This window comes from Actinoallomurus purpureus (assembly GCF_024055795.1).
Classification (GTDB): Bacteria; Actinomycetota; Actinomycetes; order Streptosporangiales; family Streptosporangiaceae; genus Actinoallomurus; species Actinoallomurus purpureus.
In genome coordinates, this window is record NZ_JAMXMY010000002.1 from 337,475 (window position 1) to 392,489 (window position 55,015).

A 55,015-nucleotide genomic window follows, 5' to 3' on the forward strand; every position below is an offset into this window, starting at 1 on the left:
CCGTCACGGCCACTTCGTGGTCAACGGCCGGAAGGTCGACATCCCGTCGTACCGCGTGAGCGAGCGGGACATCATCGAGGTGCGCCAGAAGTCCCTCGAGGACACTCCGTTCGTGGTCGCGCGCGCCGAGGTCGGCGAGCGTCCGGTCCCGGCGTGGATCGAGGTCGTGCCCGACCGGATGCGCATCCTGGTGCACTCCATGCCGGTCCGTCAGCACATCGACGCGCCGGTCCAGGAGCAGCTCATCGTCGAGTGGTACGCCAAGCGCTGACGTCCACTCGTGCGGGCGCACGCCCCATGGCGTGCGCCCCGCAGTGTGAGATCGCGGCAGTCATATAGCGGGCGCCGCGGGAAGGAAGTAAGAAATGCTGATCGCACAGCGACCGACCCTCACCGAGGAGCAGGTCGACGAGTTCCGGTCGCGGTTCACGATCGAGCCGCTGGAGCCGGGCTTCGGCTACACCATCGGCAACTCGCTCCGCCGTACGCTCCTGTCCTCCATCCCGGGTGCCGCGGTCACCAGCATCCGGATCGAGGGCGTGCTGCACGAGTTCTCCACGATCCCGGGGGTCAAGGAGGATGTCACCGACATCATCCTGAACCTCAAGGAGCTCGTCGTCTCCTCCGAGCACGACGAGCCGGTCGTGATGTACCTCCGCAAGCAGGGCCCCGGTGAGGTCACCGCCGCCGACATCGCGCCGCCGGCCGGTGTCGAGGTGCACAACCCCGAGCTCCACATCGCCACGCTGAACAACAAGGCGAAGCTGGAGATGGAGCTCACCGTGGAGCGTGGCCGTGGCTACGTCTCCGCCGCCCAGAACAAGCAGCCGGGTCAGGAGATCGGCCGGGTCCCAATCGACTCGATCTACTCCCCGGTGCTGAAGGTCACCTACAAGGTCGAGGCGACGCGTGTCGAGCAGCGCACCGACTTCGACCGGCTGATCGTCGACGTCGAGACCAAGCCCGCGATGCTGCCGCGTGACGCGGTGGCGAGCGCCGGCAAGACCCTCGTCGAGCTGTTCGGCCTGGCCCGGGAGCTCAACGTCGAGGCCGAGGGCATCGACATGGGCCCGTCTCCGACGGACGCCGCCCTCGCGGCGGACCTGGCGCTGCCGATCGAGGAGCTCAACCTCACGGTCCGGTCCTACAACTGCCTCAAGCGCGAGGGCATCCACACCGTGGGTGAGCTCGTGGCCCGCAGCGAGCAGGACCTGCTCGATATAAGGAATTTCGGCGCCAAGTCGATCGAAGAGGTCAAGCAGAAGCTCAACGACATGGGCCTCACGCTGAAGGACTCCCCGCCCGGGTTCGACCCGACGGCGGCGGCGGACGCCTATGGCGACGAGGACCAGAGCTACGCGGAGACCGAGCAGTACTAGGGCCTGTCTCGAAGTCCGCGCCGCGCAGTAGGACAGCGGGGCTTTGAGAAAGGCCCCAGGAGAGGCGAGGCCCGCGGTGAGCGGAGTGGTCGGCGAGGAACGAGCCGCCCGCGAAGCGAACGAGGAGCCGAGTCCGACCATTTAGCACGGCACTTCTGACCGTGGGCGGCCCTTGACGGGTCGCCCACCGTCACCGACACTCGGCGGGGCTCCGGTCTCGCCGGACCGACACCGGTACCTCATACGGCCGGTGCGGGTTGAAACAAGGAGAGGGATTCATGCCCACGCCCACCAAGGGCCCTCGTCTCGGCGGCAGCCCGGCGCACCAGCGCCTCATCCTGTCGAACCTCGCCACCGCGCTGTTCGAGCACGGCCGCATCACGACGACCGAGGCCAAGGCCCGGCGGCTGCGTCCGCTGGCGGAGAAGCTGATCACCAAGGCCAAGCGCGGCGACCTCGGCGCGCGGCGCCAGGTCCTCTCCGTCGTGCGGGACAAGGGCGTCGTCCACACGCTCTTCACCGAGATCGGCCCGCGGTTCGAGAACCGCCCGGGCGGCTACACCCGGATCACCAAGCTCGGCCCGCGTAAGGGCGACAACGCGCCCATGGCGCTGATCGAGCTGGTCGAGGAGGCCGGGCCGTCCGCGGTGACGACCCGTACGACGGCCGCCCCGGCCGAGGCCCCGGCGCCCGCCGCCGAGGAGACCGAGGCGACCCCGGTGGCAACGGCTGAGGAGCCGGCCGCCGAGGAGCCGAAGGCGGAGGCCGCGGCGGACGACACCGAGGCCGACGAGAAGAAGTAGCACAACGTTTACGACGCAGCCCGCCGCGCCCCTACGGGACGGCGGGCTCGTTGTTTGAAAGACTTGTGGCGGCATGCTCATCCCGCCGGAAGGCGCGCGTGCCGTTCCGTCAACGAAGGAGAAGCCGGTGGTTCGCCGTCTGAGGCCCCGCCCGATGGCCGGGGGGCTCGGCGTGCCGTCTGTCCCTGCTTGGACTGGGCCTACTTGGACTGTGCCTGCCCGGACTATGCCCGCCTGGACGCGACTTTGCCGCGCCATCACCGACTCGCCCACGGTAACAGAAGGGGGGAGGCGGCGTTCTGTCTTCGGTCCGAAGGCCGGGGACCGCACGCCGCGATCCCGATGACCGCTCTGGTACGACTTCGGCTCGACCTCGCCTACGACGGGTCGGGCTTCGCCGGCTGGGCGCGGCAGCCGGGGCGGCGAACCGTGCAGGGCGTCATCGAGGACGCTCTGGGCCGGGTGCTGCGGCTCGATCCGCCGCCGGTGCTCACGGTGGCGGGCCGCACGGACGCCGGTGTGCACGCGCGTGGCCAGGTCGCGCACGTCGTCGTCCCGGTGGCGGCCTACTCCCAGGTGAACGGCACACTGCCGCGCCGTATGGCCGGAGTGCTCCCGCCGGACGTACGGATCTGGCGGATCGGCCAGGCGCCGGAGGGTTTCGACGCGCGGTTCTCCGCGCTGTCGCGCCGGTACGCCTACCGTGTCTGCGACAACCCGGTCGGCGTCGACCCGATGCGGCGCCATGAGGTGCTGTGGCATCCGCGGCCCCTCGACCTGGATCGGATGAACGCCGCCAGCGCGCTGCTGTTGGGTGAGAACGACTTCGCGGCGTACTGCCGCAGGCGCGAGGGCGCGACGACGATCCGGCGGCTGCTGCGCTATGACTGGGAGCGCGAGTCGGCCGACGTGGCCGTGGCGACCGTCGTGGCGGACGCCTTCTGCCACTCCATGGTGCGCGCCATCGTGGGCGCGCTGCTCGCGGTCGGGGACCGGCGGCGCCCGGTCGAGTGGCCGTCCGAGGTGCTCGCCGGCGGCGTCCGCGACTCCGCGGTTCAGGTCCTCGCGCCGCACGGCCTGGCGCTGGAGGAGGTCACCTACCCGGAGGCCGGGCTGCTCGCCGTCCGGGCGCAGGAGACCCGCCGGGTGCGGGTCCTGGGCGTGACGTCCCCGGAGGAGCGCCAGGCGGGCTGACGGCGTCTCGGCTCCCGCGGCGACGCGTACGGGCCTTGGGGAGCTCGCCACGGGCTGAAGGCGGGCCCGGGGGCCTCTGGTTGCGCCGGAGGCCGTCCTCAGCGGTCGTCGCACGGCTGGAGGCGGCGACGGCGCGTCGCGCCGTCGCCTCTCTCAGTTCTTCGCGCGCGCGTCGATCGGCTTGCTCGTGGTGTCGCGGAAGCCGTTGGCGACGTCCTTGAGGGTCGTGTCGTCCGGCTTCGGCTTGTGGGCGTCGGCGTACATCGCGTACGAGTAGATGATGTACCGGCCGCGCTGCAGGCTCACGGCGTAACCGCCGCCTTGGTCGATCTTGGGCGCGTTGGTGGCCTTCATGCCCCGGAACCACTTGTAGTGCTCGGCGTCCTGCGCCTTCATCGCGGCCGCCGCGGCGGCGTCCGTGGGCATGGCCGCGATCCCGGTCGTCACCGCCAGCTTCTTGTCGTCGGAGACGAACGTCGCCCGTACGACCCGGCGGCAGTGCTGATGGGTCAGCTCGGCGCTGAAGGGCCCGTTGGCGGTCAGGTTGCAGTGGTCGTTCGGGACGGTCTTCATCAGGACGAACGTGTGCCCGGCCACCTTGATCCTGTTGGCCGGGAACGCCTCGTTGACGCTCAGCGGCTTGGGATCCTTCTTCTCGTCCCTGATGTCGACGGGCGTCGGCTTCGGCTTGGGCTTCGGCTTCTCCGACGTCCGGGCCGGCGTCGGAGTCGCCGGGCTCGGGGTGGGCGGCGGCTGCGACGCGCGGGTCGGCGGGGCGGCCACCGGGTGCTTCTTCGGCGCGTCGTCGGACATCGTCGTGTAGGCGAGAACACCGCCGCCGCCGAGCAGGAGGGCGGCCAGCGCGCCACCGCCGATCAGGAGCGCTCCGGGGGCCCCGGACGCGCCCGCGCCGCCGCGCCGGGACCGGTGCGGGCCGCGCGGACCGTCAGGCCCGCCGGGCCCGCCAGGGCCGGGCTCTCCGGAGCCGAGGCGGGGAGTGGGCCGGCTGGCGTCCATCTCGGGCTCGGGCTCCGGGTCCGCCGGTGCCTCGGGGATCGTGCCCGGGGGGAGGATCGCGTCGGGCATGAGCGGTGGTGTGGTGCTCTCCGCGGCGGAGAGAGGTGGGTCGTCCCTGTGGCGCGCCATGGTCAGGGCGGTGCGCGGCTCCGGCTCCAGGACGTCCGTCACGGTCTTCTCCGCGGCGTTGTCGGCCGCGTCCGTGAACAGGCCGTACGCGGTCGCCGGCGCAGCCGAGGAAGCCGTGGCCGGGCCGGAGGGGTGGTGAGGCGGACGGTACGGGGCCGCCAGGGGCACGGTCGTGTGCGTCGCCGGATCGGTGTCGGTGGACGCGGGGCCGCCCGCCATGGGGGGCCCGTCGTGGCGGTGCTCGGAGGCGCCCATCGGGCCGTGCGGAGACGCCGCGGCCGAGCCAGGGGCGGGCGGACGGTCGAAGCGGAACTCCGAAGGCGTCGCGGCCGGTGGCGGGGCCGTCGTCCTCTTATTCGCGTCGGGCGCGGAGGATCCGGGACGCGGGGGTGGCGCGGTCATGCTCTCCTCGGCGTCGGGTACCGGGGGCGGTCCGGAACGAGCCGGGTCGCCCGGCGGCACATCGGCGGCCTGGGGGTGACGAGGGGATTCTCAGCCGGTTCGCCGCGGCCGACCCCGGGCGGTGCCGGTGTCGACGGGTGCGGCGGGGGAGGCTTCGGCCCTTCCTTTTCGGTCGGTACGAAAGTCTCGTCACGGCCAGACATGGTCACTAGGGTATTAGCGAGCAGTGTCTATTATGCGGGTTTGCCAACCATTGACCGATAGTTCAGGGCTGGTCGCAGATTGCTACCAATTGTCGCATTCTGTACGAATGCGGTCACCCCGGAGTAGTCACTCTGGGCGATCTTCTTGCCGTTCGGGTACTGCACCCAGCTCATGATCAGGTAGTGGCCCTCGGGATCGGCGGTCGTGAGCGACAGCCCCTTGCCGATCTTGCTGGTGGTTCCGGCGCCGGGCAGGGGCAGGACGTACGCGTCCTTCGGGCGGGACGCCTGCTGCGCCGCCCTGGCCACGCTGTCCGTCTTGAGGTTGAGCACGCCGATGGTGCCGACGAACTTGCCGTTGCTGAACGTCGCCCGCAGCACCTGGGTGCATCCCGCCCGGCCGAGGGCCTTGCGGAAGGTCGTGCCGTGCACGCCGTTCGCGCACTTGGAGTCCGAGCGCCACGTGGTGATCAGGTAGGTGCGACCACCCGCCTTGAACTTCTTGTTCTTGAAGACCTCGTTCAGGGTGAGCGGCTTCGGGTCCGTCGCACGGCCCGCGAGACGCTCGCCCTTCCCGGTCTCGGTCGGCGTGGGAGTGGGGTTCGCGGTGGGGGACTTCGGCGGCAGAACGGCGGCCTTCGAGGTCGCCGCGGTCGGCTTCGGCTTGTCGTCACCGCCGCCCCCGGACAGCGCCAGTGCCGCTCCGCCGCCGATGACCACGATGCCGGCGGCGGCGGCCGCACCGATGATCAGCGGCTTCTTGCCGCCGCCCGACCGCTCCTCGTCGCCGGGGGCGAAGTACGCCGCGTCGTCGCCGTGGGCGCCCGGAACCTCGCCGTACCGGCTCTGGCCCCCGGGCCCGCCCGGAGGTCCGTAACCGCCCGCACCGCCTCCGTACGGGCCTTCCCCGGCGCCGCCCGGCCCGGCGCCGTAGCCGCCGGCGTCCTGGCCGTAGGGCGGTGGCTCCTGGCCGTAGCCGCCCACCTGCTCCGCGCCGTACGGGGGAGCCTGGCCGTAGGAGCCCGGGCCGCCGTCGTACCGGTTCGGGGGCTCCGCGTCGCGCGAAGGGCCCGAACCGTACGAGCGATCGAAAAGCGAACCGCCGTGGGCGGCCTGGTCCTCGGCCGGGCCGTACGGCGACTGCGGCGGCTGCGGAGCTCCCCAGCCGCCGGGTTGCTGTTTATCACCCGGAAAAGCCATGAAAGGGACCCTACCTGCTCGTATGCGTGTTCAGGTGCTTACTTGAAGCCGAAGTCCTGAGTCCACCATGGTCCGCCGGAGCCGTATTCGACCCCGATTCCGACGGCTTTGAGCTTGCAGTTCAGAATGTTCGCCCGGTGCCCGGGGCTGTTCATCCAGCCCTGGACGACGGCCTGCGCGGTCGGGTAGCCCTTGGCGATGTTCTCCGCACCGGGGACCGTGTAGCCGGCCGCCTTGATGCGGTCCCAGGGGGTCCGGCCGTCCGGCGAGTCGTGCTCGAAGTAATTCCGCTCACGCATGTCCGCCGAGTGGTTCCGGGCGGCCGTCCGGAGACGGGTGTCGACCCGCAGGGCCGAGCAGCCGTGTGCGGCCCGCTGAGCATTGGTGAGACTCACCGCCGTACTCTCCGCCGACGCGCCCGCGCTGCCGCCCTTGGCCGGGGCGGCGGCCGTCGTCGACCGGGTGGCGCGCGGCGTGGCGCTGTGCGTCGGGGGCTTTCGTTTCGCCGTCGGGCTCTTGGACCTGCGGGCCACGTGCGACGGGCGGGCGCTGGAGGGGCCGGCGGAGGGGCGGACCGCCGCGCCCTCGGGGCTGGGGACGACGGCCATGTCCCGCGCGGGCGTGGAGACCGGCGAGGGAGTGTGCTGCTGGGCGGCGCTCCAGAGCGACCGGGCGGCGACGCCGCCGGAGACGAAGACCGCGATGGCCAACAGCACGAATGCCTGGACGCGGCGTTTCACGCGCTTCGCGGACAGGGGATCCTCCTGGGGGCTGCGGAGGACCAGCACTATAGGCCCGCGAAGCGCCGCAAGTCCGGCGTTCCGGGAGAAGTCACAGGTATATGGTGTGTGCGAGGACAGCCATACGATCGTCATGTCCGACGATGGAGGGCGTCCTGGGACGCTCGCTTTGCCCGCTGGCGTGTGGGCCGGTAGTCTGCTAGTTCGTTGTGTGCGTCAGCGTGCCCGTCATCGGGTCGCTCGACCCACAGGGCCTGCGGCGGCACAAGGCCGTCCGGCGGACCCACTCTCTGTTGTCAGACACGAAACGAAGGCTTACGACCGTGCGCACCTACACCCCTAAGCCTGCTGACGTCCAGCGTCAGTGGCACGTCATCGACGCGACCGATGTCGTGCTGGGTCGGCTGGCCAGCCAGGTCGCGACACTGCTGCGGGGTAAGCACAAGCCGATCTACGCCCCACATCTCGACACGGGTGACTTCGTCATCATCATCAACGCCGGCAAGGTGGCGCTCTCGGGCAAGAAGCTCGAGCAGAAGAAGGCCTACCGCCACTCCGGCTACCCCGGTGGTCTGCGCTCTGTCGCCTACGCCGACCTGATGGAGAAGAACCCCGAGCGTGCCGTGGAAAAGGCGATCAAGGGCATGCTTCCCAAGAACTCGTTGGGCCGCAAGATGTTCAGCAAGGTGAAGGTCTACGCAGGCCCCGAGCACCCGCACCAGGCGCAGCAGCCGGTTCCCTACGACATCAAGCAGATCGCGCAGTAACGCGCGGCATCGAAAGAGATCCTGAGGAGTACCGTGGCCGAGCCCACCGGTGTCGAGACGCCCATTGAAGGCGCCGAGTTCGAAGAGTACGTGGGGGACTACACCTCCGAGTCCGCGGAGGTCGTCGTCGACGACGCCCCTCGTCCGGTGCTGACCGGCCCGGCCGCCGGCACCGGCCGCCGCAAGGAGGCCATCGCGCGCGTCCGCATCGTCCCGGGCTCCGGGAAGTGGACGATCAACGGTCGCTCCCTGGACACGTACTTCCCCAACAAGGTCCACCAGCAGGTCGTGAACGAGCCGTTCGTGACCCTGGGTCTTGAGGACCAGTTCGACGTCATCGCCCGCGTGAGCGGCGGCGGCGTCACCGGTCAGGCCGGTGCGCTGCGTCTGGGCATCGCCCGCGCTCTGCAGCTGGTCGACCCGGACAACCGCCCGGCGCTGAAGAAGGCCGGCTTCCTCACTCGTGACGCGCGGGCGAAGGAGCGGAAGAAGTACGGCCTCAAGAAGGCCCGTAAGGCCCCGCAGTACAGCAAGCGTTGATCCAGCCTGTCCGCCGGCCCACCGGTTCCGCCCGTACGGCGGCCTCGGTCGGCGGACAGGACCTCGGCGGTCTCGTCACGTGGCGGGGCCGCTGATCGCTTTCTTCCGCAGTCGCGCCCCGGCGAGCGCATCCGGGCGCGATCAGTTCGTGCGTTCGAATCGTGGGGTGTTGTGGTGGCGCGTCTGTTCGGGACCGACGGCGTACGCGGGGTCGCGAATCGCGACCTGACGGCTCACCTCGCGCTCGACCTGTCGGTCGCGGCGGCGCGCGTCCTCGGCGAGGTCGGCGCGTTCGAGGGGCACCGCCCCGTCGCCGTGGTCGGCCGGGACCCACGCGCCTCCGGTGAGTTCCTCGAGGCCGCCGTCGTCGCCGGGCTCGCCTCGGCCGGGGTCGACGTCCTCCGGCTCGGCGTGCTCCCCACGCCCGCCGTGGCGTACCTCACCCAGTCGCTCGGCGCGGACCTCGGCGTCATGCTGTCCGCCTCGCACAACCCGGCCCCCGACAACGGCATCAAGTTCTTCGGCCGGGGCGGGCACAAGCTCGCCGACGAGATCGAGGACCAGGTCGAGGCGCACCTGGGCGAGGACTGGTCCGGCCCGACCGGCCCCGGCGTCGGCCGGGTCCGCGACGCCCACGGCGAGGTCGAGAGCTACATCGCCCACCTGCTGTCGACGCTGCCCGGCTCGCTCGACGGCCTGCGGGTCGTCGTCGACTGCGCGCACGGCGCCGCCTCGGGCGTCTCCCCGGAGGCCCTGCGCCGCGCCGGCGCCTCCGTGATCGCCATCGGCGCCTCGCCCGACGGCCTCAACATCAACGACGGTTACGGCTCCACCCACCTGGAGCGCCTCCAGCGAGCCGTCGTCGAGAACAGCGCGGACGCCGGCATCGCCCACGACGGCGATGCCGACCGCTGCCTCGCGGTGACCGGGTCCGGCGAGGCCATCGACGGCGACCAGATCATGGCGATCCTGGCCCTGGAGCTGCGCGACACCGGCAAGCTGCCCGGCGACACGGTCGTCGCCACGGTCATGTCCAACCTCGGGTTCAAGATCGCCATGCGCGACCAGGGCCTGGGCGTCGTCGAGACGGCCGTCGGTGACCGGTACGTCCTGGAGGCCATGAAGGCCGGCGGGTACTCCTTCGGCGGCGAGCAGTCCGGCCACGTCATCATGCTCGACCACGCCACGACCGGAGACGGCGTGCTCACCGGGCTGCACCTCCTGTCCACCATCGCCCACCGCCGTCGTCCCCTCGACGAGCTGGCGAAGGTGATGACGCGGCTCCCGCAGGTGCTGATCAACGTCAGGGGCGTCGACAAGTCCAAGGCCAAGACGTCTCCCGAGCTGGCATCCGCGGTGCAGGCCGCCGAGACCGAGCTCGGCGACAGCGGGCGGGTGCTGATCCGCCCCAGCGGCACCGAGCCGATGGTGCGTGTCATGGTCGAAGCGCCGGCCGAGGACCAGGCCCGCGCCGTCGCCGACCGCCTCGCCGAGGTCGTCCGCACCGCCCTCTGATCAGCGGCCAGACCACGTGGTCTGGGACAGGTCCGGCTGGTCACACGACGCCCGGGTCACGGCCGCACGGCTCTGCGCTCGCGGCTTCGGTTGCTGAGGAGCGGACCGGGGGCGGGCACGCGCGAGACGGCATCGCCATGACTTTACGCACGTCGTCGATACGCACCGTTACGGTCCGGGTAGACGTCGATCATGACGGCCGTGCCGCCGAGCGACGGCCACCACGAGACGAAGGTCGAACACCCATGGCATCAGTGGCGCGTGTCACGGAGATCAGTGCTATTTCGGAGAAGAGTTTCGAAGACGCGGTCAAGGTCGGCATCAGCCGGGCCGGCGAGACCCTCCGCAGGCTCCAGTCCGCGTGGATCAAGGAGCAGGAGGTGCAGCTCTCCGAGCACGGGGACATCACCGGCTACAAGGTGAAAATGCTGGTCACCTTCGTCCTGGAGTAGCACGCCCAGCGGTGACGCCCGGCGAACACCTGCCTCCGGTGGTCCGACTCCTCGCGTCCGACCCGGCCCGTTGGCCTGTTCACCGAGCCGCCGTCGCTCAGGCGGTCAGCAGCCCGGCGCCGAGGCTGATGACGCCCGCGGCGAGGGAGAGCGCACCTGTCCACAGCACCCAGATGAACCTGTTGGGCCGGGTGGCGTTCCGGCCGGCGGAGGCGGCGAAGAATCCGGCGGACATCAGGATCGCGGCGACGGGCACTCCCAGCCGGGCCACCCACAGCAGAACGCCGGTCAGGCCGGTGGCGTCCGCGTAGAGCAGGCCGATGAGGCCGAGGAGCACGAGGACGCCCGCGTGGCCGTGGCCCGCACGCGCGAAGGACTTCTGGAAGTCGGTCATCGGCACCTCACCGCGGGCGATCCGCGTCATGAACCAGCCGCCGACCTGGATGGTGACGACGGTGAGCAGCACGGCACCGGCGATCATCCGCGACTCGGTGCTGAGGGCCAGGGGCTGCATGCGATCTCCTCCGTCAGAGGATAGTGTCACTATCGAATCTTGGATACTCGTACTATCCAATGGATCGGAGGAAATGGCAAGGCGGTAGCCCGAGAAGATCTGGACGCAACGACGGTGAGGAGCGTCGCTCTCGATCCGCGGGAGCGTGCGTCACGGCCCCGGTCGGGGTGGAATCATTCGGTGCCGGTGATGGACAGGGTGCGGAGCTTCCAGCCGGCGTACGCGACGCCCGCGACGGTCACGACGATCAGCAGCGGCACGGCGGTGGACGTACCGACCCCGGCCTTGACCGCGGTCGCGTCGGTGACCAGGTCGGTGACGCTGATGCCCCACTGGCGGATCGACAGGGTCTTGGCGCCGGAGGCGTACCGCGCGATGAGGTTCTCCCAGACCAGGGCGTAGATCAGGCCGATGGTCACCGCGAACCGGCTGAGCACCGCGATGGCGATGAACAGCGCGCAGTAGGCGATGCCCGCCACCAGCGCGCCGATCGCGAACCCGGTCGCCAGGCCGGCGGTCAGCCCCGTCATGATGATGCCCGAGACGAAGATCGGCACGACGCCGAACGCGACGACCAGGACGACCGCGACCGCGAACTTGGTCGTGGAGATGACCGGACGCGCGATCGGCTTGGTCATGATGTACATGATCTGGCCGTCGTCGATCTCCGGCGCGATCACACCGGTGCCCGCGAGCAGGGCGAGCAGCGGCAGCAGCGCGCCGAGCCCGAACTGCGTCAGCAGCATCGTGGCGTTGTCCAGGTCGCTGTGGCCGCTGACCCGCAGGCCGATGCTGAGGAACAGCAGGAGGGCGGGCAGGAGGAACAGCAGCAGCGCCCGCCGCCTGCTCAGCATCTGGCGGAACGTGATCGAAGCGATGACAGTGTTCATCAGGACGCCACCAGGTACGAGAAGACGCTTTCGAGGGATTCGTCGGCGGGGGCGACCTCCCACAGCCGGATGTCGGCCTGACGCGCCAGCTGCGGCAGGAGGAGGGAGAACCGCCGGAAGTCGACGGCCTCCACCTCGAGCCCGCCGGAGGTCAGCTCGACGCCGCGCGTCGACGGATCGGCGATGAGCGCGGCGGCCAGACGCCGGTCGTCGCTGGAGCGGACGACGAACATGTGCGGGCGGTCGGTCATGAGCCGGCGGATGGCGCGGAAGTCGCCGGAGGCGGCGTGCCGCCCGGCCACCACGACCTCGATGTGGTGCGCGAGCCGCTCGACCTCTTCGAGGATGTGCGAGCTGAACAGCACCGTACGGCCCTCGGCGGCCATCTTGCGGATCAGGTCCATCAGGTGCAGCCGCTGGCGGGGGTCCATGCCGTTGAACGGCTCGTCGAGCAGCAGCACGGGTGGGTCGTGGACGAGGGCGGAGGCCATCTTGACGCGTTGCTTCATGCCCTTGGAGTACGTGCCGACGGTCCGGTCGGCCGGCTCGACCATCTCCACCATTCCGAGGGCGCGTTCGGCGGCGGCCTCAGGGTTGGGCAGGCGGTGGAGCTTGGCCATCGCGCGGACGAACTGGCGGCCGGTGAGGAAGTCGTACGCCGTCTCCCGCTCGGGCACGAGCCCGATGTGCCGGTACACCGACGGGTTCTTCCAGATCCGCTGGCCGTCGATGCTCACCTGTCCGCTGGAGGGGGAGAGGAAGCCGCCCATCATGTGGATCAGGGTGGACTTGCCCGCGCCGTTCGGCCCGAGCAGTCCGGTGACGCCCGGCCCGATCGTCATGGTGATGCCGTTGACCGCGACGACGTTGCCGTACCACCGGGAGACGTCCCGGATCTCCAGCACACTCATGCGGCCTCCTTCGTCGGAGGAGTGATCGGGCGCGCCATGCTCATGATTCGCTCGCTCCGCTCGTTCATGCGGCCTCCTTCGTCGGAGGGGTGACCGGGCGCGCCATGCTCATGATTCGCTCGCTCATCGGGAACCCGCCTTCCGGAAGCGTAGGTAGAGGATCGCGACGGAGCCGGCGATGACGGCGGCGCACACCAGGGCGAACACCGGCCCGCCGAGGCCCGGGGGCGGGGGTTCGGGCGCGGCCTGCTTCGCGCGCAGCGCCCACACCTGCACGCCGTCGACGAGGTTGAACGGGGCGAACATCCCCGCCCACTGGGCCAGCGTGAACTGCGTCTGGTTCTCGGCGATGCCCTGTACGGCGGCGACCGCCGTCGTGCTGAGCAGGTAGACCGCCATGACCGCGGTGACGCCGAACCCGCGGCGCGGCGTGAACGCGGCCACGACGAGACCGATGCCGGCGAGCACCAGGGCGAAGATCAGGCAGCCCGCGAGGCCGCCGAGCCAGTGCAGGGTGTGCGTGCCGAGGTGCTTCTGCTCGGTGACGAGCGCGCCGATGTAGAGGATCGTCACGGGCGTGGCCAGCAGGATGAACAACGCGGTCGTGAACGCGGTGTACTTCGCGAGCACGTAGTCGAGGCGGCTCAGCGGCCGGGAGAAGTACAGCGGCGTCACGTGGAAGCGCAGGTCACGAGAGGCGAGCACCGGTGCCTGCGCCGCCAGGAAGATCGCGATGAGGGGCTGCAGGTAGATGGCGTAGGCGGAGTAGCGGATGAGGGCGACGTTCTGCCCGGCACCGACCTGGGCGGCGATCGCCGTGATCGCCACGCTGATCGCGGCGGGCAGCAGCATGATCGCGCACAGCAGGAAGGGCATGATCTTCGCCTTGACCGGCCGCCCCAGGCCGTACGCCGCGCGCAGGTTGTGCGTGAACAGGGAGCGGACGGCGTACGCCCGGCCGAGGCGCTTGCCGTCGTAGTGCCGGTACCCGATGTCGTGGATGACGCTCGTCAAGTCGAGAACACCTCTTCGATGCGGTGGCGGCGGTTCTCCATGCGGACGAGGGCCAGGCCGAGGTCGGCGACCGTGTCGCGTACGACGTCGTAGGTGGTCTCGCCGGCGATGTCGACGAGCAGCAGGCGGCCGTCCGGGCGTACGCGCAGCCCGGCGTTGGCCAGGTGCTCGCCGAGGCGGTCCATCTCCTCCTCCACCTCGACCGCCAGCACGCCGCTGGCCTGGGTGAAGGCCGCGACCGCCTGCGATCGCAGCAGGCGCCCGCCGTCGATGATCACCAGGTGGTCGGCGACCCGCTCGAGCTCGCCGAGCAGGTGGGAGGTGACCAGGACGCTGATGCCGAACTGGCCGCCGATCCGCCGGACGAGGGCCAGCATCTCGTCGCGCCCGGCCGGATCGAGCCCGTTGGTGGGTTCGTCGAGGAAGATGAGCTTCGGGTCGTGGACGAGCGCCTGGGCCAGCTTGACGCGCTGGCGCATGCCGGTGGAGTAGCCGCCGATCGGGCGGTACCGCTCCTCGTACAGTCCGACGTGACGAAGGGTGTCGGCGGCGCGTTCCCGGGCGGCGGTGGCCGGCAGGCCGGACACGCGGGCGACGTGCACGATGAACTCGGTGGCCGACACGTCCGGCGGCAGGCAGTCGTTCTCGGGCATGTAGCCGACCAGCTCACGGATCTTCATGGAGTCGCGTGCGGTGTCGAGACCGAGCACGCCGGCCTGGCCGCTGGTGGGTTCGAGCAGGCCGAGCAGGATCTTGATGAGCGTGGACTTGCCCGCGCCGTTGGCTCCGACGAGCCCGACGACACCGGGCTCGATGTCGACGGTCAGCTGATCCAACGCGAGCACGCCGGGGAACCGCATGGTCAGTCCCCGGGTGGCGATGATGGACATGATCCGAACCTAGTGGAGCGGTGCCGGGCGCGTCGTCACTCTTCGGCACTACGCTCTGCCCGTCTTTGGGATGATTCCGCGCTTCTTTCGGACCGCGCGGCGCACCGGTGGGCGCTAGGCGCCCTCGCGCGGTCGGAGGCCCCGCCATCCCGGACCGGGCCGCCGGCGCCCCCCGGGCCGTGACCCGACGCCGCCTGACCGCTCAGTCGCCGGATTTTTCCGCAACGCTCCCGTAATTACTGTCACGCCCCGTGATGAACCTTATGGCAGCATTCATCCGTCATAAGCGGGCAAAGGAGTACCAAAAAAGCTTTGGGGTGGTGTGACGATGCTGCGGCGCTGGCGGAGACACGTAGGAGCGGTTTCGATCATCTTCCCGGTGGTGCTCGCCGCGGGATGCAGCCCGAACGGCGCATCGCCGACGAGCGGCGGCGGTGGCGCGCCCGCCTCGGCCTCCGGGAGCAAGCTGCCGGTCGGCAATCCGGACGCGCCGATGCCCTCCCCGGGCACCTGCAAGGTCGGCAGCCGCAACGACCAGCCGCTTCCGGACCATGACTGCACGCCCGGCGCCATCAACGCCGACGTGAAGCAGTCGAACATCGACCGGACCATCTGCAAGGTCGGCTGGACGGCGACCGTCCGGCCGCCGTCCTCGGTGACCCGCGTCATGAAGGCCAAGTCGGCCCGCTCCTACAGCCTCGGCCGGGACGTCGCGGGCGAGTACGACCACCTGGTCCCCCTCGAACTCGGTGGCGCGCCGGATGACCCCCGCAACCTGTGGGTCGAGCCCGGGCACATCCCCAACCCGAAGGATGCCGTCGAGCACAAACTGAACGACGCGGTCTGCTCCGGTCTCGTCCCGCTCGCCAAGGCACAGCGGGCCATCGCGGTCCGGTGGGTCACCGCGTACGACGACGTCGGCCTGCGCGTCGGCGGCGGCAAGGTCTGCCTGCGCGACAACCCGAGCAAGTGCGCGAAGGGCAGGCACGGCGGCCGTAGCACCGGCGACTGACCGGCGGAGCGGCACCGATCCCCGGACCGGACGGCGCCGTGACATTCGTACCGGTCGACCGTGGATCGATGGATCTGCCGGGCGACCCTCCGTTCCCGCGAGGCTTGTATCAACAGCGAAGCCGAGCGAAGGAACGAACATGGCGCAGATCACCGCCCCCGCCACGGCCGGCCGGTCCGGCGCGAAGGACGCCGCTTCGGCGGAGCCCGCGCGGTCCAACGGCGGGGAACTGGTCCGCAACCTCAAGCCGCTGGTCGTCGACATCGCCCTCCCGACGGGCTCGTACTACCTGCTGCACAAGGGGCTGGGCGTCGACCTGGTCACCTCGCTCGCGCTGAGCAGCGTCGTCCCGGCGGTGCGCGCGGTCGTCGGTGCCATCCGCCACCGGGTGTTCAACGGTCTCGCGGGCCTCATGCTGCTCGTCAACGTCGCCGGGATCGCGCTGAGCTTCGTGACCGGCGACGCCCGGCTGATGATGGCCAAGGACTCCGGCGTCAGCAGCGTGATCGGCCTGACCATGATCGTGATGGCCTTCCGCGGCCGGCCGCTGATGTCCGCCGGCCTCAGGCCCTTCATCACGAAGAGCGACGCCGCGAAGATCGCGGCCTGGGATCGGCTGTCCGCCGGGTCGCCGGCGTTCCGCCGCCTCGAGCGCACCTACAGCCTGATCTGGGGAGCCGCGCTGCTGGGTGAGTGCGTCGCCCGGCTGGCCGGCGCGTTCACCCTGCCGATCTCGACGATGGTGTGGCTGTCCACCGTCTTCCTGCTCGGCGCGATCGCGATCGGCATCCTCGTCGGCGGCGTCGCGGTCAAGCCGATCGAGAAGATGATCGAGGCCGAGACCGCGTCCTGACCCGCCGACCCGCGAACCCGAAGGAACAACGACCATGCGCGCCAAGGGCATCAACTACGACACGGGCTTCTTCCCCGGCGGAGAGTCCTCCCGGTCGATCTTCGAGCCCGACGTCGTACGCCGCGAGATGCGGATCATCGCCGACGACCTGCACTGCACCGCCGTACGGATCTCCGGGGGTGACCCCGAGCGGCTGACCGTCGCCGCCGAGCACGCCGCCGCGGCCGGCCTCGAGGTCTGGTTCGCGCCGTTCCCCTGCGAGCTGACGCCGGAGCGGATGCTGGACCTGTTCACCGACTGCGCCGAGCGGGCCGAGGACATTCGCCGCCGGGGCACGGAGACCGTGCTGGTCACCGGCTGTGAGGTCAGCCTCTTCGCGACCGGGTTCCTGCCCGGCGATGACGTCTACGCGCGGATCGCCGCCCTGACCTCCGGCGACCCGGCCGTGTACGCGACGTTCGGTGACGTCCTCGGCAAGGTGAACGCCTTCTTCGCCGAGACGGTGGAGGCGGCCCGCGACCGGTTCGGCGGCCGGATCACGTACGCCTCCGGCCCCTGGGAGAGGATCGACTGGACGCCCTTCGACATCGTCTCCATCGACGGCTACCGCGCCGAGGAGAACGCCGGACGGTACGTCGAGGAGCTCCGCTCGCACTTCACCCACGGAAAGCCGGTCGCGATCACCGAGTTCGGCTGCTGCGCCTACCAGGGCGCCGCCGCACGGGGCGGCACCGGCTGGATGATCGCCGACCGAGAGTCGGACCCGCCCCGCCTCGACGGCGTCTACGTACGGGACGAGGCCGAGCAGTCGGCGTACATGCGCGAACTCCTGGAGATCTTCGAACGGGAGGGCGTGGACAGCGCGTTCTGGTTCACGTTCGCCGGTTACGACCTCCCGCACCGTCCCGGCGACCCCGTCCACGACCTCGACCTGGCGGCGTACGGCGTCGTCAAGGTCCTGGAGAACGGCCACGGGACCGCCTATCCCGACATGGCCTGGGAGCCGAAGGAGTCCTTCCACACCCTCGCCGCCGCCTACGCCGGCTGACGGACCCCACGGCCGCGTAACGCGCCGACGTCGAGCGCCGCCGCGAGTCCGGCCAGCGGCGACCCGGCGGTCCAGGCCATCCGCGTCCGGCACCAGAGCCGGCCGTCCTCCAGCGGTTTGGTCACGATGCCCGGACAGGAGCCGCCGGTCGCGGTGAACACGCCGACCGCGTCGCCACCGCTCACGATCGCCGCCGCCGTGGCCTGATCGGCGCCGAAGTACCGGAACCGTGGCGTGAAACCCGCGCGCTCGCATGCGATGCGCAGACTCAGCCCCAGGCCGTCGGAGCGGTCGCCGGGGGCGATCCACGTCTCCCCGGCCAGGTCCTCGAGCGCGATCGCCTTCCGGTGGGCCAGCCGGTGCGTCGGCGCGAGCCCGACCAGGACCGGTTCGGTGCCGAGCTCCCGGATCCGGAACTCCCGCACCGGGGGCGCCACGACTTCCGGGAACTCGCCGATGACCGCGAGCACGATCTTCTCGGTGCGCAGCAGGTCCAGCACCGCCTGGGAGGACGACTCCAGGTAGGTCAGCTGCTCGTGGTGGGGGAGCCGGTCCCGGATCAGCGCGGCGATCCGGAGCACCCACGGCCCGTCCACTCCGCCCAGCGCGACGGCCTCCGCGGGTTCCGCCGGCCGGGCCAGTGTCCTCGCCGTGTCGACGAGGTCACCGAACTCGTCGAGGAGCTCCCTCGCCCGGCCCAGCACGTGCACGCCCAGCTCGGTCGGGACGACCCCGTCCGCGCGGCGGCGGAACAGCGGTCCGCCGAATCCCTGCTCGATGCGCCTGAGCTGCGTCGTCAGGCCGGACTGCGCGATCTTCAAGGTGGTGGCCGCGCGGCTGATGCTGCCCGCCTCGGCGACGGTGAGCACGACCCGCAAGTGGCGCAGCGCGATGTCCACGTCCTACCCCAGTTCCGATCTCCGTGGCCGGAAGAATCCGATGACGAGCACGGCCCCGGCCAGGGACAGCAGCGCCGTCCACGCGGCCGTGACGCGCATGGCGTGCAGGTAGGCATGGTCCGCGGCGGCGAGGAGTTCGGGCCGGTGCAACGACCTCGCCAGGGCGCGGGTCTCCTCCGCCGAGTCCAGCGCCCGCTCCCGTAGCCGGGGAGGCAGGCCCGGGGCCGCGGGCAGGATCGCCCGGTGGTAGCCGGCGGCGAGCACCGAGCCGAGCACCGCGACCCCGAGCGTGCTGCCCACCGGCCTCGTCGCCGCGCTGACGGCCGCGCCGGCCCCGGTCTGGGCGGGCGGCAGGACGGCCATCATCTCGGTGGTCATCGGCGCGACCACCAGCCCGACGGCGGCCCCCTGGACCACCAGCATCACCACGAACCAGGCCACGGAAGTGTCCGCGCCGAACCCGACGTAGCAGCCGAACGTCGCGCTGGCGAGGACGATCCCGGTCACCGCGGCCCAGCGGACGGTCAGCAGCCGTACGACCGCCGGCGACACCTGGTTGCCGAGGACGATGCCGCCCGCGGCGGACATCATGACGGCGCCCGCGGCCGGGGCGGACAGCCCGTGGACCCCCTGCAGGTAGAACGCGCAGTAGAAGAGCTGTCCCGCCAGGCCGAAGAACAGGAGCAGCAGCGTCACGCTGCCGCCCGCGAACCGCGGCTCGGTGAACAGGCGCACGTCGAGGGCGGACCCGGCCCGCGCCCGCTGGACGAGAACGAAGACCGGCCGCCCACCACCGGTCCGAGCGCGACGGCCACCCCGCCCGAGGACGCCCAGACCGCGATCGCGCGGGTCCGGACGGCGGGCGCGGTGCCGCGCGTGACGATCGCCAGAGTCGCCGGCGTGATCAGGGCTCCGCCCGCCCCCATGCAGGCCCGGGCCGCGATCAGCTCAGTGGCGCCGGTGGAGAACGCCGCCGGCACCGATGCGGCGGCCAGGGTCGCCAGCCCGGCGATGAGGACGCGGCGTGGCCCGTAGCGGTCGGCCAGCGCGCCGCTGGCGAAGCTGCCCGCGGCGAAGACCAGGGAGGCGGAGGTGTGCGCTCGTGGTCCACCTGAGCGCCGGGACCGCCTACGCCGCCGACGCCGACGCCAAGGTGCTCGTCGGCGAGGTCGAGGAGGCCGTACGGCTCGGAGCCGACGCCGTCAGCGTGCACGTGAACCTCGGCTCCGACACCGAACACCGGCTATGCACGGCCGGCCCCTGCCGCCCGGCGAGGTCGGCCGGCTCGGCGTACGCTCACCCACGCTCACCCCCGGATACTGGAACGACTCACTGACCTTCCACCGGCTGCGGCTCGGCGGCTACTGGCTCACCGGCGACCTCGCCTACCGCGACGAGGACGGCAACTTCTACCACCTCGACCGCGCGCCGGACGCCATCCGCACCGCCGCCGGGATCGTCTTCAGCACCCGAACCGAGGAACTCCTGCTGCGCGAGCTGTCCGACCTGGACGACTGCACCGTCGTCGCCGTCGCGCCGGAGGGCGTGCGCGCCGACTGGGACGGCGACGGACTGGCCGACGCTTACGTCCTCCTCCAGGTCAGGCCCGGCACGGAGGAGGCGGACGACGCGGCCTGGACGGCCGGGGTCAACCGGGTGCTGGAGGCGGGCGGCCTGCCGCCGCTGACGGGGGCCCTGCGCATGGACGCGAGCGACGTGGTCAAGGGCGCCACCGGCAAGGTGCTCAAGCGCGAAATGCGCGAACGCTTCCGCGCCCGCGTCGCCGCCGGCGAGTTCGGCGGAGCGTCGCGGTGACCATGAAGGGAACGGGCCCGGCGAACGGTGTCCGCTCGGCGGCGGAGGACACCGAACCGCCGGACCGGCGCCCGAGCCCGGCGGACAGCGTGTACCCGGCTGCCGCGCGCCCGTGCCCGGCGGGCGGCGCGGATCCGGCCGTCCCACGTCCGCGTCCGATGGACGTGTACCGGCAGTGGTGGCTACACGACGCGCGCTGGTACCAGGGCGTGGCGAAGCGCTTCGGGCACGCCGCCGCCAACGAGATCAACGCCGAGGCCCTCCGCTATGTGGCCGTCAACGTCGGCAAGCGGGTCCGCCGCCAGTTCGGCGGCGGACCGGCCGCCGACATGGAGGAGCTGCGCCGCCGGTACGACGCGTGCTCGGAGTGGATGTTCCCGAGCGAGCTGCGCGACGGCGGTACGACAGTCGTCGCCGACGGGGAGATCGAGCTGACCATGCGGCAGAACTTCGCCGTCACCATGGTCCGGATGGCCGGCTCCCTAGAGGCTACGAGTGCCCGTGCACGGACATCCACGCCGGCTGGTCGGAGGGACTGGGGGTCGAGCTCACCCGCAACTGCGCCACCGCCTGCCTCCGCACCGGCGACCCGGCCTGCCGCCTCCTGATGGGCATCGCCGACCCGCCCTGATCCGCTGCCCGCCCCTCGTTTAGACGATTGATTCCAAGGCGTAGGTGGTCCGGTGGCCGTGAATCGGCGTCGCGGCATCCTTGGCGGAAACTCTGCATTCCGGGCGAATCGCGCGAGGGAGGCGTGGGTGTCTTCTCTGGAGTTTCTACTGAGGCGAGATATTTATCGCCTCAGTAGAAACGCCGGAACGAGACGGCCGAGGCGCGACTGTGATGGGCCGCACCGGCTCTCATCGGTGCCCAAAGCACCGCCTACCGACACCGAGAATCCCTTGGAATAAATCGTCTAGGAGCGCTCCCCTCGCGATTGGAGAGGAACGCCCCGGATGTTGTGAGGTGCCCTGGAGCGGAGCGGCGACCTTGGCCCGGCCGCTGGGTTAATTGATTCGGACGCTGGCCCCGGACTCCCAGACGATGCTCTTGCCGGGACGGAGGACCCAGGCGGGCCAGCCCTTGCAGTTGGGTTTGTTAAAGATGAGGGCGGGTTGGTCGGTCTTGTTGCTGACCCGCAGGGGCCGCCTGTCGCTGTCGTAGCAGCCGCTGGGGTTGTTGTACGTCTTGTGGTTGATGATCAGTTTTCCGGTGGCCGCGTGCGCGGCTGCGGGGGCGGTCAGGGTGAGCAGGCCGGCGATGGGCAGGGCGCCGAGCGCCGTGGCGATGCGTCGCATTTGGGGGTGTCTCCTCGGATGGCGGGGTCGCCGTGCGCGACTTCCGCCGGCTTAATTCCCCGAGCAACCGATCGACTACCCTAAGTGGTCAACGGGGTCGGCATCGATCCACTGAGCCAGAGGCGGCACGGAACAGATCGGTGTATCTGGTGCCCGCATCCAGTGGTGACTGTACTTATGATAGGTACAGTTATCATAAGTACAGTTACGCTAGTGTGGTCAGATGCCGCTCACCAAGCCACAACGGGTCTTCGACCGCTCGTACGAGTGGTCGGCGCTGGCCCGGTTCGCGACGTCGGTGAGTCCGCATGCCCGGCTGGGGCTGGTCAGCGGCCGACGCAGGCAGGGGAAGACCTTCTTGCTCCGCGCGTTGGCCGAGGCCGCCGGCGGGTTCTACTTCACCGCCGTCGAGGCGACCGCGAGAGATTCGCTGCGCGAGTTCGGCGTCGCCCTCGCCGAGCATGCGGGGAGCCGAGCGCCGTACGCGCTGGACGACTGGACCGACGCACTCCGGGTGCTCAGCGAGACCGTGGGCGACGGATTGGCGATCATTGATGAGTTCCCGTATCTCATCAAGGCGGACTCGGCCATCCCATCGATCTTCCAAAGAAGGCTCGACGAACTCGCGTCGCGTCCCGGGGAGACCAGCTCGCGCTTCCTGCTGTGTGGCTCGTCGATGTCCGTCATGGGGCGGCTGCTCGCAGCGAACGCGCCCCTTCGAGGCCGGGCGAGCATGGAACTCCTCGTCAACCCGTTCGGCTATCGGACCGCAGCGGAGTTCTGGCAGATCGACGATCCCAAACTCGCGGTGCTGGTGCACTCGGTCGTCGGCGGGACGCCCGCGTACCGGCAGGAGTTCGTCGGAGGTGACGCGCCGGAATCCTTGGCCGACTTCGACGACTGGGTCGTGCGAACGGTTCTCAGCCCGTCGGTGCCGCTCTTCCGCGAGGCTCGCTACCTGCTGGCCGAGGAGACCGACGTGCGGGACCCGGCACTGTACAACTCGGTGCTCGGCGCGATCGCCACGGGGAACGCCACGCGCGGCGGGATAGCGAACTACATCGGCCGTAAGTCGTCGGAACTCGTGCATCCTCTGAATGTCCTGGAGGACTCCGGGCTCATCGCCCGTGAGGCCGACCCATTTCACGCGCGCCGATCCCGCTTCCGCATCACCGAACCGCTCATCACCTTCTATGAGGCGGTGATGCGCCGGGCGTGGACGCAACTGGAGCAGCGCCAGGCGCGGCAGGTGTGGCAGCGCAGTCGTCCGACGTTCCTGTCGCAGGTCGTCGGGCCGCATTTCGAAGCCATGTGCCGAGAATGGGCAGCGCGGGCCGACGACGACGTCTTCGGCGACATGCCGGGGGAGGTCGTGGCCGGAGCCGTCGCGGATCCGGTCGGCAAGACCCAGATCGAGATCGACGTCGCGGTCCTCTCCTCCTCTGAAGATCGGCGGATCCTGTCGCTCGGCGAGGCCAAGTGGGGCGTCACGATGGGGCTGCGTCATCTGGACCGGCTGCGGCGGGCCCGTGACCTGCTCTCGGTGAAGGGATACGACACATCGGAGACCTGGCTCGCGTGCTACTCCGGCACAGGCTTCGACGACGAACTCCACGCCGCAGCAAAACGCGACCGCATCCTCCTCGTCGACCTGGAGCGGCTGTACGCGACCTGAGCCGAGTCGGGTCCGAAGCGCGGCGCGGCTTCGATCCTTGCCGCCGTTGTTGACGGCGGAAGACCACCACCTGGCCGTTTCCCGCCACCTCGAAGCCCCAGTCATCAGCCAGGGCCTGCATGATCGGGAGGCTGCGTCCGCCTTCGCCGTACGGGTCGTGGACGTAGTGCGGAAGGGTGTCGCCTCCCTTGTCGAGGACCTTGACCCGCACGTCGAATTACTCTCGGCTACATAGCGAACGCTCCAAGTGAAGATCGAGCACTCCACCTGTCCGGAGCCCCCTCCATGAGCAACGAGCCCATCGACCCGAAGTCCTCCGCCCGCGCGTTCTACGCGGTCCAGCTGAAGCGGCTGCGCGCCGAGCGCAAGCTGACCCAGGGCGAACTCGGCGGGCACCCCGCGGTCATGGTGTCCGACAAGCTCATCGGCCACGTCGAGAACTGCTACCGCCCCCCGACCCGTCGCCTCTCAAAGGGCCTGGACAAGGCCTTCGACATCCGCGAGTTCTTCGAAGGCCTGTACGCCGCCATCAAACGCGAATCGGGGCCGGCGCCGAGCTTCTGGGAGTACGAGGAATACGAGGGCATCGCTTCCTCCATCAAGACGTACCAGAACTTCCTGATCCCTGGTCTGCTGCAGACGGAGGAGCACATGCGCACGGTAGTGAGTGCCGGACAAAGACCGGACGCAGTGGATCAGCTGGTCGCGACCCGGATGGCCCGGCAGGAGATCCTGCGACGCGACGATCCGCCCTGGCTTGTCGCGCTGCTGGATGCGTCACGAGTGAGTCGAGGACGGCTCGATGCGGTAGACCGGTGTCTATGACGGACCACGCGCTCAAGGGAGCAGGTGGGGTCTCCGGATGCCTACGCTCGCCATCTTGATCGGGCTGCAGGCGTCGGGGAAGACGACGTTCTACCGGCAGCGGCTGGCGCCCGCGTACGTGCAGGTCAGCAAGGACGGCTTCCCGAATGCGCGGCGGCGGCAGCAGCGCCAGATGCGGCTCGTCGAGGAGGCGCTGGCGGCGGGTCGGGACATCGCCGTCGACAACACCAATCCCTCGCCCGAGGAGTGGCGGCCGCTGGCCGAGGCCGCGCGGAGGCACGGGGCGAAGGTCGTGGGTTACTGGTTCCCTCCCGACGTGGCCGGTTCGCTGCGGCGGAACGCGTCCCGCGCCGGAAGGGAACGGGTGCCCGCCGTCGGCATCTTCGCGACCCGCAAACGCCTGCGGTGTCCCCGGCGATCGGATGGCTTCGACGCACTGTGTGAGGTCCGGATCGACGGCGCGGGCGGATTCGACGTCCGGCCGTTGGCGGAGGAGATGACGGACTGAGGCGGGCGCGGTCACCACGGCCCTCGGGTCAGCCGGTGCGTCGTACGAAGTGGCGGTCGTGGTCGGACAGGGCACCGACCGGGACGGTGGAGTGCAGGACCACGTCGACCGCGCGGTGCGGATCGGAGGCGTAGCAGCCGCTGCCCCACGCGCCGTTCGCCTCGACGACCGCCCAGCGCTCGTTCCCTGAGGGCTCTTGGATCGTGCCGACGTCGACGACGATCGCACCGGGCAGGGTGTGCCTGTACTCCGCCAGCAGATCCCGGGCGAAGCCCAGCACCGCCGCCCGCCGGGGCTGCGTGTCGAGCGGCGCGGTCCGGGTCTGGCCGTCTCGAGCAGCCCTTTCTTCGGCGGGTGAAGTCGTCGCAGGGACGACCAGCCTGCCGCCGTTCATCGTCGTGGATGCCGATGGCGTCGAGATCGAGCCGGTCACCGCCTATCTGCGTGACCTGGCCCTGAACGATATGAGCCCATCGACCGGTCGGAGCTATGCCTTCGACACCGCGAACCAGTCACTCGCGCCGGGCTGACCTCGGTACGACGACCAGTGATCTTCCCGGAACGTGTATCGCGGACGTATCGAAAATCGCATACGCCACCGCAACAGTCTTGCGTGTTCGGTGGAGGCATGGACCACAGCGCATCAATGGTCAGTTCGTCCATCGGGAAAGGACTGTGATCATGGACTCGGATTCCGTACGTGGTGTCGACCGGCGGCGGCTGCTCGGGTGGAGCGGGTTGGCGGCGGCCGGCGTGGTGGCGGCCGGCGCGTCGTCGCTGGTGGGCGCCCAGCCCGGCCGCGCCGACTCGGCCCCAACCGACGACGACCCGATCCCGCCGGACACCCTGCCCGGCGGAGCCTATGACCGGTACGTGGCGAAGCTGGCCGCCGAGGGCAAGTTCTCCGGCGTGGTGCTGCTGGCGCATCAGGGCCGGACTGTCCTGTCGCGCAGCTACGGCATGGCCGACGAGGAGAAGGGGATCGCCAACCACGAGGGCACCGCGTTCAGCCTCAGTTCGGCGGGCAAGCCGTTCTACGCGGTGGCCATCTTGCAGTTGGCGCAGCAGGGCAAGATGAAGCTGTCGGACACGGTGGGCACTCATCTGGAGGGCTTCGCCAAGGAGATCGCCGAGCAGGTGACCATCCACCACCTGTTGTCCGGCACCTCCGGGCTGGACAGCCCGGATGAGGACGTGCAACGCGTCTTCCAGAGCCGGGATGAGGTGCACGAGTACTACGAGCAGCGGGCCCGGCAGGCGAAACTGGTGGGCGTCCCGGGTGTTCCCGACACCGCCCACGCGGAGGCGGAGGTCACCATTTCCGCGCTGGTCGTGGAGGCCGTGACCGGCAAGACGTACTGGGACTACGTGCAGGAGAACATCTTCAAGCGCTGCGGCATGACCGGCTCGGCGTTCTACACCAGGCCGCAGTGGCTCACCGACGAGCACATCGCGCACCCGTACATGACGCTGGCCGACGGCAGCGTGGTGGACGCCGTCCGCAACCTGGACAAGAGCAGCCCGGACCCGAACGTACTCGGCAAAAATCCGGGCCGCGCCTTCATCGATGCCCCCGGGGACGGCGGCTTTGCCACCGCGCCGGATCTGGTCCGGTTCGCGCGCGCGCTGGGGGACGGCACGGTGCTGGACCGGCCCTGGGCCGACGTGCTCACCGCCGCGAAGATCCCCCATGGACCGGCGTCGTTCGGGGCGTACGGGATTCCGGTCTCCATCGTCAACGGCCAGTGGATGTACCAGCGCGCCGGTGGCAATCCCGGTGTCAGCGCCAACTGGGACATCTACCCGTACACCGGCTGGGTCGGTGTCATCCTCGGCAACTGCGACGGCGTGCCGCTGCAGGAGATGATCGGGCAGGAGATGCAAGCCATCACCGGGGCTCCGGCCGGCGGGGGGTCGGGTGGCTGAGCTACCGGAGGATTCCGTGTATCGCGGGCGTATCCAAAACCGCATACGCCACCGCAACGGCCTGAACCTGTCAGCACCACCCAGCCGCACGCGCAGAATCGTGCTCGTCGGCCTGGCAATCCTCGGCCTGGCGGGCGCGATGTTCACCGTGCGGCGGCCGCTCATGATGTCCGCTCCGGCGTGTATGGCCGGGCGGTGGCACGGCTGCTTCGACACGGAAAACGGTGTGCTGCTCATGATGCTGGTCGGGCTGCCATTGCCCGCTCTGGTGGTGTGCGCTCTGACGCTCCGTCGGCGTGCCGCCGGCGTCACCTCGGCGTGGCGGATGTCGCTGGCCGAGGTGGGCATGGTCTACGGGACGGTGCCGTTCGTATGGATCACCCTGATGCCGGGCCCGGGGGCCGGCATCGTCCCCGGCCGGGTGAACCTGATCCCGCTGCGGGACCTGGTCACGATGGGGCCGGTCGGGATCGGCGGCAACCTGCTGATCTTCGCGGCGCTGGGGTTCTTCGCTCCGATGCGGTTCGCGGCGCTGGCGTCCGTGCCGCGGATCCTGATGCTCGGGGCAGGCTGCTCAGCCCTGGTCGAAACCGCACAGTACGTCCTGCGGCTGGACCGGGTGTCCTCCGTGGATGACGTCCTGGTCAACGCCGCCGGCGCCGTGCTGGCCGCGCTGGCATCGCGCCACTGGTGGCGCACAGCGGCGGAGGTGCCGTCGGACCAGCCTCGCCCCGCGCTGGTATCGACACCTGCAGACTGAGTGCATGCGCGTACTGATCGTGGAGGACGAGCCCCTACCTGGCCGACGACGCCATGATCGTCGGTTCACCGGTCGTTCCGCACGTCGAGGCGGTGATCAGGCGGGGCGCCACCGTGCGCGGGTGCCTGCCCCGACCTGTCCTACCGTGACGCTCGCGTTCCGACGATCGGTGGTCTCGGTGGACAGGTCGGCGAGGAGGCGCAGGGCCGCCTCGGAGGGGGAGTCCGGCTCGGCGTTCCAGACCATGACGCGCTGGCCCTGGTCGTCAGGGAGGGGCATGACCTCCTCGGACAAGGTGAACGCGCCGACCAGCGGGTGGCGGTACTCGCGGGTGTTGTACGCGCAGTCGCCCACCGGGTGGGCGGACCACAGTGCGGCGAACTCCGGGCTCTTCATCGCCAACTCGCCGACCAGCGCGGTCAGCGCCGGGTCGTCCGGGTAGCGGCCGGCGGCCAGACGGAGGTACGCGACGGCGTCGCGCGCCTTCTTCCGCCAGTCCGCGTACAGCTCGCGGGTGTGCGGGTCGAGGAACAGCAGCCGCGCCATGTTCGGCCGGTCGGCCGGGCGTTCGGGAGCCTCGACGTCCAGGTGCCCGGCGAGCAGCGCGTGGGCCATCCGGTTCCACGCGAGGGCGTCGGTGCACCGCCCGATGACCATGGCGGGGACGTTCCCGAAGGACTCGATCATCAGCCGTACGCCGGGGCGGATCCGTTCCGGGCGGGGGCGTCGGCGCGCGGCCGGGGTGGGACGGGCGAGGCCGTGCAGGTACGCGCGTTCGCCCTCGTCGAGGTTCAACGCACGGGCGATCGCGTCGAGGACGGCGTCGGAGGCGTTCTGGCTTTGCCCCTGCTCCAGCCGCGTGTAGTAGGCGACGCTGACCCCGGCCAACTGCGCGAGTTCCTCACGCCGTAGCCCCGGGACGCGGCGCCGGCCGCCGTAGTGGGTCAGCCCGACGTCCTCCGGCCGCAGCCGCGCGCGACGTGACCGCAGGAATTCCCCCAGTTCCGCCCGCTTGTCCATGTCCATCAGTATGGCGCCGCCTCCGGCCCGGATCCTGACCCTGCCAGTGGTACGAATCCGGGGCGTACGCGGGACAGGGGGCTGGGTACGGCCCGCCGCGCGCCGGAGTCTCTTCCCGAACGAACTCCCATCATGGAAAGGGACGGTCATGGCCGTTCTGGAAGAGATCAACGGAAGGACCGGGGACCGGGCCCGGATGACGGCGCGTCAGCGCATGGTCCTAGTGTTGCTGCTCGGCGCGCAGTTCATGCTGGCCGTCGACTTCTCGATCCTCAATGTCGCCCTGCCCGCCGTCGGCGACGGACTGGGCATCGGCCTGCACGGCCTCCAGTGGGTCGCGACCGGATTCGCGCTGCCCGCGGCGGGTCTCACGCTGCTGTCGGGGCGGGTCGCCGACCTGTTCGGCCGGCGGCGGATGTTCCTGACCGGTATGGCGCTGCTGGCCGTGGGATCGCTGTTGGGCGGCCTCGCGGTCTCTCCCGCGATGCTGCTCACCGGGCGGGTGCTGCAGGGCGTCGCCACCGCGATCAGCACACCGGCGGCGCTGTCGCTGCTGACCACCTCGTTCCCGGAGGGGTCACTGCGGGACCGGGCGCTCGGGCTGAACGGCGCGCTGATGTCCGCGGGCTTCACTGCGGGCGCCGTCCTCGGGGGCGTACTCACCGACCTGCTCAGCTGGCGCTGGGCCTTCCTGGTCAACGTGCCCATCGCGGTGCTCATCCTCGCCGCCACGCCGAAGCTGATCGCCGGAGGCCGGGCCGCCCGGAGGATGCGCCTGGACATCCCGGGCGCGCTGACGGTGACGGCCGGGCTGCTCGCACTCGTCTACGGCGTCACCGCGGCGGGGGAGCGTGGCTGGACCGCTCCGGCCGCACTCGTCTCTCTGGCCGCTGCCGCGGCGCTGCTGGTGGCCTTCTGGTTCGCCGAGGCGCGGTCGGCGGACCCGCTCCTGCCGGTACGGATCCTCCGGCGGCGCACGGTGGTGTGGGGCAACGCCGCAGGGCTCATCGCCTTCCTCACCGAGACCTCCCTCGTCTTCTTGATGACGCTGTACCTGCAGGAGGTGCTCCGTTACTCGCCCCTGGCCACCGGGCTGGCGTTCGGCGTCCTCGGCGCGGGGACCGTCACCGGCGGTCTCCTCGGCGCCCGGGTGATCGCCCGCCTGGGGATGTACCGGGTGCTGGTCGGCGCGTTCGTCGTCCAGGCGGTCGCGACCGCGTCACTGGTCGCGCTCGGCGACGCTCACCGCTGGATCGCGCTGTTCCTGGCCGCGACCTTTGTCGGGGGCGTGGGCAACATGCTCGCGATCGTCGCCTTCATGGTCACCGCGACGTCCGGGCTGCCCGACGGCGAGCAGGGGCTGGCCACGGGGCTGGCGACCATGACGCAGCAGATCGGGATCACCATCGGCATCCCGATCATGAGTGCGATCGCCACCGCGCGTACGGGCGCGCTCGGCGGCTCCCACACGCGCGCCGAGGCCGTCCTCGGCGGGGTACGGCTCGCCGTGCTCGTCAATGCGGCGATCGTGCTCGCCGGCGCGCTGCTCACGGCGGCCTTCCTCCGCCGCCGCGCCGCCCGCTGAGTGGTGCCCTGTTTCCGTGGCGGAGAGCTGGGGACGCGCCGTCCTGATCAGTCCTCCGACAGGGTCAGGAGCTTGAGGACGGTGTTCCCGTTGCGGAGGGTCGCCGGGACGCCGAGGCGCTTGTCGAGGATCGCGGGGAGCTTCGCCCGGCCGAGCCCGTCCGGGAAGTAAAGATAGAGCTCTTTTTCGCCCAACCTGAGTTCTTCGGGGGCGAACTCCGCCGGATCGAGGGCGCGCAGCCGTTCGGGGGCCGGGGCCTCGGCCAGGAACGCCACCGCGAATCTGGCCGGGTCCCGGACCTCCAGCGGGTTGCCCTCGACGATCGCGCGCAGCTCCGCCGCCGTCCGTACCATCACCGGCACCGTACGGCCCACGGCCGCGGCGAGACGGCCCTCGATCGCGGCGGCGATCCGCTCCGTCGGCGCCTCCGGCCCGGTGAACACGGCGTTGCCGCTGTTCAGGTGGGTCCGGACGTCGGTGTGACCCAGCGCGGCCAGCACGTCCTTGAAGTCGGCCATGGCGACCTTGGTGTCGCGGCCGACGTTGACTCCGCGCAGGAGAGCGACGTAGCGGGCCACGGGCCCTACTCGACGGTGACGGACTTGGCGAGGTTGCGGGGCTGGTCGACGTCGTGGCCCCGTGCCGTGGCCAGCTCGCAGGCGAAGACCTGCAGCGGGATCGTCGTGACGAGGGGCTGCAGGAGCGTCGGCACGGCCGGGACCCGGATGAGCGTGTCGGCGTACGGCGCGACGGTCTCGTCGCCCTCTTCGGCGATGACGATCGTACGGGCCCCCCGCGCGCGGATCTCCTGGATGTTGGAGACGATCTTGTCGTGGAGGATCGGCCGGGCGCGCGGCGGCACGACGACCACCACCGGCAGGTCCTGTTCGATCAGCGCGATCGGGCCGTGCTTCAGCTCACCGGCGGCGAAGCCCTCCGCGTGCATGTACGCGAGCTCCTTGAGCTTCAGCGCGCCCTCCAGGGCCACGGGGAAGCCCACGTGGCGGCCGAGGAAGAGCACGCAGCGCTCGCCCGCCAGCGACCGGGCGAGCTCGCGGACCGGCTCGACCGTGCCCAGGACCTCTTCCACCTTCTCCGGCATGGTGCCCAGGAGCTGGATCATGGCGAAGACCTCGTCGCCCCACTTGGTCCCCCGGACCTGCGCGAAGTACAGCGCGATCAGGTAGACGGCGACGAGCTGGGTGAGGAACGCCTTGGTCGAGGCGACGGCGATCTCCGGGCCGGCGTGGGTGTACAGCACGCCGTCGCACTCGCGCGGGATCGTCGAGCCGTTGACGTTGCAGATGCCGAGCACGTTGGCGCGCTGCTCACGGGCGTGCCGCACGGCCATCAGCGTGTCCATGGTCTCGCCGGACTGCGAGATCGCGATGACCAGGGTGGAGCGGGCGAGGATCGGGTCGCGGTACCGGAACTCGCTGGCCAGCTCGACCTCGCACGGGATCTGGGCCCAGTGCTCGATCGCGTACTTGGCGATCATCCCCGCGTGGTACGCCGTGCCGCACGCCACGATGATGATCTTCTCGACGTCGCGCAGCTGCTGGTCGGACAGGCGCATCTCGTCCAGGGACAGGCGCCCGTCGGCGCCGACCCGGCCCAGCAGCGTGTCGGCGACCGCCCGCGGCTGCTCGGCGATCTCCTTGAGCATGAAGTAGTCGTGGCCGCCCTTCTCGGCGGCGGAGACGTCCCAGTCGACGTGGTACTCCTTCACCGGCGCCGGGGCGCCGGCGAAGTCGGTGACGGTGACGCCGGACGGGCGCAGCTCGACGACCTGGTCCTGACCGAGCTCGATCGCGTCGCGGGTGTGCGCGATGAAGGCGGCCACGTCGCTGGCGAGGAAGTTCTCCCCGTCGCCGACGCCGACGACCAGCGGGGAGTTGCGGCGCGCGCCGACGACGAGGTCGGGCTCGCCCGCGTGCACGGCGACGAGGGTGAAGGCCCCATCGAGCCGTCCACAGATCCGCCGCATCGCCTCGGTCAGCCCGACGCCCTTGGTCACCTCCTCCTCCAGGAGGTGCGCGACGGCCTCGGTGTCGGTGTCGGAGGACAGCTCGTGGCCGCGCTCCTCCAGCTCGACGCGCAGGGCGGCGAAGTTCTCGATGATGCCGTTGTGCACGACCGCCACCGCGCCGGTGCAGTCGATGTGCGGGTGGGCGTTGCGGTCGTTCGGCGGGCCGTGGGTGGCCCAGCGGGTGTGGCCGATGCCCGCGTGGCTGAGCGGCGGCGGGCTCTCGGTGAGCGCGTCGCGCAGGTTGACCAGCTTGCCCGCCCGCTTCGTGACCGTCAGCTTGCCGTCGGCCAGCACCGCGGCGCCCGCCGAGTCGTAGCCTCGGTATTCCAGTCTGGCGAGCCCGTCGACGACCACGTCGAGAGCGGACTGCGAGCCGACGTACCCCACGATTCCGCACATGGGACGCCAGCGTAATGGCTCCAGGTGAGCGGGTAGACCAGTGCCGCCGGTACTGTCCGCATCCGGTAAAGATCACCCAGAGTGGACTTCAGGAAACGCTAAGGTGACGCCATGATCACTGATGGGGGCGGTGTGCCCAGCCCCTATGTGGAATTCGGTCGCGAGGAATGGCGGGAGCTTCGGGCGGGGATGCCGCTGTCGCTCACAGCGGATGAGCTGGAGGCCCTGCGCGGGCTGAGCGACCCCATCGACCTCGGCGAGGTGGAGGGGGTCCATCTGCCGGTGGCCCGGCTCATCGGACTGTTCAGGGCCGCCGACGGCCGCCTGCGGGACGCGGTCGGCGCCTTCCTCGGCGCCCCGGGCGCCCCCACTCCGTTCATCATCGGCATCGCCGGGAGCGTCGCCGTCGGCAAGTCGACCGTGGCGCGCCTGCTGCGGACGCTGCTCGCCCGGGGCCCCGGCGAGCCGGACGTCGAACTCGTCACCACCGACGGCTTCCTCTATCCGAACGCGACCCTTGCCGAGCGCGGGCTCATGGAGCGCAAGGGCTTCCCGGAGTCGTACGACCGCCGTGCGCTGCTGGGGTTCGTCTCCGCGGTGAAGGCGGGCGCCACCGAGCTGTCCGTTCCGGTGTACGACCCGCTGGCCTATGACATCGCGCCCGGCATCCGGCAGGTCGTCAAGCGGCCCGACATCCTCATCGTGGAGGGTCTGAACGTCCTGCAGACGGCCCGGCCGGGCGGTCTCGCGCTGTCGGACCTGTTCGACTTCTCCATCTACGTCGACGCGCGGGTGGACGACATCCGCCAGTGGTACGTCGACCGCTTCTTCGCGCTGCGGCGCACGGTCTTCACGGACGAGCGGTCCTTCTTCCACCCGTACGCACGGGTGCATGAGGACGAGGCCGCGGCGTACGCGGAGAAGCTCTGGCGGGACACCAACGAGATCAACCTCGTGGCCAACATCCTGCCGACCCGGGACCGCGCCACCCTGGTCCTGCACAAGGACCGCGACCATCGGATCCACCGCGTACGCCTCCGCCGCATCTGAGCGTCAGCGCCGCGGCCGTACGACCAACAGCGAGCAGCAGGCTCCGAGGGCGGCCGTCGCCGCCAGCGCCGCGCCCGTCATGGCCAGGGCGTGACCGGTCGGCGGCGCCACGCTGAGGAACAGCGTGCCGAACGTCGCCACGCCCACGACCTGACCGAGCTGGCTCATCGTGACGAGCAGACCGCTGGCGTCCGCGGAGTCCGTGACAGGGACGTCGGCGAGCGCCATCGTCAGCATCGGACTGAAGGCTCCGCCCAGGCCGAGGCCGGTCAGGCCCATCGCCACCTCCAACCCGGCCCCGCCGGACCGGAAGACCCCCAGCCCGACGTAACCGAGGGCCGCCACCAGGAAGGCCACCGGGATCATCAGGCGGTGCCACCGGGCGGGCACCCGCCGCCAGTTCAGGCTGGCCAGCGCGAACCCTCCGGCGCCGGGGATGAAGGACAGCCCCGCCCGCAGGGGCGTTTCTCCGAGGCCGCCCTGTAGGTGGAGGGCCAGGCTGAACAGGAACCCGCCGAACGTCGCCATGCAGACGAAGATCGTGGCGGCACCGGGGACGACACCGGGCGTGCGGAGCAGCCGGCCCGGGATCAGCGGCGCGGTCGCCCGGCGCTGCACGGCCACGAAGACGCCGAAGAGCACGATGCTGCCGGCCAGCATCAGCCAACCCCATCCCGGCCAGCCCTCCTCGTGCCCGAGCACGAGCGGCACGACGAAGCACACGACCGCGGCCGACAGACCGACCACACCGGGGATGTCCAGGCGGCGGCCCGGCTCGCCGGTGTCACGCGGCAGGACTCGTGGCCCGGCGATCAGCAGCGCCACGCCGATCGGGACGTTCACGAGGAACACCGGGCGCCAGCCGGTGCCGAGGATGTCGGCGCTCACGAGCGCGCCGCCGACGACCTGTCCGACGACGGCGCCGCCGGACAGCACGGCCGAGTAGAGGCTCAGCGCCCGCGCCCGGGCGGTGCCCGTGAAGCTACGCTGGATGAGGCTCATCACCTGCGGCACCATGAGCGCGGCGCCCGCTCCCTGGATGAGCCGGAACGCGATGAGCAGGCCGGTCGTCCCGGCCAGCCCGCACGCCAGGGACGCGGCCGTGAACACCGCGAGCCCCCCGAGGAAGGCGCGCCGGTGGCCCAGGATGTCGCCGAGCCGCGCACCGGTGATGAGCAGCGTGGCGTACGCGATGGTGTAGCCGGCGATGACGAGCTGCAGGCCCGCGCCGGAGGCGTGCAGGTCGGTACGGATGGTGGGTGCGGCGACGTTCACGACGGTCACGTCGAGGACCGCCATGAACTGGCCGAGCATGATGAGCGTCAGCAGCCCGCCGCGGCGGACCGGCGCGCGCGCCGCGGGGGCGTCGAGGGTGATCTGGGCCATGCCCCGAGCCTGCGGGCGAAGCGATACGGGTGGTGAGAGCCCGCTGATACTGGTGTTACCAGCACCTGGCACGGCCGCCGGGGTTGACGCACCATGGACGGGTGACCGTGACGACCTCGCGACGGCGGACCGAGCTGGCCGCCTTCCTGCGCAGCCGCAGGGAGCGCATCACCCCCGCCGACGTGGGCGTTCCGGCCGGGTTGCGCCGCCGTACGCCGGGCCTACGCCGCGAGGAGGTCGCCCAGCTCGCGGGGGTCGGGGTCACCTGGTACACCTGGCTCGAACAGGGCCGGCCGATCAACGTGAGTGTCCAGGTCCTCGACGCGATCGCGCGCACGCTGCGCCTGGACCAGACCGAGCGCGAGCACCTCTACCGGCTCGCGGCCGTCCCCTCCGTACCCGGTCCTGCGGTCCACGAGCGCCTCGAGCCGCAGGTGCAGACCGTCCTCGACGGCCTGGTCCCTCTCCCGGCCGCGGTCCTGACCAGCCGCTATGACGTCCTCGCGTGGAACGCCGCCTACGCGGCGATGTGGCCGAAGGTGCTGGAGGACGACGTGCCCCGGAACCTCATCTGGCGGATGTTCGTGACCCCGGAGTGCTGCAGCCCGATGGTCAACCGCGACGAGGAGCTGCCGCAGATGGTCGCGACGTTCCGCGGGGCGTTCGGCCGCCACCTCGGCGAGACCTCCTGGACCGAGCTCGTGCACCGCCTGTCGTCGGCCAGTCCCGAGTTCGCCGAGATGTGGGCCGCGCACGACGTCGCGGTCCCGGCCACGCGCGTGAAGATCTTCCAGCACGCCTCGGTCGGCGTGATCCGGCTGTCGGTGGTCAACTTCGCCGTCACCGCCACCCCGGAGACCCGGATGGCGGTCTACACGCCGGTCGACGCGGAGAGCCGGGAGCGCGTTCAGTGGCTGATCGACCATCCCGGCGCCCCCGCCGTCGACCATGTCCACGCGGCCACGATCGGCGCGGAGTGATAAACCTGGTCAGGTGATCGTCGGAGTGGGGATCGACGTCGTGGACGTCGCCCGGTTCGCCAGGTCCCTGGAGCGCACGCCCGGCCTTGCCGTCCGGCTCTTCACCGACCACGAACGCGGGCTGCCGCCACGGTCCCTCGCCGCGCGGTTCGCCGCCAAGGAGGCCCTGGCCAAGGCACTCGGCGCGCCGCGCGGCCTGCAGTGGACCGACGCGGAGGTGCGCCGGGCCGAGGACGGCCGCCCGAGCCTGCACGTGGCGGGCACCATCCTGGAGGCGGCCGACCGGCTGGGCGTCACCACGTGGCACCTGTCGCTCAGCCACGACGGAGGCGTCGCCGTCGCGGTGGTGATAGCGGAGAACACCCGATGAGGAGGCGAGCGTGATGCGGTACGCGCATGAGGTGGACAAGGTCCGGACCGCCGAGCGGACGCTGATGGCCCGCCTGCCTGAGGGGACGCTCATGCGGCGCGCCGCGGCCGGCCTGGCCTCGGTCTGCGCCCGGCTCCTGTCCGGCGGACGGGCGCTCGGCGAGGCGGGCCTCGGAGTGTACGGCGCGCGGGTCGTCCTGCTGGTGGGCAGCGGCGACAACGGCGGCGACGCCCTGTACGCGGGCGCGGGCCTGGCCCGGCGCGGCGCCCGGGTCACCGCGATCCTCGCCGGGGCGAAGACCCATGAGGGCGGTCTCGCCGAGCTGCGCGCCACCGGCGGCCGGGCGGTGCCCGTCGCGGACGACGCGCGGGTGGCGGAGGAGATCGACCTGGCCGAACTGATCATCGACGGCATGCTCGGCATCGGCGGCCGGGGCGGCCTGCGCGAGCCGTACGCCGGGCTGGCCGGGCGGGCCGCGGCCGGCGGGGCGGTCGTCGTGGCCTGCGACCTGCCGAGCGGCATCGACGCGAGCACGGGACAGGTCGCCGGGCCAGCGGTCCGTGCGGACGTGACCGTCACGTTCGGGATCTACAAGCCGGGCCTGCTCGTCGACCCGGGAGCCCAGCACGCGGGCGTGGTCGAACTCGTCGACATCGGGCTCGGCCCGTACCTCCCGGACCCCGACGTCTGCGCGCCGCGCGCCGACGACATCGCCGACCGGCTGCCCCGCCCGACCAACGAGTCGGACAAATACCGCCGGGGCGTCGTCGGCGTGCTGGCCGGCGGTGAGGCCTTCACCGGCGCCGCCGTCCTCGCCGTCGGCGGGGCGGTGCACGGCGGGGCCGGCATGGTGCGGTTCGCCTCTTCCGAGCACCCCGTGGAGCTGGTCCGGCAGCGCTGGCCGGAGGCCGTCACCACCGTCATCGGCGACTCGCTGGACAAGGTCGGGCGCGTACAGGCGTGGGTGGCCGGCCCGGGGCTCGGCACCGACGAGCGGGCCGAGGCGCTGCTCGCCCAGGTCCTCGCCTCGGACCTGCCGGTCCTCGTGGACGCCGACGGGCTGACCGTCCTGTCGCGGCGGCGCGACCTGCTGTGGCGGACCGCGCCGACCCTGCTCACCCCGCACGCCGGGGAGCTGGCCCGGCTGCTGGGCACGGACCCCGCCGAGGTCGAGGCGCGGCGACTGGAGCACGTGCGCCGCGCCGCCGAGGAGCTGAACGCCACCGTGCTGCTCAAGGGCTCCACCACGGTCATCGCCGAGGCCGAGCGGCCGGTGCGGGTGAACCCCACCGGCACGCCCTGGCTGGCCACGGCGGGCACCGGCGACGTGCTTTCCGGGCTCACGGGCGCGCTGCTGGCCGGCGGCCTGGAGGCGATCGACGCGGCGACGGCGGGGGCGTACCTCCACGGCCTGGCCGCGCGGCTGTCCGCCGACCCGTACGGCCGCGGCGAAGCGCCGATCAGCGCGTACGACGTCGTGGACGCCCTGCCGGGGGCGTTCCGTACGGTGTCCGCCTGACCTGGCCGCGAGGATGGCCGGACCTCACGCCGGTGGCTGCCACACTGGAACGCATGTTGAGCGTCCCCGCGACAGCACATGTCGATCTGGCGGCGATCAGCCATAACGTCGGCGTCCTGCGTGAGAAGGCCGCGGGCGCCGAGGTGATGGTGATCGTCAAGGCCGATGGGTACGGGCACGGCATCATCCCGGTCGCCCACGCCGCCCTCGCGGGCGGCGCGTCCCGGCTCGGCGTCGCCTCGCTGGCCGAGGCGATGCTCCTGCGGCGGGCCGCCATCGACGCGCCGATGCTGTGCTGGCTGTACGGGCCCGGCGAGCCGTTCCACGAGGCCGTCGCCGCCGACGTCGACCTGTCGGCGGGCTCGGTCCGCCTCGTCGAGGAGATCGCGGACGCCGCCGTGCGCGCGGGCCGTACAGCGCGGCTGCACCTGAAGGCCGACACCGGGCTGTCCCGCAACGGGGCGACCCCCGCCGACTGGCCGTCGGTCGTGGACGCCGCCCTCCGGGCGCAGTCGGAGGGGCACGTCCGGGTGGTGGGGCTGTGGTCCCACATGGCGTGCGCGGACGAGCCGGGCCATCCGTCGATCGCGTCGCAGCTGAAGGTCTTCGCCGACGCCGTCGAGCTGGCGGAGAAGGCGGGCGTGCGCCCGGAGGTCCGTCACCTGGCCAACTCCGCGGCGACGCTGACGATCCCGGAGGCGCGCTACGACCTGGTGCGCCCCGGCATCGCCGCGTACGGCCTCAGCCCGATCCCGTCGCACCCGGCCTCCGACGGGCGCGAGGGCCGCAACTTCGGGCTCCGGCCCGCGATGACCCTCACCGGGCGGCTCGTGATCGCCAAGCGGGTCGGGCCGGGCACGGGCGTGTCGTACGGCCATCGCTACACCACCGAGCGGGAGACGACGCTCGGGCTGGTCCCCCTGGGGTACGCCGACGGGATCCCGCGCGCCGGCACGAACCTCCTGGAGGTCTGGGCGGCGGGGAGCCGGCGGCGCATCGCCGGCACGGTCTGCATGGACCAGTTCGTCATCGACGTGGGCGACGACGAGATCCACGCCGGCGACGAGGTGATCCTCTTCGGCCCGGGCGACCGGGGCGAGCCCACCGCACAGGACTGGGCCGACCTGCTCGGCACGATCTCCTACGAGATCGTCACCCGCATCGGCGCCCGCGTCCCCCGCGCGTACGACGGAGGTCCCGCATGAACAAGAAGCGCATCGGCCTGATCGGCGCGGCGGTCGGCACGGCCGGCGCGGTCGGCGTCGGCGCGGTCGTCGCCGCGCGCAGGTACGCCGTCGGTCGGGCCCGGTTGACCCCCGACCCCGACGCGAACGAGGCGTTCGGTGGGCTGCGCGGACGGTCGCTGACCGTGGAGGCCACCGACGGCGTGCCCCTCCACGTCGAGATCGACGGGCCGGACGACGCGCCGCTCACGGTCGTCTTCTGCCACGGCTACTGCCTGAACCAGGACTGCTGGCACTACCAGCGGCGCGACCTCGGCCGGGACGGCGACCTGCGGATGGTGTTCTGGGACCAGCGCAGCCACGGCCGGTCCGGGCGCAGCGATTTCGTCCACGCCACCGTCGACCAGTGCGGCGAGGACCTGTTCGCCGTCCTGGAGGCGACGGTCGACGCCGGCGCGCCGGTGGTCCTGGCCGGCCACTCGATGGGCGGTATGACCATCATGGCGCTGGCCGAGGGCCATCCGGAGCTGTTCGAGGACGGCAGGGTCGCCGCCGTCGCCCTGATCAACACGTCCTCGGGCGAGCTGGCCGAGCTGAGCCTGGGCCTGCCGATGGCGTTCGGGAAGGTCTTCAAGGCGGCGCTGCCCCGGGTGACGCGCAGCCTCGGCAAGCGCGCCGAGCTGATCGACCGCGGTCGGCGGGTCGGCGCCGACGTCGCCTTCATGGCCACCCGCCGGATCGCCTTCGGCGACAAGAAGGTCAGCCCCACGGTGGTGGACTTCGTCGAGCAGATGATCCGGTCCACGCCGATCGACGTGATCGCGGAGTTCTATCCGACGCTCGCCGCCCACGACAAGCTCGCGGCGCTGCAGGTGTTCAAGAATCTGCCCGCGCTGGTCGTCACCGCCGACGAGGACCGCCTGACGCCCGCCGCGCACGGGCGGGCGATCGCGGCGGTGCTGAGCGACGCGGAGCTCGTGGAGGTGGCCGAGGCCGGCCACGTCACCATGCTGGAGCATCCTGAGATCGTCACCCGGGCGCTCGTCCGGTTGATCGACCGGGTGCGCCCCGTCGAGGAAGAGGAGCGGTCGGCGTGAAACCCATTCCGGTTCCCACCGATGAGGTGATGCGCGAGCTGGGCCGCAGGCTGGCCGCCGTCGTGCGCGCGGGCGACCTGGTCGTGCTGTCCGGCCCGCTCGGCGCGGGCAAGACGACGCTGACCCAGGGGCTGGGCGAGGGCCTGAAGATCCGGGGGCCGGTGACCTCGCCGACCTTCGTCATCGCGCGGGTGCACCCCTCGCTGGCCGGGGGGCCCGCGCTGGTGCACGTCGACGCCTACCGTCTCGGTGGTCTGGAGGAGGTCGACGATCTCGACCTCGATCTGCAGGACGCCGTGACCGTGGTCGAGTGGGGTGAGGGCCTGGTCGAGGAGCTGTCCGAGGACCGTCTGGAGGTCATCATCGAGCGCGGTGAGACGGAGGAGCGGACCGTCCGTATCACCGGTGTGGGCGCACGCTGGGCGGACGGGTCGATCGATCACGTGCTGTGACCGCTCCCAGGGTCGGCCGATGTTGGACCGGTCCCTTTCGGCATGACGCAGACGTTTCGGGGATTTTGAAATACCCTCACGGATAAATCTCACCTTCCTGGCAGATCAGGACAGATGGATCGAGGGGGAGAGATCTGGTGAGTGGTCGCCGTCGCGCTCCCCGCCCGGCCGGACGCAACACACGCGTCTGGGCCGTCGCGGGCGCTCTCGCATTGGCCGTCGCGGTCTGCGCCGTCGTGGCCTTCGCCCTCCTCCGTACGGGCACGGCCCGTCACACGGCGTCATCGAAGGGCGGCGGGGGACCGCAGAGCTCACCCATGAGCGCGCCCGGCGGCTCCGAGCGCGACCTGGTCCCCGACGCCTGCACGGCGCTGAGCCAGAAGGTCGCGGACGAACTCGCTCCGAACGCCGACCGCACCGCGATGAGCCAGGCGACCCAGTCCGACCAGCACAGCGAATGCGCGTGGAGCCTCTTCGGCACCACCCGCCGGCAGCTGACCATCGAACTGCGCGCCCTCAGCGCCGAAGGCGGCACGAGCGCGACGAGCGTCGCGACCCGGACGTTCGGCCAGGAATGGGAGTCCGACCGCGCGGGCAAGGACCTCGCCGACACCGTCAAGGTGCGCGACAGCCGTGGTGTCAGCGGCGTCGGCGAACAGGCGTACGTCGTGTACACGGTCGACAATGACGAGAGCGGGGAGGCCGTCGCCAACGCCCGGCTGGCCAACGTCCTCGTCACCGTCCACTACGCCGGCGGCGACGACACGGAGCCGCTGACGTCCTCCGACGCCACCAACGGCGCCCTGTCCGCCGCCCGCGACGTCGTCTCCAAGCTCCAGTCCCAGTCCTGACCGGCCGAGACCACCCCGTGGGCGCGCTACGCTCATAGGTCGTGCTGGTCTTGGCTTTTGACACTGCGACCGCCGCGGTCACCGTCGCCCTGAGCGAAGGCACCTCCGGCGGCGTCCGGCTACGCGCCGAGTCCAACGCGGTCGACCGGCGGCGGCATGCCGAGGTGCTCGCCCCCGCGATCGCGACCGTACTCGAGGAGGCCGGGGTGACCCGGGCCGATCTGTCGGCCATCGCGGTCGGCGTCGGCCCCGGGCCCTACACCGGCCTGCGCGTCGGGCTGACGACCGCCCGCGCGCTCGGCGCCGTGCTCGGCGTCCCGGTCCACGGCGTCTGCACCCTCGACGTCCTCGCCTGGCAGTCCGGCCGCCCGGACCCCTTCGTGGTGGCCACCGACGCCCGGCGCAAGGAGGTCTACTGGGCGTCGTACGCCTCGGGCCGCGCGCGGAGCGCAGGCCCCGCCGTCGGCAAGCCCGCCGAGGCGGCCGAGCCGGGCCTGCCCGCCATCGGGGAGGGCGCGCTGCTGTACGCCGACACGCTCGCCGGGCAGGAGCCCGCGCTGCCGTCCGCGGCCGCGCTCGCCGACCTGGTGATCACCCGGCTGTCCGGCGGCGACGGCCCCGACCTGGTGCCGCCCGTCCCGCTGTACCTCCGCAAGCCCGACGCCCGCGAGCCGGGGCCGCGCAAACGGGTGACGCAGCCGTGACGCTGCGCCCGATGACCGCCGACGACGTGCCCGAGGTGCTGGCGCTCGAGCCCGTGCTGTTCCCCGAGGAGTTCTGGTCGGAGGAGGCCTACCGCGAGGAGCTGGCCGACCCGGGCGGCACGCGGCACTACGTCGTGGTCGAGGACGACGACGGGCGCTTCGCCGGCTGGGCAGGCCTGGCCGCCGTCGGCGCCCAGGCCGACGTGCTCACCATCGGCGTACGGCCCGAGCTGCAGGGGCGGGGGTTCGGCGCCCGGATGCTGACCGCGCTGCTGGACGAGGCCGCGGCCCGCGGCTGCCCCGAGGTGTTCCTCGACGTGCGCGCCGACAACGACCGGGCGCGGCGCCTGTACGAACGCTTCGGCTTCACTCCGGTCGGCGTCCGCAAGCGCTACTACCAGCCCTCCGGGGTGGACGCGATCGTGATGGTCCGTGACTCGCGGCGGAGCGGAGCGCCCGCCGGACAGGAAGTGGGAAAATGAGGGACGAACCTTTGGTCCTGGGGATCGAGACGTCCTGCGACGAGACGGGCATCGGCATCGTCCGCGGCCACACGCTGCTGGCCGACGCCATCGCCTCCAGCGTCGAAGAGCACGCGCGGTTCGGCGGGGTCGTCCCCGAAGTGGCCTCACGGGCGCACCTGGAGGCCATGACGCCGACCGTCGACCGCGCCCTGGCCGACGCCGGCGTCACCCTGAACGACATCGACGCGATCGCCGTGACCGCCGGGCCCGGTCTGGCCGGCGCCCTCCTCGTCGGCGTCGCCGCCGCCAAGGCGTACTCCCTCGGCCTCGGCAGACCGCTGTACGGCGTCAACCACCTCGCCGCCCACGTCGCCGTGGACCAGCTCGAACACGGCGCGCTGCCGAAGCCGTGCGTGGCGCTGCTCGTCTCCGGTGGCCACTCCTCGCTGCTCCTCGTCCCCGACGTCGCCTCCGACGTGCGCCCGCTCGGCGCCACCGTCGACGACGCGGCCGGCGAGGCGTTCGACAAGGTCGCGCGGGTGCTCGACCTCGGCTTCCCCGGCGGCCCGTACATCGACCGCGCGGCCCGGGAGGGCGACCCCGGCTCGGTGTTCTTCCCGCGTGGCAAGTACGACGACGGCACCTACGACTTCTCCTTCTCCGGCCTCAAGACCGCGGTGGCCCGCTGGGTGGAGGCCCGCGAACGCGCCGGTGAGCCGGTTCCGGTCGCCGACGTCGCCGCGGCCTTCCAGGAGGCGGTCGTGGACGTTCTGACCAAGAAGGCCATCGCCGCCTGCAAGGACAACGGGGTGTCCCACCTGCTCGTCGGCGGCGGTGTCGCGGCCAACTCCCGGCTGCGGGCCCTGGCCCAGGAACGCTGCGACGCGGCGGGCATCCGCCTGCGCGTGCCCCGGCCGAAGCTGTGCACCGACAACGGTGCCATGGTCGCGGCCCTCGGCTCCGAGCTCGTCGCCGCCGGCCTCCCCCCGTCCGACCTGGGCCTCCCCGCTGACAGCTCCCTCCCCATCACCCAGGTCCTCGTCTGAACGGCCAGGTGGCCAGGTCCAGCCGGGGCCACGCCGGCCGATCCGGTCAGCCGGGCGCCGGGTCGAGGCGACGCGCAGCGGACGCTCTGGCCGCAGCGCCGACTCCGGCGTCGTAATTGACGCCACCAACCCGACAATGAGGACGTCCATCCGTCAATAGCGGCGGCGAGCCGTCAATAGCGGCGGCGTGCCGCCAGTGCGGGCGGGCGGCGGGTACGCGGTGGCTTCACCCACACGGCCGCACCGACCGTCGCGCCGTCGACCTCGGCGATCCGGAATGACGGCGGGCCGAATGCTCGGTGACCGCCATCCCACACTGGGGCGAACCACCTCGGCCCAGCCCTCGGGTCGGCCTATGACCGAGCAATCCGTCCGACGGGAAGCCGGCTCCGGCGCAGTGTGCAGCGGTCCGAACGCCTGCGTCCCGACCCTCGCCGGGTCGGGACGCAGGTCGCTGAAGGCACCGGGTCAGCGGGCTCGGTTGCGGTTGAACCGGGTCTTCGCCCAGACGTAGCCGACGAGGGCGATGCCGGCGCACCACGCGGCGGAGGTGACGGCGCTGTGCCCGATGGGTGTGCCCATCAGCAGGCCGCGCAGGGTCTCGATCACGGGAGTGAAGGGCTGGTACTCGGCGAACCAGCGCAGGCCCGCCGGCATGGAGCCGGTGGGGACGAACCCACTGCCGATCATCGGCAGGAGCTGCAGGGGGAGGGGCAGGTTGCTGGCGCTCTCGGGGGACTTGGCGAACACACCGAGGGCCACCGCCAGCCAGGTGAGCGCGAACGTGACCATCAGGAGGACGCCGATCGTCGCGATCCACTCGACCGGACCGGCGTCGGGCCGGAAGCCGAGGGCCAGGGCGAAGCCGATGACGAGTGCCGTGCTGAACATCGTGGTGATCAGGCTGCCGATGACGTGCCCGGTCAGCAGGGAGGCACGGGAGATCGCCATGGTGCGGAACCGGTCGATGATCCCCTCGGTCACGTCCACGGAGACCGCCACGGCTGTCATGAGGGACCCCGACGCGACGGTCATCAGGATGATCCCTGGGACGAGGTAGTCCAGGTACTGCGCCCGGCTGCCGCCGATGCCGGTGCCCAGCGCGCCGCCGAAGACGTAGACGAACAGCAGCAGGAAGATGATCGGCAGTCCGGCGACGCTGAGGGTCAGGGACGGGTAACGGAGGGCGTGCCGGAGGTTGCGGCGCAGCATGGTCGCCGAGTCGCTCGCGGCATGGGACAGGGCGCTCAACGGAGGGCCTCCTTGGCGGTGTCGGGACGGCCGGTGAGGGCGAAGAAGACGTCGTCGAGGTCGGGCGTGTGGACCTGCAGCTCTTCGGGCTGTACGGCGGTGGCGTCGAGCCGGTCGAGCAGGGCCCGCAGTGCGGGGAGGCTGCCATCGCTCGGGACGCGGAGGGTGAGGTTCTCCTTGTCGAGGACGGCGTCGGTCAGCAGGTGTGCGGCGCGGTGGAGCTCGGTGGCGTCCGCGAAACGGAGCCGGATGTGGCCGCCGGGTACGCGGCGTTTGAGCTCCTGCGCGCTGCCCTGGGCGACCAGCCTTCCGTGGTCGAGCACGGCGATCTGGTCGGCGAGCCGGTCGGCCTCATCCAGGTACTGCGTGGTGAGCAGGACGGTGACGCCGCCGGCGACGAGGTCACCGATGATCTTCCACATGGTGCGGCGGCTGCGCGGGTCCAGACCGGTGGTCGGCTCGTCGAGGAAGATGACGCGCGGGTCGCCGACCAGGGTCATGGCCAGGTCGAGGCGGCGGCGCATGCCGCCGGAGTAGGTGGCGGCGAGCTTGCCGGCCGCGTCGCGCAGGTCGAACCGCTCCAGGAGGGCGTCGGCGCGTCGCCTGCCCTCGATCTTGCCGAGGTGATGCAGGTCGGCCATGAGGATGAGGTTCTCCCGGCCGGTGAGCTTGTCGTCGAGGGCGGAGAACTGGCCGGTGACCCCGATCGCGGACCGTACGCCGTCGGGATCTTCGGCGAGGTCATGGCCGGCGATCTCGACCTGGCCGGCGTCGGCGTCGATGAGCGTGGACAGGATCTGGACGGTGGTGGTCTTGCCGGCGCCGTTCGGGCCGAGCAACGCGAAGACCGTTCCTTGCGGGACGTACAGGTCGATGCCGTCCAGGACGAGCTTGTCGCCGTAGGACTTGCGAAGGCCGGTGGCCTTGATCGCTGCGGGCATGGCACTTCCTCAGGGCGCGTCAGGGTGCGGCGTGCCGCGGATGCGGCGGCACACCGCCCTGGGTGGAGAGGGGAGGGAATCAGAGGGGATCGTTGAATCGCCTCGGCCTCGGCCGGGGGAGAACGGGGGCGAGGCGAACGCGCTACCGGGCCTCGTGATCGATGGTCACGGCACTGGGGCGAGAGGTCGCAGCCCGGTCGAGGTAGGGGAGAGTCGGTCGGCGAGAGGTCGCAGCCCGGTCGGGGCAGGGGAGGGCCGGTCGGCGGGCGGGCGCCCGCCGGAGGTCAGGCGTCAGATCGTGTCTTCCTCGTGTGACTCAGTCCTGAGGGGTCAGGGTGGCGCGGCGGATCACGATGTCGCCGAGGGAGGTACGGGCGTGGACCCGGACGGTCTGGTCGGACTCGCCGGGGCCGTCGGCCGTGTCCAGCAGGTTGCGCACGCTTCCGGCGACGGCCTGGACGTCGAGCCAGGCGGCGGTGCCTTCGCGGACGCCGATCTCCAGCTGGCCGGCGGCGGTCTGTATGCCGATGGAGCCCTGGGAGACCTCACCGATCCGGATCTTGCCTGCGGCGGTCTTCGCGTCGACGTCGGCGTACGCCCGGTCGATCACGATGTCCCCGCTCGCGGAGCGTACGCGCACGTCACCGGCTGCTTCGCCGACCCAGGTGGCCCCTGAGGAGGTCTTGACGGTGACGGTGCCGTCGGCCCGGCGGAGGCGCACCTCGCCGATGCCTGTGGTGATCTTCGCGTCACCGGCCGTGTGTTGGACCGTGACGTCTCCGCCGCCGTTCTTCACCTGAAGCGCGTGGGCCTCTTCGATCCAGATGACGCCTGCGCCGCTGGACACCTCGCAGTCGCCGAACGGTCCCGCACAGTGGAAGTTGCCCAGTCCCGACGAGGCGTGCAGGTCGGAGCCCGAGGGGAGCTCGACGTGGACCTGGACCGCGGCGTCCTTGCCGGGGCCGAGGCCGATCATGCCGCCGAACCGCTTCGGTCCTTTGACCAGTAGTCGGCCGTCGGTGTATTCGACCCGGGTCTCCTCGGCGGCTCGGACGTCTCCCGCCTTCGACTCGTCGGCGGGACGGACCTCGACGACGGTGTCGGTGCGGTCGGACGCGGTGATGCGGATCTCGCCGATGACGACGTCGACGGTGGCGGAGATCGGCTCGGGGGTGGTGAATGTGGGCATGGTGCGGCCTTTCTGGTCGCGGGGTCCACGACCCCGCCAGTGGTCGGTGGTTCGGAGGGAGGCCCGGGTCAGCGGGCCCAGCCGGTGTAGCGCCCGCCGCGCGGAGCCGAGCGCCTGCGGACGTCATGCTCGCGGTCCGTACGCTCCACGGCCTCGGCGATGGTGCGGACGAGCCAGGCGTTGACCGAGAGCCCTTCCCGGTCGGCGGCCTGCTCGGCCCTGGTCTTCAGCTCCTCGGGGAGACGGAGGCTGATCCGGGAGACGGCGCCGTCCTTGGCGCCGTAGGACACCGGCGGCGCGGGCTCCGCTGCGGGCGCCGCCGCGACGGCGGCCTCCTCCGCCCCGGTGGCGGGCGACTCCACGACGAACTCCGGCTCGCCCCTGCGGAGGCGCAGATCCACCGAGCCGGGAGCGAGCTCTCGGGTGATCTCCTCTGCGGCGGTCGACAGAGCTTCCAGCAGGACCAGCCGGACCGCCGACTGCAGGGGCGCGGTGAGCCGCTCCGCGAGCTCACGGGTCTCTTCACCGCCGGCCTCGGCGGCGACCGCGAGCTCCTGGCGGAGCTGGGCGACGTATGACTCCAAGTGCATGACGTCAGCATGGCACACCTTATGGCGTCACGACAACATCGATGTGACGTCACTTTGACGTCACCAAGACTCCATGGCGGTCGCGGAGGTGTCACCTGCCGGGTGGTGGCGCGCACGGCGGGACGGTGTGACCTGGGCGGGTTCGCCGCGGAGGGATCCGCCGGGGCCTGAACCGGTCGGCGGTCGCCGGAAGTGGGCGGGTACGGCGGGAGGGGGACATGTCCGCCCACGCCCCGGCCCCAAAATGGAGAGAGGGCCGGTGGGCCGGAGGGCAAGGTGACGTCATTATGGCGTCACCCATCCGGACCGTTCCGCGAGCCGCGCGGCTTCGCCGGCGGCGGGCAGGGCCAGAAGCCGGGCAGGGCCAGAAGCCGGGCAGGGCCAGAAGCCGGGCAGGGTCAGAAGCCGGGCAGGGTCAGAAGCCGGGCAGGGTCAGAAGCGGGCCGGGGCGCCGAGGTCGACGAGGGCGTGGTCGAGCAGGCCCTCCAGGGCCGGGATGTCGCGGGCGGCGATCGTCCGGTCGGGCTGCTCGGGCAGCAGGTCGAGGACCGTGCGCAGGTCCCAGTACGGATCGTGCCGGTATCCCCCGGACACCTGGTCGAAGGAGGCCGAGAAGCGGTCGGCGACCGTGACGTCGTAGCGGAGGGCGAGGGCGCGCCGCATGTGGGCGATGTCGATGGCGATCGGGCCGTACGCGGCGTTGGACCAGTCGACGATGCCGGTCAGGCGGCCGCCGGCCCACAGCGTGTTGTCGGGGTGGTAGTCGCGGTGGATGAAGTGGGGCGTGGCGCCGGGGGTGGGTCCGGCGGCGACGTCCAGCGCGTGCTCCCACAGCGCCGGTCGCCGGGCGTGGCGGGGGGAGAGCCGGATCTCGAGGCGGTTGTACGGGCGGTATGGAGGCATCGTCGACGCCCCGGCGACGGCGTGGACGGACAGCAGCGCGACGGCCAGCTGGATGAGGTATTCGGGCAGCTCGGCGTTTGACGGGCGGGGCGGATGGCCGAGCAGCCGGGTGATCAGCAACGTGGGAACGTCGCAGTGGGCGCCGGAGGGGTCCGCGGCCACCAGGGCGGGGGTGGGGATGTTGCACGCGGTGAGCAGGGTGAGCGCCGCGATCTCCAGCTCGGGGGAGAAGTCGATGTCGATGACGGGCCAGCCGGACGACGCCCAGCGCCGCAGCACCAGGCGATGCACGGTGCCCGAGCGGCTCTCCGCGAGCACCGCGTGGTTGACATGGGCCAGCCCGCCGACCATGGGCCGGACCATTTTCACCTCACTGCCGGCCCCCAGGCATTTTTCGATCCAGCGCAGCGTGGCGGCGCTCGGCGGATCGGAGAGCGTGGGGAAGGTCACGGCCACCATCAAAACGGATTCGGCCGAGGATCGGTAGTGATTTTGTCAATGCGAGGCAGAGCGAACGGCATGTCATTGCGGGAACAGCGCCCAAACTGCCGTGAATGGCGCAATAGAGGAGAAGTGGCCGCTCTAAAGTGATTTGTGAGCGGCCACTCCGTCAGTCCTTGCCGTCACGTCGCGGCCGGAGCAGCGCCTCGGCCAGCGCCAGCATCGTCTCCTCCAGCGTGACGAGCCGCTTCATCAGATCCTCATGGGCGGTCGTCACCTGCTTGGTCACGTCGTGCTGCACGCCGGTGACCCGCTGGGTGACGTCGTCGTGCACCCCGACGACCTGGCGCAGGAGATCCTCGCGGAGCATCTCCATGTGCTTGGTCAGGTCGACGCGGGACGCCTCGACGATCTTCGACAGGGTCTCCTCCGCCTCGTCCCGATCGGGCCTGGCCCGCAACTCGTCGATGAGGGGGTCGACCGCCTCGGCCAGACGCTTCTCCAAGGCGTCGAACCGGTCGGTGGGGTCGATGAACGGGCGATCGCCGACCGCGGCGACCTTGCGGTGCAGTTCGTTGATCTCCAGCGTCACGGGCAGCCGGCCGATCTGCTGGTCGACGCCGTCGACGCGGTCGCAGGCCCCGTCGACCTTGGCCTCCAGCGCCTGGAAATGACCCTCGACCCCACGGATCTTGCCGGACAGGCCCTCGAGCCGGCCGTCGATGCCGTCGAGGCGCCCGCCGACGCCCTCGACCCTGCCGTTGACGGCCTCGAGGCCCTGCTCGACACGCTCGGCCATGTCGTTCAGCGACTGGTCGACCTTGCCGGCCACTCCGTTGATCTCATGCTCGAGCTTCTCGGACCGGTGCCCGAGGTCGGCGAGGGTCTTGTCCAGCCGGTTGAACCGGACCGACGCGGCCTCCATGGTGCCGGCGAGCCGGTCGAGCCGCTTGGTCAGGTCGTCCATCTGCTGGGCGGCCTGCAGCGTCGCGTCGGTGATGCTCCTGCTGGAGTCGAGCACGGCCTGGATGCGGGCCAGGCCCTCGTCGACGTTCTCGGCGATGACCCCGACGTCGGCCCACAGGGAGGGCAGCTCGGCGACGGGCTTGACCTTCTCGCCCACCGACTCGATGTGCTCGGCCAGGCCCTCGGCCCACTCCGGAGGCTTGCCGCACAGCTCGTCGACCTGGCCGCGGACGGTATCGAGCTGGGTCGTCAGGCCGGTGAGCTCACGCTCCCGGACCTCGCGGAGCAGCCACTCTATTCCCTCAAGTCGCTGGTGGACCTCGTCGAGGAGTTGGCCGGTCGAACGCTGCTCATAGACGTGATCTTGTGCGGCGCGGGCTAGCAATTCTCGCATTCGGTCCGAGACCGGCTGACCCCCCGTCTGCAGGAAGTTGTGATTGGTGTCCACCCGGGTGCTCCTTCGTTTGCCGTGCCGCCGATCTGCGCGCGGAAATGGCAGCGGCGTGGATCGCGAAGTGACACTCTATTGAGCGGACCAAGGTCATCGAGCCGAAGAAAAGAAATTCAGGGAAAAGAGATTCTTATCCACGTGCGGCAAAGCGCCCTTTTTCAGGCGCGGCGGTGCCGGCCCTCGTACGAGAGCCCCGCCGGATGCCCGCCGACGGCGGCGACATGGTTGGGGCCGCGCCAGATCAGGCGGTCGAGTTCTCCCCGCCCGAGGAACACCCCGCGGCAGCGGGAGCACTCCTCAAAGACGATGCCGCCCCGCTGAAAGGTCACCATTCCGGCACCGCACTTCGGACACCGCAGTACGGCGTCGGCCATCGTCGCCCCCCGTCTTCGCCCGCGCCCGCCTCGTGGGCGCCCGTCATCACGGCCGCGGCGCGGCCTTCCGGTCGCCAAGAGTAGTCAGCCGGACACGGTCACCACCGTGGTCTTTGCCGGACTCTGGCGTGTCGCCCCCTCATCGTCAGGCGAACGGTCAGGCCTCGCGGCAGATCAGGGCGGTCGGCGCGTCGCCCACGCGGGTGAGCACGAGAACGCGTTCCTCGGTCCCGTCCGTGCGCAGGTCACGGCGCAGCCGCTCCACGTCTCCCGCGAAACCGCGCTTCTTGATCGTGAGGTTGCCCGTCCGCTGGGCTCGCAGCGCCGCCCGCACCCGCTTCACCGCGAACGGAAGGACGTCCAGGACCTCGTACGGACGCGCGAACGGCGTCGCGCGCAGCAGATCGGAGGTGATGTAGGCGATCCGCGGATCGGCCAGTGCCCCGTCGAGACCGGCCGCGACCTCGGCGACGAGATGGGCCCGGACGACGGCGCCGTCCGGTTCGTACAGGTAGCGGCGCCAGCCGGCGACAGGGGGCGGTCCGAGCCCGGGGTCGGCGACCAGGGTCGCCGCCTCCCGGTCCTGCCGCAGGAGGGTCGCCCGGCGCGGCGTGTCGCCCGCCAGGTCGCCGAGCCACAGCGCCGCCTCCTTCACCTCCCCGCCGTCGGAGATCCATTCGGCCTCCGCACCCGGCGGTACCGCCTCGTGCGGGATGCCCGGGGCGACCTTGACGCAGGCGCCCGGCGCCCGGCCCGCGAGGGCGAGCACGGTGCCGAGCGGCGGCAGGTACGCCTCCGGGTCGAAGACCCGCCCGCGGGCGGTGCGGCGGCCGGGGTCGGCGAAGACGGCGGCGTGCCCCTCCGGGTCCTGCGCGGCGGCGTCGCCCTGCCGTACGCCCGCCAGGTCCTCCAGGGCGAAGGCGCTCAGGTTCGCGCGCACGACGGCGGCGGTGAGCGGGTCGAGCTCGACGCCGAGGCCGCCGACGCCCGCACGGGCACGCGCGAGCAGATCGCCGCCGATGCCGCAGCCGAGGTCGAGCACCGTCGCCCGCGGCGAGCGGCCGCCGAGCCGGTCGGCGAACCGCCGTGCCCGGTGCCGGGCCACGCTGGCCCGGGTCGCCTGCTCGAGTCCCTGCGGCGTGAAGTACATGCGGTCGGCGTCCGCGCCGAACTTGGCCCGGCCGCGTACGCGGAGCCGCGCCTGCGTGAGCGCGGCCCCGACCAGGTCGGCGGGGTGGCGGGCGCGGAGGCGCGATGCGGTGGCCAGGAGCGTGCGTTCGTCGACGTCGGCGGCGCCGATCTCGCCGAGCAGTGCCTGGCCTTCGGGGGTGAGGAGCCCCTGAAATGCGGCGATGTCCACCCGACGACGGTAGTGGCCGGGCGGCCGCGGGGTGTACCGGACGTTCCGAGACCCACGCGAAAGCGGCATATAACGACAGGTGGGCGGCGCGCGGGGGCCCGTGTTGACGCGTTCCCGGCCACGGCATAATCTCCAACTGGCACTCTCCATATGAGAGTGCCAATCAAGCGACAGGCTGGTCTGGCACCCGCGACGGCAGGCCACCGTGGTCGCGTCTCCAACATGCGGCTGGCCGATCTGGTCGGCCGAGGATACGCAATCGAAGGGGAAGGTCAGATCGTGTCGACCGCCACCAAGGTTGTTCTCAAGCCGCTCGAGGACCGCATCGTCGTTCAGCCCCTCGAGGCCGAGCAGACCACCGCGTCGGGTCTCGTGATTCCCGACACGGCCAAGGAGAAGCCCCAGGAGGGCACCGTCCTTGCCGTCGGTCCGGGTCGCTTCGACGACAAGGGCGAGAAGCGCGTTCCGCTCGACGTCAAGGTCGGGGACGTCGTCCTCTACAGCAAGTACGGCGGCACCGAGGTCAAGTACAACAACGAGGACTACCTCGTGTTGTCGGCCCGCGACGTGCTCGCCGTCGTCGAGAAGTAAGACCCAACGAATGCGCCGCCCCGGTCATACCCCGATGAGGGTGGCCGGGGCTGTGCACGTCCACGGACACCCATACTTGGAGCTTCCCAATGCCGAAGATCCTGGAGTTCGACGAGGACGCGCGCCGCGCCCTTGAGCGCGGAGTCAACGCCCTCGCGGACGCCGTCAAGGTGACGATCGGCCCGCGCGGCCGCAACGTCGTCATCGACAAGAAGTGGGGCGCCCCCACCATCACGAACGACGGTGTCACCATCGCGCGTGAGGTGGAGCTCGACGACCCGTACGAGAACCTCGGCGCGCAGCTCGCCAAAGAGGTCGCCACCAAGACCAACGACATCGCGGGTGACGGCACCACGACCGCGACGGTCCTGGCGCAGGCGCTCGTTCGCGAGGGGCTGCGCAACGTCGCCGCCGGCGCGTCGCCGATCAACCTCAAGCGGGGCATCGACGCCGCCGCCAACTACGTCTCCGAGCAGCTGCTCAAGTCGGCCCGCGAGGTCGACGACAAGGAGTCGATCGCGCACGTCGCCACCATCTCCGCCCAGGACGCCAAGATCGGCGAGCTCATCGCCGAGGCGTTCGACAAGGTGGGCAAGGACGGCGTCATCACCGTCGAGGAGGCCCACACGATGGGCCTGGAGCTGGAGTTCACCGAGGGTCTCCAGTTCGACAAGGGCTACCTGTCGCCGTACATGGTGACCGACCCGGAGCGCATGGAGGCCGTCCTTGAGGACGCCTACATCCTCATCCACGACGGCAAGATCTCCAACGTCACCGAGTTCCTGCCGCTCGCGGAGAAGGTCGCCCAGACCCGCAAGCCGCTACTGATCGTGGCCGAGGACGTCGAGGGCGAGGCCCTGGCGCTGCTCGTCCAGAACAAGCTGCGCGGCACGTTCGTCAGCGTCGCCGTCAAGGCCCCCGGCTTCGGCGACCGCCGCAAGGCGATGCTGGAGGACATGGCCGTCCTCACCGGCGGCCAGGTCGTCACCGAGGCCGTCGGCCTCAAGCTCGACGGCGTCGACCTCGACGTGCTGGGCCGCGCCCGGCGGGTCACCGTCACCAAGGACGCCACCACCGTCGTCGACGGCGAGGGCGAGGCGGCCTCGATCGAGGACCGGATCCGCCAGATCCGCCGCGAGATCGAGGGCAGCGACTCCGACTGGGACCGCGAGAAGCTCCAGGAGCGCTTGGCGAAGCTGGCCGGGGGCGTCTGCGTCCTGCGTGTCGGCGCCGCCACCGAGGTGGAGCTCAAGGAGAAGAAACACCGTCTCGAGGACGCCATCTCCGCGACCCGCGCGGCCATCGAGGAGGGCATCGTCTCCGGCGGCGGCAGCGCGCTCGTGCACGTCGCCAAGGAGGGCTTCGACGCGCTCGGCCTGTCCGGTGACGAGGCCACCGGCGCCGAGGCCGTCCGCCGCGCCCTGGTCGAGCCGCAGCGCTGGATCGCCGAGAACGGCGGCCAAGAGGGCTACGTCGTCGTCTCCAAGGTCGAGGCGCTGCCCGTCGGCTCCGGCTTCAACGCCGCGACCGAGGAGTACGGCGACCTGATCGCCCAGGGCGTCATCGACCCGGTCAAGGTGACCCGTTCCGCGGTCAGCAACGCCGCGTCGATCGCCGGAATGCTGCTCACCACCGAGGCGCTCGTCGCCGAAAAGCCCGAGGACGAGCCGGACGCCGCCGCGGGCGGCCACGGTCACGGTCACGGCCACTGATCATCGGCCGGCCGTTGATCACGGCCGACGGATCATCCGGATGCCCTCGCCACGTCCGTGGCGGGGGCATCCGTCGTTCGGCGTGCGCGTTCAGTGACCAAATGGACCGAGACGGTCACGCTGGGTGATTTATGTGGGTAGGGATCAGCACTGTGACCATTCCGTTGTCACAAACGATGCAGACAGGCGCGATCTCGGTGGGCATCATGCTTTCGTGACCGAGGGAGCGATCGCCGGGGCCGCGGTTCGGGGTGCTGCCGACGAAATACGGGGGAGACGTCCGGCGAAGGCGGACGACAACGAGCTCAGGGAACTGACGAGCCTTGCCGTCCAGGGGGACCCGGAAGCGGTCGAATCCCTGATCGGACGGGTGCGTCCGATGGTCGTACGTTACTGCCGGGCACGGCTCGGCCGGGTGTCGGGGCAATATCACATCGCGGACGACGTGGCCCAGGAGGTGTGCATCGCCGTGCTCGGCGCGCTGCCGCGCTACCGGGACATGGGCCGGCCGTTCGCCTCGTTCGTCTTCGGCATCGCGTCGCACAAGATCGCCGACGCGTTGCGCAGCGCCATCCGGGCCGCCGTGCCGACCGAGGACCTGCCCGACGGCCCCGACGAGCGGCCGGGGCCTGAGGAGACGGTCGTCCGCTACATCGAGGCCGAGCGTGCGCGTGACCTTCTCGACAGGTTGCCAGATCATCAGAAGGAATTGGTCCTCCTGCGGGTGGTGGCGGGTCTGTCCGCCGAGGAGACCGGTAATGTACTGGGCATGTCAGCCGGGGCCGTCCGCGTCGCCCAGCACCGGGCTCTCGCCCGTCTTCGAGCGATGGCGAGTGAGGAGTCGATCGCTTGACCGGTGGGGGTACCGCCACTCCCGAGCCGCTCGACCTCAGTGAGATCAGCCGTAGCGGCGATCTGTTCGACGCCTTGG

61 protein-coding genes (2 of these 61 cut by a window edge) are annotated in these 55,015 nt (G+C 71.1%); 36 read left to right on the forward strand and 25 right to left on the reverse strand.

Annotated features, from left to right (window positions below; genetic code table 11):
- The 4 genes from rpsD to truA form a co-directional block, all read left to right on the forward strand.
- Window positions 1-271 carry the end of a 30S ribosomal protein S4 gene (gene rpsD / locus NE236_RS06280; RefSeq protein ID WP_252840845.1) on the forward strand. The gene continues 359 nt to the left of window position 1, outside the view, so only the last 271 of its 630 coding nucleotides appear in the window; its start codon lies beyond the left edge, outside the window; the stop codon is at window positions 269-271.
- Between the two features lie 94 nt (window positions 272-365).
- Window positions 366-1,379: a DNA-directed RNA polymerase subunit alpha gene (locus NE236_RS06285; RefSeq protein ID WP_252840846.1), complete on the forward strand. Its 1,014-nt coding sequence runs from the start codon at window positions 366-368 to the stop codon at window positions 1,377-1,379.
- A 278-nt stretch (window positions 1,380-1,657) separates the two neighbouring features.
- Window positions 1,658-2,182 (forward strand): 50S ribosomal protein L17, encoded by a 525-nt coding sequence (gene rplQ / locus NE236_RS06290; protein WP_252840847.1) that lies wholly within the window; start codon window positions 1,658-1,660, stop codon window positions 2,180-2,182.
- Window positions 2,183-2,524: 342 nt separating this feature from the next.
- On the forward strand, window positions 2,525-3,376 hold the full coding sequence (gene truA / locus NE236_RS06295) for a tRNA pseudouridine(38-40) synthase TruA (protein ID WP_252840848.1): 852 nt from the start codon (window positions 2,525-2,527) through the stop codon (window positions 3,374-3,376).
- Between the two features lie 153 nt (window positions 3,377-3,529).
- Here the strand turns inward: truA and NE236_RS06300 are convergent, their stop codons facing one another.
- From NE236_RS06300 to NE236_RS06310, 3 genes are all read right to left on the reverse strand, one after another.
- Window positions 3,530-4,924, reverse strand: coding sequence for a hypothetical protein (locus NE236_RS06300; RefSeq protein ID WP_252840849.1), 1,395 nt, complete (start codon window positions 4,922-4,924; stop codon window positions 3,530-3,532).
- A gap of 233 nt (window positions 4,925-5,157) precedes the next feature.
- On the reverse strand, window positions 5,158-6,327 hold the full coding sequence (locus NE236_RS06305; RefSeq protein WP_252840850.1) for a hypothetical protein: 1,170 nt from the start codon (window positions 6,325-6,327) through the stop codon (window positions 5,158-5,160).
- 38 nt (window positions 6,328-6,365) lie between these two features.
- Window positions 6,366-7,202, reverse strand: coding sequence for a CAP domain-containing protein (locus NE236_RS06310; RefSeq protein ID WP_252840851.1), 837 nt, complete (start codon window positions 7,200-7,202; stop codon window positions 6,366-6,368).
- A 188-nt stretch (window positions 7,203-7,390) separates the two neighbouring features.
- On the opposite strand from NE236_RS06310, the gene rplM reads away from it, so the two are divergent.
- From rplM to NE236_RS06330, 4 genes are all read left to right on the forward strand, one after another.
- Window positions 7,391-7,834: a 50S ribosomal protein L13 gene (gene rplM, locus NE236_RS06315; RefSeq protein WP_252840852.1), complete on the forward strand. Its 444-nt coding sequence runs from the start codon at window positions 7,391-7,393 to the stop codon at window positions 7,832-7,834.
- 33 nt (window positions 7,835-7,867) lie between these two features.
- Window positions 7,868-8,374, forward strand: a complete 507-nt coding sequence (rpsI, locus tag NE236_RS06320) for a 30S ribosomal protein S9 (RefSeq protein WP_252840853.1) — start codon at window positions 7,868-7,870, stop codon at window positions 8,372-8,374.
- Between the two features lie 174 nt (window positions 8,375-8,548).
- A complete protein-coding gene (glmM, locus tag NE236_RS06325; protein WP_252840854.1) occupies window positions 8,549-9,889 on the forward strand; it encodes a phosphoglucosamine mutase in 1,341 nt (446 codons plus the stop codon).
- Between the two features lie 245 nt (window positions 9,890-10,134).
- Complete coding sequence (locus NE236_RS06330; RefSeq protein ID WP_252840855.1) at window positions 10,135-10,341, forward strand: dodecin family protein; 207 nt, start codon at window positions 10,135-10,137, stop codon at window positions 10,339-10,341.
- A gap of 97 nt (window positions 10,342-10,438) precedes the next feature.
- Here NE236_RS06330 and NE236_RS06335 read toward each other — a convergent pair whose 3' ends face one another.
- From NE236_RS06335 to NE236_RS06355, 5 genes are all read right to left on the reverse strand, one after another.
- A complete protein-coding gene (locus tag NE236_RS06335; RefSeq protein WP_252840856.1) occupies window positions 10,439-10,855 on the reverse strand; it encodes a hypothetical protein in 417 nt (138 codons plus the stop codon).
- A 173-nt stretch (window positions 10,856-11,028) separates the two neighbouring features.
- Entirely contained in the window at window positions 11,029-11,745 is a 717-nt protein-coding gene (locus tag NE236_RS06340; RefSeq protein WP_252840857.1) for an ABC transporter permease, read from the reverse strand.
- Window positions 11,745-12,656, reverse strand: a complete 912-nt coding sequence (locus NE236_RS06345) for an ABC transporter ATP-binding protein (protein WP_252840858.1) — start codon at window positions 12,654-12,656, stop codon at window positions 11,745-11,747. Before NE236_RS06345 ends, NE236_RS06340 begins: the two co-directional genes overlap by 1 nt.
- Window positions 12,657-12,779: 123 nt before the next feature.
- Window positions 12,780-13,670: an ABC transporter permease gene (locus tag NE236_RS06350; RefSeq protein ID WP_252840859.1), complete on the reverse strand. Its 891-nt coding sequence runs from the start codon at window positions 13,668-13,670 to the stop codon at window positions 12,780-12,782.
- Entirely contained in the window at window positions 13,667-14,560 is an 894-nt protein-coding gene (locus NE236_RS06355; protein WP_252840860.1) for an ABC transporter ATP-binding protein, read from the reverse strand. The genes NE236_RS06350 and NE236_RS06355 overlap by 4 nt, the downstream gene beginning before the upstream one ends.
- A 379-nt stretch (window positions 14,561-14,939) precedes the next feature.
- Between NE236_RS06355 and NE236_RS06360 the strand changes: the two genes are divergently transcribed.
- From NE236_RS06360 to NE236_RS06370, 3 genes are all read left to right on the forward strand, one after another.
- Window positions 14,940-15,572: a hypothetical protein gene (locus NE236_RS06360; RefSeq protein ID WP_252840861.1), complete on the forward strand. Its 633-nt coding sequence runs from the start codon at window positions 14,940-14,942 to the stop codon at window positions 15,570-15,572.
- 139 nt (window positions 15,573-15,711) lie between these two features.
- The gene (locus NE236_RS06365) at window positions 15,712-16,425 is read left to right on the forward strand and encodes a VC0807 family protein (RefSeq protein WP_252840862.1); all 714 of its coding nucleotides are present in this window, start codon (window positions 15,712-15,714) and stop codon (window positions 16,423-16,425) included.
- Window positions 16,426-16,459: 34 nt separating this feature from the next.
- Window positions 16,460-17,473, forward strand: a complete 1,014-nt coding sequence (locus NE236_RS06370; RefSeq protein ID WP_252840863.1) for a glycoside hydrolase family 113 protein — start codon at window positions 16,460-16,462, stop codon at window positions 17,471-17,473.
- Here the strand turns inward: NE236_RS06370 and NE236_RS06375 are convergent.
- The 3 genes from NE236_RS06375 to NE236_RS44985 are packed head-to-tail and all read right to left on the reverse strand — an operon-like array spanning window position 17,461 to window position 19,454.
- Window positions 17,461-18,372: a LysR family transcriptional regulator gene (locus NE236_RS06375; RefSeq protein WP_252840864.1), complete on the reverse strand. Its 912-nt coding sequence runs from the start codon at window positions 18,370-18,372 to the stop codon at window positions 17,461-17,463. The two genes, NE236_RS06370 and NE236_RS06375, sit on opposite strands and share 13 nt — an antisense overlap.
- Window positions 18,373-18,375: 3 nt before the next feature.
- Window positions 18,376-19,107: an MFS transporter gene (locus NE236_RS06380; protein ID WP_252840865.1), complete on the reverse strand. Its 732-nt coding sequence runs from the start codon at window positions 19,105-19,107 to the stop codon at window positions 18,376-18,378.
- Window positions 19,065-19,454 carry an MFS transporter gene (locus tag NE236_RS44985; protein ID WP_372494263.1) on the reverse strand — a complete coding sequence of 130 codons (390 nt, stop codon included), beginning with the start codon at window positions 19,452-19,454 and terminating at the stop codon, window positions 19,065-19,067. The genes NE236_RS06380 and NE236_RS44985 overlap by 43 nt, the downstream gene beginning before the upstream one ends.
- Between NE236_RS44985 and NE236_RS43330 the strand changes: the two genes are divergently transcribed.
- From NE236_RS43330 to NE236_RS06400, 3 genes are read left to right on the forward strand one after another with little or no spacing between them, the layout of a single operon-like run.
- A complete protein-coding gene (locus NE236_RS43330) occupies window positions 19,397-19,708 on the forward strand; it encodes a hypothetical protein (RefSeq protein WP_308209053.1) in 312 nt (103 codons plus the stop codon). The two genes, NE236_RS44985 and NE236_RS43330, sit on opposite strands and share 58 nt — an antisense overlap.
- On the forward strand, window positions 19,618-20,187 hold the full coding sequence (locus NE236_RS06395) for a class I adenylate-forming enzyme family protein (RefSeq protein ID WP_252840867.1): 570 nt from the start codon (window positions 19,618-19,620) through the stop codon (window positions 20,185-20,187). The genes NE236_RS43330 and NE236_RS06395 overlap by 91 nt, the downstream gene beginning before the upstream one ends.
- Complete coding sequence (locus tag NE236_RS06400) at window positions 20,184-20,795, forward strand: hypothetical protein (protein WP_252840868.1); 612 nt, start codon at window positions 20,184-20,186, stop codon at window positions 20,793-20,795. Before NE236_RS06395 ends, NE236_RS06400 begins: the two co-directional genes overlap by 4 nt.
- Window positions 20,796-21,194: 399 nt before the next feature.
- Here the strand turns inward: NE236_RS06400 and NE236_RS06405 are convergent, their stop codons facing one another.
- Window positions 21,195-21,485, reverse strand: coding sequence for a hypothetical protein (locus tag NE236_RS06405; protein ID WP_252840869.1), 291 nt, complete (start codon window positions 21,483-21,485; stop codon window positions 21,195-21,197).
- Window positions 21,486-21,708: 223 nt separating this feature from the next.
- Between NE236_RS06405 and NE236_RS06410 the strand changes: the two genes are divergently transcribed.
- The 3 genes from NE236_RS06410 (at window position 21,709) to NE236_RS06420 (ending at window position 24,493) form a co-directional block, all read left to right on the forward strand.
- Window positions 21,709-23,160, forward strand: a complete 1,452-nt coding sequence (locus tag NE236_RS06410; RefSeq protein ID WP_252840870.1) for an ATP-binding protein — start codon at window positions 21,709-21,711, stop codon at window positions 23,158-23,160.
- A 285-nt stretch (window positions 23,161-23,445) separates the two neighbouring features.
- On the forward strand, window positions 23,446-23,985 hold the full coding sequence (locus tag NE236_RS06415) for a helix-turn-helix domain-containing protein (RefSeq protein ID WP_252840871.1): 540 nt from the start codon (window positions 23,446-23,448) through the stop codon (window positions 23,983-23,985).
- Window positions 23,986-24,040: 55 nt separating this feature from the next.
- Window positions 24,041-24,493 carry an ATP-binding protein gene (locus NE236_RS06420; protein ID WP_252840872.1) on the forward strand — a complete coding sequence of 151 codons (453 nt, stop codon included), beginning with the start codon at window positions 24,041-24,043 and terminating at the stop codon, window positions 24,491-24,493.
- A 28-nt stretch (window positions 24,494-24,521) separates the two neighbouring features.
- Here the strand turns inward: NE236_RS06420 and NE236_RS06425 are convergent, their stop codons facing one another.
- The gene (locus NE236_RS06425; RefSeq protein WP_252840873.1) at window positions 24,522-24,887 is read right to left on the reverse strand and encodes an ATP-grasp domain-containing protein; all 366 of its coding nucleotides are present in this window, start codon (window positions 24,885-24,887) and stop codon (window positions 24,522-24,524) included.
- A 4-nt stretch (window positions 24,888-24,891) separates the two neighbouring features.
- Here NE236_RS06425 and NE236_RS43335 point away from each other — a divergent pair, with 4 nt between their 5' ends.
- From NE236_RS43335 to NE236_RS06435, 3 genes are all read left to right on the forward strand, one after another.
- Window positions 24,892-25,023 (forward strand): hypothetical protein, encoded by a 132-nt coding sequence (locus NE236_RS43335; protein ID WP_289849966.1) that lies wholly within the window; start codon window positions 24,892-24,894, stop codon window positions 25,021-25,023.
- Window positions 25,024-25,174: 151 nt separating this feature from the next.
- Window positions 25,175-26,419 (forward strand): serine hydrolase domain-containing protein, encoded by a 1,245-nt coding sequence (locus tag NE236_RS06430; RefSeq protein WP_252840874.1) that lies wholly within the window; start codon window positions 25,175-25,177, stop codon window positions 26,417-26,419.
- 100 nt (window positions 26,420-26,519) lie between these two features.
- Window positions 26,520-27,179, forward strand: a complete 660-nt coding sequence (locus tag NE236_RS06435; protein ID WP_252840875.1) for a VanZ family protein — start codon at window positions 26,520-26,522, stop codon at window positions 27,177-27,179.
- A gap of 96 nt (window positions 27,180-27,275) precedes the next feature.
- On the opposite strand, the gene NE236_RS06440 is transcribed toward NE236_RS06435, so the two are convergent.
- The gene (locus NE236_RS06440; protein WP_252840876.1) at window positions 27,276-28,199 is read right to left on the reverse strand and encodes a helix-turn-helix domain-containing protein; all 924 of its coding nucleotides are present in this window, start codon (window positions 28,197-28,199) and stop codon (window positions 27,276-27,278) included.
- Window positions 28,200-28,347: 148 nt separating this feature from the next.
- Here NE236_RS06440 and NE236_RS06445 point away from each other — a divergent pair, with 148 nt between their 5' ends.
- Entirely contained in the window at window positions 28,348-29,784 is a 1,437-nt protein-coding gene (locus NE236_RS06445) for an MFS transporter (protein ID WP_252840877.1), read from the forward strand.
- 47 nt (window positions 29,785-29,831) lie between these two features.
- Here the strand turns inward: NE236_RS06445 and NE236_RS06450 are convergent, their stop codons facing one another.
- Window positions 29,832-30,362, reverse strand: coding sequence for a DUF1697 domain-containing protein (locus NE236_RS06450; protein ID WP_252840878.1), 531 nt, complete (start codon window positions 30,360-30,362; stop codon window positions 29,832-29,834).
- 5 nt (window positions 30,363-30,367) lie between these two features.
- Complete coding sequence (glmS, locus tag NE236_RS06455; protein WP_252840879.1) at window positions 30,368-32,212, reverse strand: glutamine--fructose-6-phosphate transaminase (isomerizing); 1,845 nt, start codon at window positions 32,210-32,212, stop codon at window positions 30,368-30,370.
- Window positions 32,213-32,323: 111 nt separating this feature from the next.
- On the opposite strand from glmS, the gene coaA reads away from it, so the two are divergent.
- Window positions 32,324-33,262 carry a type I pantothenate kinase gene (gene coaA / locus NE236_RS06460; RefSeq protein WP_289849967.1) on the forward strand — a complete coding sequence of 313 codons (939 nt, stop codon included), beginning with the start codon at window positions 32,324-32,326 and terminating at the stop codon, window positions 33,260-33,262.
- A gap of 3 nt (window positions 33,263-33,265) precedes the next feature.
- Here coaA and NE236_RS06465 read toward each other — a convergent pair whose 3' ends face one another.
- Window positions 33,266-34,648 (reverse strand): MFS transporter, encoded by a 1,383-nt coding sequence (locus NE236_RS06465; RefSeq protein ID WP_252840880.1) that lies wholly within the window; start codon window positions 34,646-34,648, stop codon window positions 33,266-33,268.
- A 101-nt stretch (window positions 34,649-34,749) separates the two neighbouring features.
- Here NE236_RS06465 and NE236_RS06470 point away from each other — a divergent pair, with 101 nt between their 5' ends.
- The 10 genes from NE236_RS06470 to tsaD all read left to right on the forward strand — a co-directional run bounded on the left by NE236_RS06470 (window position 34,750) and on the right by tsaD (window position 43,315).
- Window positions 34,750-35,628: a helix-turn-helix transcriptional regulator gene (locus NE236_RS06470; protein WP_252840881.1), complete on the forward strand. Its 879-nt coding sequence runs from the start codon at window positions 34,750-34,752 to the stop codon at window positions 35,626-35,628.
- A gap of 13 nt (window positions 35,629-35,641) precedes the next feature.
- The gene (locus tag NE236_RS06475) at window positions 35,642-35,998 is read left to right on the forward strand and encodes a holo-ACP synthase (protein ID WP_252840882.1); all 357 of its coding nucleotides are present in this window, start codon (window positions 35,642-35,644) and stop codon (window positions 35,996-35,998) included.
- A 13-nt stretch (window positions 35,999-36,011) separates the two neighbouring features.
- Window positions 36,012-37,517, forward strand: coding sequence for an NAD(P)H-hydrate dehydratase (locus NE236_RS06480; protein ID WP_252840883.1), 1,506 nt, complete (start codon window positions 36,012-36,014; stop codon window positions 37,515-37,517).
- Window positions 37,518-37,573: 56 nt separating this feature from the next.
- Complete coding sequence (alr, locus tag NE236_RS06485) at window positions 37,574-38,722, forward strand: alanine racemase (protein WP_252841149.1); 1,149 nt, start codon at window positions 37,574-37,576, stop codon at window positions 38,720-38,722.
- A complete protein-coding gene (locus tag NE236_RS06490; protein WP_252840884.1) occupies window positions 38,719-39,798 on the forward strand; it encodes an alpha/beta fold hydrolase in 1,080 nt (359 codons plus the stop codon). The genes alr and NE236_RS06490 overlap by 4 nt, the downstream gene beginning before the upstream one ends.
- Window positions 39,799-39,827: 29 nt before the next feature.
- Complete coding sequence (gene tsaE, locus NE236_RS06495) at window positions 39,828-40,250, forward strand: tRNA (adenosine(37)-N6)-threonylcarbamoyltransferase complex ATPase subunit type 1 TsaE (protein WP_252841150.1); 423 nt, start codon at window positions 39,828-39,830, stop codon at window positions 40,248-40,250.
- Window positions 40,251-40,387: 137 nt separating this feature from the next.
- Window positions 40,388-41,101, forward strand: coding sequence for a hypothetical protein (locus tag NE236_RS06500; protein ID WP_252840885.1), 714 nt, complete (start codon window positions 40,388-40,390; stop codon window positions 41,099-41,101).
- 41 nt (window positions 41,102-41,142) lie between these two features.
- On the forward strand, window positions 41,143-41,805 hold the full coding sequence (tsaB, locus tag NE236_RS06505; RefSeq protein WP_252840886.1) for a tRNA (adenosine(37)-N6)-threonylcarbamoyltransferase complex dimerization subunit type 1 TsaB: 663 nt from the start codon (window positions 41,143-41,145) through the stop codon (window positions 41,803-41,805).
- 11 nt (window positions 41,806-41,816) lie between these two features.
- Window positions 41,817-42,287, forward strand: a complete 471-nt coding sequence (rimI, locus tag NE236_RS06510; protein ID WP_252840887.1) for a ribosomal protein S18-alanine N-acetyltransferase — start codon at window positions 41,817-41,819, stop codon at window positions 42,285-42,287.
- Window positions 42,284-43,315, forward strand: coding sequence for a tRNA (adenosine(37)-N6)-threonylcarbamoyltransferase complex transferase subunit TsaD (gene tsaD, locus NE236_RS06515; protein WP_252840888.1), 1,032 nt, complete (start codon window positions 42,284-42,286; stop codon window positions 43,313-43,315). Before rimI ends, tsaD begins: the two co-directional genes overlap by 4 nt.
- A gap of 468 nt (window positions 43,316-43,783) precedes the next feature.
- Here tsaD and NE236_RS06520 read toward each other — a convergent pair whose 3' ends face one another.
- The 8 genes from NE236_RS06520 to NE236_RS06555 form a co-directional block, all read right to left on the reverse strand.
- Window positions 43,784-44,566 carry an ABC transporter permease gene (locus tag NE236_RS06520; RefSeq protein WP_252840889.1) on the reverse strand — a complete coding sequence of 261 codons (783 nt, stop codon included), beginning with the start codon at window positions 44,564-44,566 and terminating at the stop codon, window positions 43,784-43,786.
- Window positions 44,563-45,507, reverse strand: a complete 945-nt coding sequence (locus NE236_RS06525) for an ATP-binding cassette domain-containing protein (RefSeq protein ID WP_252840890.1) — start codon at window positions 45,505-45,507, stop codon at window positions 44,563-44,565. The genes NE236_RS06520 and NE236_RS06525 overlap by 4 nt, the downstream gene beginning before the upstream one ends.
- Before the next feature lie 316 nt (window positions 45,508-45,823).
- Complete coding sequence (locus NE236_RS06530; protein ID WP_252840891.1) at window positions 45,824-46,696, reverse strand: DUF4097 family beta strand repeat-containing protein; 873 nt, start codon at window positions 46,694-46,696, stop codon at window positions 45,824-45,826.
- 68 nt (window positions 46,697-46,764) lie between these two features.
- Window positions 46,765-47,286, reverse strand: a complete 522-nt coding sequence (locus NE236_RS06535; protein WP_252840892.1) for a toxin-antitoxin system HicB family antitoxin — start codon at window positions 47,284-47,286, stop codon at window positions 46,765-46,767.
- A 432-nt stretch (window positions 47,287-47,718) separates the two neighbouring features.
- Window positions 47,719-48,639 (reverse strand): aminoglycoside phosphotransferase family protein, encoded by a 921-nt coding sequence (locus tag NE236_RS06540; protein ID WP_252840893.1) that lies wholly within the window; start codon window positions 48,637-48,639, stop codon window positions 47,719-47,721.
- Between the two features lie 160 nt (window positions 48,640-48,799).
- Window positions 48,800-50,044 (reverse strand): coiled-coil domain-containing protein, encoded by a 1,245-nt coding sequence (locus NE236_RS06545; protein ID WP_252840894.1) that lies wholly within the window; start codon window positions 50,042-50,044, stop codon window positions 48,800-48,802.
- Window positions 50,045-50,205: 161 nt separating this feature from the next.
- Window positions 50,206-50,421: a TFIIB-type zinc ribbon-containing protein gene (locus NE236_RS06550; protein WP_289849969.1), complete on the reverse strand. Its 216-nt coding sequence runs from the start codon at window positions 50,419-50,421 to the stop codon at window positions 50,206-50,208.
- A 157-nt stretch (window positions 50,422-50,578) separates the two neighbouring features.
- The gene (locus tag NE236_RS06555; protein ID WP_252840896.1) at window positions 50,579-51,781 is read right to left on the reverse strand and encodes a class I SAM-dependent methyltransferase; all 1,203 of its coding nucleotides are present in this window, start codon (window positions 51,779-51,781) and stop codon (window positions 50,579-50,581) included.
- A 279-nt stretch (window positions 51,782-52,060) separates the two neighbouring features.
- Here NE236_RS06555 and groES point away from each other — a divergent pair, with 279 nt between their 5' ends.
- From groES to NE236_RS06575, 4 genes are all read left to right on the forward strand, one after another.
- A complete protein-coding gene (groES, locus tag NE236_RS06560) occupies window positions 52,061-52,372 on the forward strand; it encodes a co-chaperone GroES (protein ID WP_141956791.1) in 312 nt (103 codons plus the stop codon).
- 89 nt (window positions 52,373-52,461) lie between these two features.
- Window positions 52,462-54,084 carry a chaperonin GroEL gene (gene groL / locus NE236_RS06565; RefSeq protein ID WP_252840897.1) on the forward strand — a complete coding sequence of 541 codons (1,623 nt, stop codon included), beginning with the start codon at window positions 52,462-52,464 and terminating at the stop codon, window positions 54,082-54,084.
- Between the two features lie 265 nt (window positions 54,085-54,349).
- On the forward strand, window positions 54,350-54,937 hold the full coding sequence (locus tag NE236_RS06570; RefSeq protein WP_252841151.1) for a sigma-70 family RNA polymerase sigma factor: 588 nt from the start codon (window positions 54,350-54,352) through the stop codon (window positions 54,935-54,937).
- Window positions 54,934-55,015, forward strand: partial view of a hypothetical protein gene (locus NE236_RS06575; RefSeq protein WP_252840898.1) — the 5' portion only. 680 nt of this gene lie beyond the right edge of the window; the window shows 82 of its 762 coding nt (coding positions 1-82); the start codon lies at window positions 54,934-54,936; its stop codon lies off the right edge, out of view. Before NE236_RS06570 ends, NE236_RS06575 begins: the two co-directional genes overlap by 4 nt.

Bases quoted from the DNA above. Each gene is read 5' to 3' on its own strand.
- NE236_RS06310 (WP_252840851.1), bottom strand. From the start codon at position 7,202: ATGACGATCGTATGGCTGTCCTCGCACACACCATATACCTGTGACTTC.
- NE236_RS06345 (WP_252840858.1), bottom strand. From the start codon at position 12,656: ATGAGTGTGCTGGAGATCCGGGACGTCTCCCGGTGGTACGGCAACGTC.
- NE236_RS06405 (WP_252840869.1), bottom strand. From the start codon at position 21,485: ATGCGACGCATCGCCACGGCGCTCGGCGCCCTGCCCATCGCCGGCCTG.
- NE236_RS06440 (WP_252840876.1), bottom strand. From the start codon at position 28,199: ATGGACAAGCGGGCGGAACTGGGGGAATTCCTGCGGTCACGTCGCGCG.
- NE236_RS06285 (WP_252840846.1), top strand. From the start codon at position 366: ATGCTGATCGCACAGCGACCGACCCTCACCGAGGAGCAGGTCGACGAG.
- tsaE (WP_252841150.1), top strand. From the start codon at position 39,828: ATGCGCGAGCTGGGCCGCAGGCTGGCCGCCGTCGTGCGCGCGGGCGAC.
- NE236_RS06355 (WP_252840860.1), bottom strand. From the start codon at position 14,560: ATGTCCATCATCGCCACCCGGGGACTGACCATGCGGTTCCCCGGCGTG.
- rplQ (WP_252840847.1), top strand. From the start codon at position 1,658: ATGCCCACGCCCACCAAGGGCCCTCGTCTCGGCGGCAGCCCGGCGCAC.
- NE236_RS06335 (WP_252840856.1), bottom strand. From the start codon at position 10,855: ATGCAGCCCCTGGCCCTCAGCACCGAGTCGCGGATGATCGCCGGTGCC.
- NE236_RS06305 (WP_252840850.1), bottom strand. From the start codon at position 6,327: ATGGCTTTTCCGGGTGATAAACAGCAACCCGGCGGCTGGGGAGCTCCG.
- coaA (WP_289849967.1), top strand. From the start codon at position 32,324: ATGATCACTGATGGGGGCGGTGTGCCCAGCCCCTATGTGGAATTCGGT.
- NE236_RS06395 (WP_252840867.1), top strand. From the start codon at position 19,618: ATGCACGGCCGGCCCCTGCCGCCCGGCGAGGTCGGCCGGCTCGGCGTA.
- NE236_RS06445 (WP_252840877.1), top strand. From the start codon at position 28,348: ATGGCCGTTCTGGAAGAGATCAACGGAAGGACCGGGGACCGGGCCCGG.
- NE236_RS06425 (WP_252840873.1), bottom strand. From the start codon at position 24,887: ATGAACGGCGGCAGGCTGGTCGTCCCTGCGACGACTTCACCCGCCGAA.
- rimI (WP_252840887.1), top strand. From the start codon at position 41,817: ATGACCGCCGACGACGTGCCCGAGGTGCTGGCGCTCGAGCCCGTGCTG.
- NE236_RS06340 (WP_252840857.1), bottom strand. From the start codon at position 11,745: ATGAACACTGTCATCGCTTCGATCACGTTCCGCCAGATGCTGAGCAGG.
- groL (WP_252840897.1), top strand. From the start codon at position 52,462: ATGCCGAAGATCCTGGAGTTCGACGAGGACGCGCGCCGCGCCCTTGAG.
- NE236_RS06465 (WP_252840880.1), bottom strand. From the start codon at position 34,648: ATGGCCCAGATCACCCTCGACGCCCCCGCGGCGCGCGCGCCGGTCCGC.
- NE236_RS06525 (WP_252840890.1), bottom strand. From the start codon at position 45,507: ATGCCCGCAGCGATCAAGGCCACCGGCCTTCGCAAGTCCTACGGCGAC.
- NE236_RS06430 (WP_252840874.1), top strand. From the start codon at position 25,175: ATGGACTCGGATTCCGTACGTGGTGTCGACCGGCGGCGGCTGCTCGGG.
- NE236_RS06370 (WP_252840863.1), top strand. From the start codon at position 16,460: ATGCGCGCCAAGGGCATCAACTACGACACGGGCTTCTTCCCCGGCGGA.
- glmS (WP_252840879.1), bottom strand. From the start codon at position 32,212: ATGTGCGGAATCGTGGGGTACGTCGGCTCGCAGTCCGCTCTCGACGTG.
- NE236_RS06530 (WP_252840891.1), bottom strand. From the start codon at position 46,696: ATGCCCACATTCACCACCCCCGAGCCGATCTCCGCCACCGTCGACGTC.
- NE236_RS06490 (WP_252840884.1), top strand. From the start codon at position 38,719: ATGAACAAGAAGCGCATCGGCCTGATCGGCGCGGCGGTCGGCACGGCC.
- NE236_RS06480 (WP_252840883.1), top strand. From the start codon at position 36,012: ATGCGGTACGCGCATGAGGTGGACAAGGTCCGGACCGCCGAGCGGACG.
- NE236_RS06415 (WP_252840871.1), top strand. From the start codon at position 23,446: ATGAGCAACGAGCCCATCGACCCGAAGTCCTCCGCCCGCGCGTTCTAC.
- NE236_RS06365 (WP_252840862.1), top strand. From the start codon at position 15,712: ATGGCGCAGATCACCGCCCCCGCCACGGCCGGCCGGTCCGGCGCGAAG.
- NE236_RS06300 (WP_252840849.1), bottom strand. From the start codon at position 4,924: ATGACCGCGCCACCCCCGCGTCCCGGATCCTCCGCGCCCGACGCGAAT.
- truA (WP_252840848.1), top strand. From the start codon at position 2,525: ATGACCGCTCTGGTACGACTTCGGCTCGACCTCGCCTACGACGGGTCG.
- NE236_RS06535 (WP_252840892.1), bottom strand. From the start codon at position 47,286: ATGCACTTGGAGTCATACGTCGCCCAGCTCCGCCAGGAGCTCGCGGTC.
- NE236_RS06330 (WP_252840855.1), top strand. From the start codon at position 10,135: ATGGCATCAGTGGCGCGTGTCACGGAGATCAGTGCTATTTCGGAGAAG.
- NE236_RS06550 (WP_289849969.1), bottom strand. From the start codon at position 50,421: ATGGCCGACGCCGTACTGCGGTGTCCGAAGTGCGGTGCCGGAATGGTG.
- tsaD (WP_252840888.1), top strand. From the start codon at position 42,284: ATGAGGGACGAACCTTTGGTCCTGGGGATCGAGACGTCCTGCGACGAG.
- NE236_RS06410 (WP_252840870.1), top strand. From the start codon at position 21,709: ATGCCGCTCACCAAGCCACAACGGGTCTTCGACCGCTCGTACGAGTGG.